This is a genomic window from Pseudomonas sp. NFACC25 (assembly GCF_900100935.1).
GTDB classification, from domain to species: Bacteria; Pseudomonadota; Gammaproteobacteria; order Pseudomonadales; family Pseudomonadaceae; genus Aquipseudomonas; species Aquipseudomonas marginalis.
Genome location: NZ_FMUC01000005.1, coordinates 55,670 through 110,249 on the forward strand (window position 1 = coordinate 55,670; position 54,580 = coordinate 110,249).

General features: G+C 63.2%; 59 protein-coding genes (2 of these 59 cut by a window edge). 29 read left to right on the forward strand and 30 right to left on the reverse strand.

Features of this window, described 5'->3' with window-relative positions; genetic code table 11:
* From BLQ09_RS13615 to BLQ09_RS13660, 6 genes are all read right to left on the reverse strand, one after another.
* On the reverse strand, positions 1-1,480 hold the 5' portion of the coding sequence (locus tag BLQ09_RS13615; RefSeq protein WP_027607191.1) for a nitric oxide reductase activation protein NorD. It extends 362 nt beyond the left edge of the window; the window shows 1,480 of its 1,842 coding nt (coding positions 1-1,480); its start codon is at positions 1,478-1,480; its stop codon lies beyond the left edge, outside the window.
* A gap of 972 nt (positions 1,481-2,452) precedes the next feature.
* A complete protein-coding gene (locus BLQ09_RS13635) occupies positions 2,453-3,874 on the reverse strand; it encodes a cbb3-type cytochrome c oxidase subunit I (RefSeq protein WP_027607192.1) in 1,422 nt (473 codons plus the stop codon).
* Between the two features lie 3 nt (positions 3,875-3,877).
* Positions 3,878-4,318 carry a c-type cytochrome gene (locus BLQ09_RS13640; RefSeq protein WP_027607193.1) on the reverse strand — a complete coding sequence of 147 codons (441 nt, stop codon included), beginning with the start codon at positions 4,316-4,318 and terminating at the stop codon, positions 3,878-3,880.
* A 677-nt stretch (positions 4,319-4,995) separates the two neighbouring features.
* Positions 4,996-5,238 (reverse strand): cytochrome C oxidase subunit IV family protein, encoded by a 243-nt coding sequence (locus BLQ09_RS13650; protein ID WP_027607194.1) that lies wholly within the window; start codon positions 5,236-5,238, stop codon positions 4,996-4,998.
* A 7-nt stretch (positions 5,239-5,245) separates the two neighbouring features.
* The gene (locus BLQ09_RS13655; protein WP_027607195.1) at positions 5,246-5,809 is read right to left on the reverse strand and encodes a cytochrome c oxidase subunit 3; all 564 of its coding nucleotides are present in this window, start codon (positions 5,807-5,809) and stop codon (positions 5,246-5,248) included.
* On the reverse strand, positions 5,793-6,569 hold the full coding sequence (locus BLQ09_RS13660; RefSeq protein ID WP_027607196.1) for a CbbQ/NirQ/NorQ/GpvN family protein: 777 nt from the start codon (positions 6,567-6,569) through the stop codon (positions 5,793-5,795). The genes BLQ09_RS13655 and BLQ09_RS13660 overlap by 17 nt, the downstream gene beginning before the upstream one ends.
* A 300-nt stretch (positions 6,570-6,869) precedes the next feature.
* Here BLQ09_RS13660 and BLQ09_RS13665 point away from each other — a divergent pair, with 300 nt between their 5' ends.
* The 11 genes from BLQ09_RS13665 to BLQ09_RS13715 are packed head-to-tail and all read left to right on the forward strand — an operon-like array spanning position 6,870 to position 15,689.
* Positions 6,870-8,438, forward strand: coding sequence for a cytochrome D1 domain-containing protein (locus tag BLQ09_RS13665; RefSeq protein WP_223841643.1), 1,569 nt, complete (start codon positions 6,870-6,872; stop codon positions 8,436-8,438).
* 24 nt (positions 8,439-8,462) lie between these two features.
* On the forward strand, positions 8,463-8,777 hold the full coding sequence (locus BLQ09_RS13670; protein ID WP_027607198.1) for a c-type cytochrome: 315 nt from the start codon (positions 8,463-8,465) through the stop codon (positions 8,775-8,777).
* Between the two features lie 16 nt (positions 8,778-8,793).
* Positions 8,794-9,111, forward strand: a complete 318-nt coding sequence (locus BLQ09_RS13675; RefSeq protein ID WP_027607199.1) for a c-type cytochrome — start codon at positions 8,794-8,796, stop codon at positions 9,109-9,111.
* Positions 9,108-10,277, forward strand: coding sequence for a cytochrome D1 domain-containing protein (locus BLQ09_RS13680; protein WP_092357326.1), 1,170 nt, complete (start codon positions 9,108-9,110; stop codon positions 10,275-10,277). The genes BLQ09_RS13675 and BLQ09_RS13680 overlap by 4 nt, the downstream gene beginning before the upstream one ends.
* Position 10,278: 1 nt before the next feature.
* On the forward strand, positions 10,279-10,737 hold the full coding sequence (locus BLQ09_RS13685) for an Lrp/AsnC family transcriptional regulator (RefSeq protein WP_027607201.1): 459 nt from the start codon (positions 10,279-10,281) through the stop codon (positions 10,735-10,737).
* Complete coding sequence (locus tag BLQ09_RS13690; protein ID WP_027607202.1) at positions 10,734-11,249, forward strand: siroheme decarboxylase subunit beta; 516 nt, start codon at positions 10,734-10,736, stop codon at positions 11,247-11,249. Before BLQ09_RS13685 ends, BLQ09_RS13690 begins: the two co-directional genes overlap by 4 nt.
* Positions 11,242-11,685, forward strand: coding sequence for an Lrp/AsnC family transcriptional regulator (locus BLQ09_RS13695; RefSeq protein WP_092357328.1), 444 nt, complete (start codon positions 11,242-11,244; stop codon positions 11,683-11,685). The genes BLQ09_RS13690 and BLQ09_RS13695 overlap by 8 nt, the downstream gene beginning before the upstream one ends.
* Complete coding sequence (locus BLQ09_RS13700) at positions 11,660-12,169, forward strand: siroheme decarboxylase subunit beta (protein ID WP_027607204.1); 510 nt, start codon at positions 11,660-11,662, stop codon at positions 12,167-12,169. The genes BLQ09_RS13695 and BLQ09_RS13700 overlap by 26 nt, the downstream gene beginning before the upstream one ends.
* A 3-nt stretch (positions 12,170-12,172) precedes the next feature.
* A complete protein-coding gene (nirJ, locus tag BLQ09_RS13705; protein WP_027607205.1) occupies positions 12,173-13,354 on the forward strand; it encodes a heme d1 biosynthesis radical SAM protein NirJ in 1,182 nt (393 codons plus the stop codon).
* 44 nt (positions 13,355-13,398) lie between these two features.
* Positions 13,399-14,238, forward strand: a complete 840-nt coding sequence (gene cobA / locus BLQ09_RS13710) for a uroporphyrinogen-III C-methyltransferase (RefSeq protein WP_092357330.1) — start codon at positions 13,399-13,401, stop codon at positions 14,236-14,238.
* A complete protein-coding gene (locus BLQ09_RS13715; protein ID WP_092357332.1) occupies positions 14,235-15,689 on the forward strand; it encodes a nitrite reductase in 1,455 nt (484 codons plus the stop codon). The genes cobA and BLQ09_RS13715 overlap by 4 nt, the downstream gene beginning before the upstream one ends.
* A gap of 309 nt (positions 15,690-15,998) precedes the next feature.
* Here BLQ09_RS13715 and hemN read toward each other — a convergent pair whose 3' ends face one another.
* The 6 genes from hemN to BLQ09_RS13745 all read right to left on the reverse strand — a co-directional run bounded on the left by hemN (position 15,999) and on the right by BLQ09_RS13745 (position 21,581).
* A complete protein-coding gene (hemN, locus tag BLQ09_RS13720) occupies positions 15,999-17,384 on the reverse strand; it encodes an oxygen-independent coproporphyrinogen III oxidase (protein WP_092357334.1) in 1,386 nt (461 codons plus the stop codon).
* Positions 17,371-18,486: an oxygen-independent coproporphyrinogen III oxidase gene (locus tag BLQ09_RS13725; protein ID WP_081744468.1), complete on the reverse strand. Its 1,116-nt coding sequence runs from the start codon at positions 18,484-18,486 to the stop codon at positions 17,371-17,373. The genes hemN and BLQ09_RS13725 overlap by 14 nt, the downstream gene beginning before the upstream one ends.
* Before the next feature lie 77 nt (positions 18,487-18,563).
* Positions 18,564-19,007 carry a hypothetical protein gene (locus BLQ09_RS13730; RefSeq protein WP_092357336.1) on the reverse strand — a complete coding sequence of 148 codons (444 nt, stop codon included), beginning with the start codon at positions 19,005-19,007 and terminating at the stop codon, positions 18,564-18,566.
* 95 nt (positions 19,008-19,102) lie between these two features.
* Positions 19,103-20,419, reverse strand: coding sequence for an OprD family outer membrane porin (locus BLQ09_RS13735; protein ID WP_092357338.1), 1,317 nt, complete (start codon positions 20,417-20,419; stop codon positions 19,103-19,105).
* Positions 20,420-20,589: 170 nt separating this feature from the next.
* Positions 20,590-21,135 (reverse strand): putative natural product biosynthesis protein, encoded by a 546-nt coding sequence (locus BLQ09_RS13740; RefSeq protein ID WP_027607211.1) that lies wholly within the window; start codon positions 21,133-21,135, stop codon positions 20,590-20,592.
* Between the two features lie 62 nt (positions 21,136-21,197).
* Positions 21,198-21,581, reverse strand: a complete 384-nt coding sequence (locus BLQ09_RS13745) for a DUF2946 domain-containing protein (protein ID WP_092357340.1) — start codon at positions 21,579-21,581, stop codon at positions 21,198-21,200.
* 181 nt (positions 21,582-21,762) lie between these two features.
* Between BLQ09_RS13745 and BLQ09_RS13750 the strand changes: the two genes are divergently transcribed.
* Both BLQ09_RS13750 and BLQ09_RS13755 read left to right on the forward strand, forming a co-directional pair.
* On the forward strand, positions 21,763-22,368 hold the full coding sequence (locus BLQ09_RS13750) for an SCO family protein (protein ID WP_027607213.1): 606 nt from the start codon (positions 21,763-21,765) through the stop codon (positions 22,366-22,368).
* Complete coding sequence (locus BLQ09_RS13755) at positions 22,368-22,835, forward strand: copper chaperone PCu(A)C (protein ID WP_092357342.1); 468 nt, start codon at positions 22,368-22,370, stop codon at positions 22,833-22,835. Before BLQ09_RS13750 ends, BLQ09_RS13755 begins: the two co-directional genes overlap by 1 nt.
* Before the next feature lie 67 nt (positions 22,836-22,902).
* Here BLQ09_RS13755 and BLQ09_RS13760 read toward each other — a convergent pair whose 3' ends face one another.
* Positions 22,903-23,232 carry a DHCW motif cupin fold protein gene (locus BLQ09_RS13760; protein ID WP_092357344.1) on the reverse strand — a complete coding sequence of 110 codons (330 nt, stop codon included), beginning with the start codon at positions 23,230-23,232 and terminating at the stop codon, positions 22,903-22,905.
* Positions 23,233-23,372: 140 nt separating this feature from the next.
* On the opposite strand from BLQ09_RS13760, the gene BLQ09_RS13765 reads away from it, so the two are divergent.
* A complete protein-coding gene (locus BLQ09_RS13765) occupies positions 23,373-23,858 on the forward strand; it encodes an HIT family protein (protein ID WP_092357346.1) in 486 nt (161 codons plus the stop codon).
* Here the strand turns inward: BLQ09_RS13765 and BLQ09_RS13770 are convergent.
* A complete protein-coding gene (locus tag BLQ09_RS13770) occupies positions 23,852-24,322 on the reverse strand; it encodes a GNAT family N-acetyltransferase (protein ID WP_092357348.1) in 471 nt (156 codons plus the stop codon). The genes BLQ09_RS13765 and BLQ09_RS13770 overlap by 7 nt on opposite strands.
* 335 nt (positions 24,323-24,657) lie before the next feature.
* Here BLQ09_RS13770 and BLQ09_RS13775 point away from each other — a divergent pair, with 335 nt between their 5' ends.
* Positions 24,658-25,149, forward strand: a complete 492-nt coding sequence (locus tag BLQ09_RS13775; RefSeq protein ID WP_092357350.1) for a GNAT family N-acetyltransferase — start codon at positions 24,658-24,660, stop codon at positions 25,147-25,149.
* Positions 25,150-25,167: 18 nt separating this feature from the next.
* The gene (locus tag BLQ09_RS13780) at positions 25,168-25,593 is read left to right on the forward strand and encodes a GNAT family N-acetyltransferase (protein WP_092357352.1); all 426 of its coding nucleotides are present in this window, start codon (positions 25,168-25,170) and stop codon (positions 25,591-25,593) included.
* Between the two features lie 59 nt (positions 25,594-25,652).
* Here BLQ09_RS13780 and BLQ09_RS13785 read toward each other — a convergent pair whose 3' ends face one another.
* Positions 25,653-26,858 carry a TPM domain-containing protein gene (locus tag BLQ09_RS13785; protein ID WP_065941859.1) on the reverse strand — a complete coding sequence of 402 codons (1,206 nt, stop codon included), beginning with the start codon at positions 26,856-26,858 and terminating at the stop codon, positions 25,653-25,655.
* A 128-nt stretch (positions 26,859-26,986) separates the two neighbouring features.
* On the opposite strand from BLQ09_RS13785, the gene BLQ09_RS13790 reads away from it, so the two are divergent.
* Together BLQ09_RS13790 and BLQ09_RS13795 are read left to right on the forward strand one after the other, a co-directional pair.
* The gene (locus BLQ09_RS13790) at positions 26,987-27,802 is read left to right on the forward strand and encodes an alpha/beta fold hydrolase (protein ID WP_065941858.1); all 816 of its coding nucleotides are present in this window, start codon (positions 26,987-26,989) and stop codon (positions 27,800-27,802) included.
* Entirely contained in the window at positions 27,792-28,934 is a 1,143-nt protein-coding gene (locus tag BLQ09_RS13795) for a PAS domain-containing sensor histidine kinase (RefSeq protein ID WP_092357354.1), read from the forward strand. Before BLQ09_RS13790 ends, BLQ09_RS13795 begins: the two co-directional genes overlap by 11 nt.
* Here BLQ09_RS13795 and dapF read toward each other — a convergent pair.
* Complete coding sequence (dapF, locus tag BLQ09_RS13800) at positions 28,922-29,725, reverse strand: diaminopimelate epimerase (protein WP_092357356.1); 804 nt, start codon at positions 29,723-29,725, stop codon at positions 28,922-28,924. The genes BLQ09_RS13795 and dapF overlap by 13 nt on opposite strands.
* 74 nt (positions 29,726-29,799) lie before the next feature.
* Here dapF and BLQ09_RS13805 point away from each other — a divergent pair, with 74 nt between their 5' ends.
* Positions 29,800-30,303: a P-loop nucleotide/nucleoside kinase family protein gene (locus BLQ09_RS13805; protein WP_092357358.1), complete on the forward strand. Its 504-nt coding sequence runs from the start codon at positions 29,800-29,802 to the stop codon at positions 30,301-30,303.
* On the opposite strand, the gene BLQ09_RS13810 is transcribed toward BLQ09_RS13805, so the two are convergent.
* Entirely contained in the window at positions 30,300-31,901 is a 1,602-nt protein-coding gene (locus BLQ09_RS13810) for a L,D-transpeptidase family protein (protein ID WP_092357360.1), read from the reverse strand. The two genes, BLQ09_RS13805 and BLQ09_RS13810, sit on opposite strands and share 4 nt — an antisense overlap.
* 38 nt (positions 31,902-31,939) lie before the next feature.
* On the opposite strand from BLQ09_RS13810, the gene BLQ09_RS13815 reads away from it, so the two are divergent.
* Together BLQ09_RS13815 and BLQ09_RS13820 are read left to right on the forward strand one after the other, a co-directional pair.
* Positions 31,940-32,653: a murein L,D-transpeptidase catalytic domain family protein gene (locus tag BLQ09_RS13815; RefSeq protein ID WP_092357362.1), complete on the forward strand. Its 714-nt coding sequence runs from the start codon at positions 31,940-31,942 to the stop codon at positions 32,651-32,653.
* Between the two features lie 30 nt (positions 32,654-32,683).
* On the forward strand, positions 32,684-33,430 hold the full coding sequence (locus tag BLQ09_RS13820; protein ID WP_027607227.1) for a creatininase family protein: 747 nt from the start codon (positions 32,684-32,686) through the stop codon (positions 33,428-33,430).
* A 267-nt stretch (positions 33,431-33,697) separates the two neighbouring features.
* Here the strand turns inward: BLQ09_RS13820 and BLQ09_RS13825 are convergent, their stop codons facing one another.
* Together BLQ09_RS13825 and BLQ09_RS13830 are read right to left on the reverse strand one after the other, a co-directional pair.
* A complete protein-coding gene (locus tag BLQ09_RS13825; protein ID WP_027607228.1) occupies positions 33,698-34,030 on the reverse strand; it encodes a YajG family lipoprotein in 333 nt (110 codons plus the stop codon).
* A gap of 34 nt (positions 34,031-34,064) precedes the next feature.
* Positions 34,065-34,709, reverse strand: coding sequence for an ATPase (locus BLQ09_RS13830; protein ID WP_092357364.1), 645 nt, complete (start codon positions 34,707-34,709; stop codon positions 34,065-34,067).
* A gap of 132 nt (positions 34,710-34,841) precedes the next feature.
* Here BLQ09_RS13830 and BLQ09_RS13835 point away from each other — a divergent pair, with 132 nt between their 5' ends.
* Positions 34,842-35,114, forward strand: coding sequence for a hypothetical protein (locus BLQ09_RS13835; RefSeq protein WP_027607230.1), 273 nt, complete (start codon positions 34,842-34,844; stop codon positions 35,112-35,114).
* Here BLQ09_RS13835 and yfcF read toward each other — a convergent pair.
* Complete coding sequence (gene yfcF / locus BLQ09_RS13840) at positions 35,089-35,721, reverse strand: glutathione transferase (RefSeq protein ID WP_027607231.1); 633 nt, start codon at positions 35,719-35,721, stop codon at positions 35,089-35,091. The genes BLQ09_RS13835 and yfcF overlap by 26 nt on opposite strands.
* 95 nt (positions 35,722-35,816) lie before the next feature.
* A complete protein-coding gene (locus BLQ09_RS13845; RefSeq protein ID WP_092357366.1) occupies positions 35,817-36,353 on the reverse strand; it encodes a DUF924 family protein in 537 nt (178 codons plus the stop codon).
* 120 nt (positions 36,354-36,473) lie between these two features.
* Here BLQ09_RS13845 and BLQ09_RS13850 point away from each other — a divergent pair, with 120 nt between their 5' ends.
* Positions 36,474-37,628 carry an acetyltransferase domain-containing protein gene (locus BLQ09_RS13850; RefSeq protein ID WP_092357368.1) on the forward strand — a complete coding sequence of 385 codons (1,155 nt, stop codon included), beginning with the start codon at positions 36,474-36,476 and terminating at the stop codon, positions 37,626-37,628.
* A gap of 301 nt (positions 37,629-37,929) precedes the next feature.
* Here the strand turns inward: BLQ09_RS13850 and metE are convergent, their stop codons facing one another.
* Positions 37,930-40,218: a 5-methyltetrahydropteroyltriglutamate--homocysteine S-methyltransferase gene (metE, locus tag BLQ09_RS13855; RefSeq protein WP_092357370.1), complete on the reverse strand. Its 2,289-nt coding sequence runs from the start codon at positions 40,216-40,218 to the stop codon at positions 37,930-37,932.
* A 193-nt stretch (positions 40,219-40,411) separates the two neighbouring features.
* Here metE and BLQ09_RS13860 point away from each other — a divergent pair, with 193 nt between their 5' ends.
* Entirely contained in the window at positions 40,412-42,055 is a 1,644-nt protein-coding gene (locus tag BLQ09_RS13860; protein ID WP_092357372.1) for a sensor domain-containing diguanylate cyclase, read from the forward strand.
* 133 nt (positions 42,056-42,188) lie between these two features.
* On the opposite strand, the gene BLQ09_RS13865 is transcribed toward BLQ09_RS13860, so the two are convergent.
* The 7 genes from BLQ09_RS13865 to BLQ09_RS13895 all read right to left on the reverse strand — a co-directional run bounded on the left by BLQ09_RS13865 (position 42,189) and on the right by BLQ09_RS13895 (position 49,148).
* The gene (locus BLQ09_RS13865) at positions 42,189-43,508 is read right to left on the reverse strand and encodes an OprD family porin (RefSeq protein WP_092357684.1); all 1,320 of its coding nucleotides are present in this window, start codon (positions 43,506-43,508) and stop codon (positions 42,189-42,191) included.
* Positions 43,509-43,658: 150 nt separating this feature from the next.
* Positions 43,659-44,492, reverse strand: coding sequence for a phosphodiesterase (locus BLQ09_RS13870; protein ID WP_092357686.1), 834 nt, complete (start codon positions 44,490-44,492; stop codon positions 43,659-43,661).
* 10 nt (positions 44,493-44,502) lie between these two features.
* Positions 44,503-45,534, reverse strand: a complete 1,032-nt coding sequence (locus BLQ09_RS13875; RefSeq protein WP_092357374.1) for an ABC transporter ATP-binding protein — start codon at positions 45,532-45,534, stop codon at positions 44,503-44,505.
* Complete coding sequence (locus BLQ09_RS13880) at positions 45,531-46,325, reverse strand: ABC transporter permease (RefSeq protein WP_065924597.1); 795 nt, start codon at positions 46,323-46,325, stop codon at positions 45,531-45,533. Before BLQ09_RS13880 ends, BLQ09_RS13875 begins: the two co-directional genes overlap by 4 nt.
* The gene (locus tag BLQ09_RS13885; RefSeq protein ID WP_053134326.1) at positions 46,322-47,140 is read right to left on the reverse strand and encodes an ABC transporter permease; all 819 of its coding nucleotides are present in this window, start codon (positions 47,138-47,140) and stop codon (positions 46,322-46,324) included. The genes BLQ09_RS13880 and BLQ09_RS13885 overlap by 4 nt, the downstream gene beginning before the upstream one ends.
* Positions 47,141-48,145, reverse strand: coding sequence for an ABC transporter substrate-binding protein (locus BLQ09_RS13890; protein ID WP_092357376.1), 1,005 nt, complete (start codon positions 48,143-48,145; stop codon positions 47,141-47,143). It lies immediately after the preceding gene.
* Complete coding sequence (locus BLQ09_RS13895; RefSeq protein ID WP_027607242.1) at positions 48,129-49,148, reverse strand: LacI family DNA-binding transcriptional regulator; 1,020 nt, start codon at positions 49,146-49,148, stop codon at positions 48,129-48,131. Before BLQ09_RS13895 ends, BLQ09_RS13890 begins: the two co-directional genes overlap by 17 nt.
* A 355-nt stretch (positions 49,149-49,503) precedes the next feature.
* Here BLQ09_RS13895 and BLQ09_RS13900 point away from each other — a divergent pair, with 355 nt between their 5' ends.
* Entirely contained in the window at positions 49,504-50,601 is a 1,098-nt protein-coding gene (locus BLQ09_RS13900) for a carboxynorspermidine decarboxylase (protein WP_092357378.1), read from the forward strand.
* A gap of 28 nt (positions 50,602-50,629) precedes the next feature.
* Entirely contained in the window at positions 50,630-51,874 is a 1,245-nt protein-coding gene (locus BLQ09_RS13905; protein WP_027607244.1) for a saccharopine dehydrogenase family protein, read from the forward strand.
* 211 nt (positions 51,875-52,085) lie between these two features.
* Here BLQ09_RS13905 and BLQ09_RS13910 read toward each other — a convergent pair whose 3' ends face one another.
* Positions 52,086-52,865 (reverse strand): IclR family transcriptional regulator, encoded by a 780-nt coding sequence (locus tag BLQ09_RS13910; protein ID WP_027607245.1) that lies wholly within the window; start codon positions 52,863-52,865, stop codon positions 52,086-52,088.
* Positions 52,866-53,080: 215 nt separating this feature from the next.
* Between BLQ09_RS13910 and BLQ09_RS13915 the strand changes: the two genes are divergently transcribed.
* The 3 genes in view from BLQ09_RS13915 to BLQ09_RS13925 are tightly spaced (each overlapping or abutting the next) and all read left to right on the forward strand, a layout consistent with a single transcriptional unit that may run on beyond the window.
* The gene (locus BLQ09_RS13915; RefSeq protein WP_092357380.1) at positions 53,081-53,863 is read left to right on the forward strand and encodes an ABC transporter substrate-binding protein; all 783 of its coding nucleotides are present in this window, start codon (positions 53,081-53,083) and stop codon (positions 53,861-53,863) included.
* The gene (ehuD, locus tag BLQ09_RS13920) at positions 53,860-54,528 is read left to right on the forward strand and encodes an ectoine/hydroxyectoine ABC transporter permease subunit EhuD (protein WP_027607247.1); all 669 of its coding nucleotides are present in this window, start codon (positions 53,860-53,862) and stop codon (positions 54,526-54,528) included. Before BLQ09_RS13915 ends, ehuD begins: the two co-directional genes overlap by 4 nt.
* Positions 54,525-54,580, forward strand: partial view of an amino acid ABC transporter ATP-binding protein gene (locus tag BLQ09_RS13925; RefSeq protein WP_027607248.1) — the beginning only. 697 nt of this gene lie beyond the right edge of the window; 56 of the gene's 753 nt are visible here — the first part of the coding sequence; it begins with the start codon at positions 54,525-54,527; its stop codon lies off the right edge, out of view. Before ehuD ends, BLQ09_RS13925 begins: the two co-directional genes overlap by 4 nt.

Below are 54,580 nucleotides of genomic sequence, written 5' to 3' on the forward strand. Positions count from 1 at the left end.
TGCGGTCGTCATAGACTTGCTCGAAGGTCTTGAGCTGGTGCAGGCGCACCTGATGGCGGCGCAGGGACGAGAAGCCATACAACGCAAACGCATCCCCCAGCCCGTCCAGGCTTTCGCCGAACAGCAACAGGCTGTCGCGGATCACGTCGATGACCTTTTGCTCGTCGTTCAAATGCGCGTCGGTGGACATCGACAGGTCCGCCAGCAGCAGGCATGCCAGGTCGCGTCGGGTGTGACGTTGCTCCTGGTACAAGCCGCGTTCGGTGCAGGCGCCGTGTTGGCGTTGCGCCTGGAAATCCACCCAGGCTTGCAGGTCCAGCTCCGCGCCCTGGGGTTGCCGGCGCAGCCATTGGCGGTCGGTGCGCAGCTGCTGGAATTGACGGCGCAGGCGCTGGGCCGGGCCGAGTAATCGGGCCGGTAACGGTTGCGGTGCATCGGCACGTGGCTGCATCAGCTGCAGATTGACGAAACCGGGTCGAAGGCATTGTTGGCGGTAGTCCCACTCGGGCAGCTTGATGCCCTCGCCGAGGGGGATGTCATCCACATCGGCGGGCGGCAGGTCGAGGTGCAGCTTCAAGCCGCCACTCTTGCGCACGCGCTGGCGCGACAGGCTCAACTGGTCGAGGTCTTCGGCGACGCGGACGGCGTCCGGGTCCTCACTGTCGTCGGCCCAGCGATCGAGGTCGACGTGCTCGGTCCAGCTGAACAGGTTTTCCAGGCGCACCACCAGCAGGCCGCCATCACGGCTGTGATCATCCACACGGCCGGCACGTTTGGGCGCGCCCTGCTGCTCCCCGGACGGGGTGGCGAGGTCGTCGCCGTCGTCTTCAAGATCGAGGGCCTGGGGCGTGTCCAGGTGCAACGGCGGGTACAGCCATAAGGGCAACGGCCAGGCAGCGCGTTCGCTGCGGGGCAGATGGCGCACGCTGCCGGGCTCGCGCAGGGCCTTGCGCAGGGCTTTTTCCAGGGCGGCTTCAGCGGGGCTCAGGCTGGCCGGGTCGGGGCGCAGCGTGATATGGGCGTCCACCAGGCGCTGGTAGCTGGGCAGCAGCGCCGGGTAGCGTTGCAGCAGCAGCCAGGTCCAGCGCTGGTTGTCCCGGGCCCAATGGGTCATGGGGCCTGCATGGGCGGCCAGCAGCGCCAGCCAGCGGTACAGCTCCCGGTTCAAGGCGACGGTGGGGTACACCGCCAGGCTCGACGGCAGGCGTAGACGGTTGCCATCGCAGGAGGCCAGGGGTGCATGCTTGCAGGTGCCGGCGATGCGCATCAACAGGTTGCGGCGCAGCAGCAGGTCGCGTTCGCTGGCGGCTTCGAGGGCGATCCCGCTGGCACCGCCCAGGGCGCGAAACAATACGGCGAGGCTGCGCTGGCGGTCGACCAGATCGACCCGCGCGTGCGGAAAATCGACACTGGCGCGGCGGGTGATAAAGCGGTGCCAGGCACTGCCGACCCATTCTTCCAATTCAAGGGTAAAGGCCATGGGATGGGCTCCAACTGTTTGATGTTTGACAGGCACACTGCAGTCAAAATGTGGGAGGGGCGGTGCGACGATTCGACTTGCTCCCGTGGCGGCCTTCGGGCCGACCATGTCGTTGGATTTGATTGAGTACATATCCGTTGCTGCGGTAACGGCGGCTTAGGGTTCCGCCCTTACGGCGGGTCACTTTTGGAAAAGAGCCCCAAAAGTAACCAAAAGGGCTCTTGCCCCAACACTCGGCACCTCGCCTAGGCTCGGTGTGCCCGAACGAAGGCTGGAATCCGTGGGCCGCCGTCATGGGCCATCCCTGGCCCAGGACGGCTAACCCGGCGTCCTGCCGGGTTACCCACGGATTCAAGCCTGCGTTCGGCCAGCGTGTTTGACGGGGCGCCTAGGATCAAGATCAAAAGCCAGAGCAAAAGCAGAGCAAAAGCAGACCGAGTTCTAGCTGATATGTGGAGATCCAAATGTGGGAGGGGGCTAGCCCCCGATGAGGGAGTGTCAGTTGATGGATTTGGTACTGACCCACTGCAATCGGGGGCAAGCCCCCTCCCACATTTACCGAGTACACCAGGCACAACTCCGGTCGGCTCTAAGGCCGCCGCGCTTTGGCTCTTGATCTAAAATCGCCCCGTCAAACACGCTGGCCGAACGCAGGCTTTGGAGCGTGGGTAACCCGGCAGGACGCCGGGTTAGCCGCGCTGGGCCATGGATGGCCCATCGCGGCGGCCCACGCTCCAAAGCCTTCGTTCGGGCACACCGAGCCTAGGCGAGGTGCCGAGTGTTGGGGCGAAGCGTTTTTGGTTACTTTTGGCGCTCTTCCAAAAGTGACCCGCTGTAAGAGCGGAACCCTAAGCAGCCGTTACCGCAGCAACGGATATGTACTCCCCCCCAAAAAGCGGTCGGCCCACAGGCCGCCATCGGGGGCAAGTCGAATCGTCGCACCGCCCCTCCCACATTTGGACCGCGTTACCTTCAGTAGACGATCGGTACCGGTGCTCCAGCCATCCGGGCGCGTTGCCGGAAGCTGCACAGGTAGCAGGCCAGCCCGAGCAGGAACACCACCCCACTGACCAACCGCGCCCAGAACAGTCCCTGCAAATGCTCCACCGTGGCCATGAACGGCAAGGCCACCCCATCCACCTGCCAGCGTTGCAGCCAGACCTGCACGGCCCCGGCGGCGGTGAGGAACAGCGTGATCATCACCATCGACAGCACCATCATCCAGAAGCCCCGGATTTCGAGGGTCTGCGAACGCGCGTCCGGCGCTTCACCGATACCGCGCAGGCGGGGCATGGCGTAGCTGATCAGGGTCATCACGATCATGGCGTAGGCACCGAAGAACGCCAGGTGCCCGTGGGCGGCAGTGAGTTGGGTGCCGTGGGTGTAGAAGTTGACCGGTGCCAGGGTGTGCAGGAAACCCCACACGCCCGCGCCGAAGAACGCCGTGACCGTGGTGCCCTTGGCCCACAACGTGGCCGCGCGGTTAGGGTGCTGGCGCCGACGTTGCTTCACCATGGTGAAGGCGAACATCACCATCGCCAGGAACGGCAGCGGCTCCAGGGCCGAGAAGATCGAACCGACCCACAGCCACACCTCGGGCGCGCCGATCCAGAAGAAGTGGTGACCGGTGCCGATGATCCCGGTGATCAAGGCCATGGCGATGATCACGTACAGCCATTTCTCCACCACTTCACGGTCGACGCCGGTGACCTTGATCAGCACGAAGGCCAGCATCGAGCCCATGATCAGCTCCCACACGCCTTCGACCCACAGATGCACCACCCACCACCAGTAGAACTTGTCCCGCGCCAGGTTGCCGGGGTTGTAGAAGGAGAACAGGAAGAACACCGCGAGGCCGATCAGCCCGGTCATCATCACCATGCTGACGGTGGTCTTGCGGCCCTTGAGCAGGGTCATGCCGATGTTGTACAGAAAGCCCAGACACACCACCACGATGCCCATTTTGGTGATGGTCGGTTGTTCCAGGAACTCACGCCCCATGGTCGGCAGCAGCTCGTTGTGGGTCAACTTGGCCAGCGCCGCATACGGTACCAGCAGGTAGCCGAGGATGGTCAACACCCCGGCGGCGGCGAACACCCAGAACAGGACGATCGCCAGTTTCGGGCTGTGCAGCTCGCGTTCGGCCTCCTCGGGCACCAGGTAGTAGGCCGCGCCCATAAAGCCGAACAGCAGCCACACGATCAGCAGATTGGTATGGACCATCCGCGCCACGTTGAAGGGGATCAACGGGAACAGAAAGTCGCCGATCACGTATTGCAGGCCCATGATCAAACCGAACAGCACCTGACCGAGAAACAGGATCAGGGCGAACACAAAGTAGGGTTTGGCCACGGCCTGGGATTGGAATTTCAAGTATGGATTGGCACTGCGCATGGCTCAGCCCTCCTTGTTCGGTGGCCAGTTGTTGGTATTGATCTTCGAGCTCCATTTGAGGAACTCGGCCATATCGTCCACCTCCTGGTCGCTGAGATTGAATTGCGGCATGGCCCGTCGCCCCGGTACACCCAGGGGCTGCATTTTCATCCAGGCATGCAGGAACGGCTTGAACCCTTCTTCGCCGCCCCGGCGCTTGAACACATTGCCCAGCTCCGGCGCGAAATAAGCGCCCTCGCCCAGCAAGGTGTGGCAGCCGACGCAGTTGTTGCGCTCCCAGACGCCTTTGCCGCGCACGACAGATTCGGTAAGTTGGTCGACGTTGCTGCGGGCGGGAAAGGTTTGTTCGGTGTGGTAGGTCAGGGCCAGGAAAATCAGGAAGAAGAACACGCTTCCTCCGAAATAGATATTCCTGGCCATGCCCTTGGTGAAGGTCTCTGACATGGTCGCTTCCTCATGGCTTGGCCAGGGAATGATAGGGAGGTGGGGGGTGGAAACTGCTTGATGGCGATCAAGAATTGTTGATGGTTTTGGTGGGGTATTTTTTTGGGGTTGGGTTGGGTACATATCCGTTATTTAGGTAACGGCGGCCTATGGTTCCGCTCTTACAGCGGGTCACTTTGGAAAAGAGCCCCAAAGTAACCAAAGGGCTCTTGCCCCAACACTCGGTGCCTCGCCTAGGCTCGGCATGCCCTCACTCCGGCTTGAATCCGTGGGCCGCCGTCATGGGCCATCCTTGGCCCAGGACGGCTAACCCGGCGTCCTGCCGGGTTACCCACGGATTCAAGCCTGCGTTCGGCCAGCGTGTTTGACGGGGCGCCCAGGATCAAGATCAAAAGCCAGAGCAAAAGCAGAGCAAAAGCAGAGCAAAAGCAGAGCAAAAGCAGAGCAAAAGCAGGCTGAGGCCTGCCTGCTGGATGGAGATCCAAATGTGGGAGGGGGCTTGCCCCCGATGAGGGAGTGTCAGTTGATGGATTTGGTACTGACCCACTGCAATCGGGGGCAAGCCCCCTCCCACATTTTTAACCGAGTACACCAGACCCAACACCGGTCGGCTCTAAGGCCGCCGCGGCTTGGCTTTTGATCTGGAGTGAGGGCATACCGAGCCTCGTAAGCAGCCGCTACGCAAATAACGGATATGTACTCAGTAAAGCGACCACAACCACCCCCCACCCCAGCATCAAAAATCTCCACAACACTGGCCCACGCCGCAACGCCATAAACCCATCCACAATCACCCACCCCTTGACCACCGCCAGCAGCAACACCGCCCACCACAACCCGGACGCCCCCGTCAGCACAGTGCCAACGCTCAGCACCACCAACATCAGCCAACACAGGATCAGCGTCCGGGAACCCGTCATACACACCTCAGCGAATCACATAGACCAGCGGAAACAACACCACCCACACCAGATCCACCATGTGCCAATACAGCACCCCCGACTCCAGCCCGCCGACCGACAGCCCGCCGCGCCAGCAGCCCAGCGCCAGCCACCCGAGAATCACCATCCCCAGCAGCACATGCAGGAAATGAAACCCCGTGAGTATCCAGTACAAGGTAAAAAACGTGCCGTGCTCCAGGCCCAGTCCGGCAGCGCCCAGGTGGGCGTACTCGCCAAGCTTGATCCCCACATACACCAGCGCCACCAACAACGCCGCGACGAACAAACCGGCGCCGCGTCGCCGGCACTGCAATCGCACCTGCTGCACCGCCAACGCGGCCAACAAGCCTGCGGTCAGCAGGCTCAAGGTCATCGCCAACCCGGTCGAGGTATCCAGCTGTGCGCGCCCGGCGGCAAACAGCTCGGGCTTGAGCGCCTGGGTCACGGCAAACGTGAGGATCAGAATCGCGAACACCAACAGCTCGGCGAGGATAAAAAACCACATCGCCAGGTCGCCTGGCAGCCGGCGCGGTTCAGGCAAAGTGCACATCCACCACGTCCATCAGCGCGGCGACGGTCTGCGGGTCGTCGCTCAGCGGTTCGGCCAGGCACGCCAGGCAGGCTTCGCGTGGGCTCATGCCGGCGCCGATCAGGCGGGCGGTGAAGATCAGCAGCCGGGTGGAGGCCACCTCCTCCAGGTCATGCTGGTCAAGCCGACGCAGCGCCTGGCCCAGGCGCACGACCTGGGCGGCCAGCGCCACATCCACACCGGCCTCGCGGGCGACGATGCGTTCTTCGTCGGCCACCGGCGGGTAACCAAACCGCATCGCCACGAAGCGCTGGCGGGTGCTGGGTTTCATGCCCTTGAGCAGGTTCTGGTAGCCGGGGTTGTACGACACCACCAGCATGAACGACGACGGCGCCTTGAGCACTTCGCCGGTGCGTTCCAGGAACAGTTCGCGGCGTTCATCGGCAATCGGGTGCAGCACCACGGCGGTGTCCTGGCGCGCTTCCACCACTTCGTCGAGGTAGCAGATCCCGCCTTCGCGCACGGCGCGGGTCAGTGGGCCGTCCTGCCACCAGGTGCCGTCGGTGCCGATCAGGTGGCGGCCGAGCAGGTCGGCGGCGCTGAGGTCGTCGTGGCAGGCCACGGTGTACAGCGGCAGGTTCAGGCGGTGCGCCATGTGCTGCACGAAGCGCGTCTTGCCACAGCCCGTGGGGCCTTTGATCAGCACCGGCAGGTGGTGGCGCCAGGCGTGTTCGAACAGCTGCTGTTCGTTATCCAGCGGTTGGTAGAAGGGCTCGGTCATCACGCGTACTCGCAACGGGTTCAGCCCCCACGCTAAGGGCCCCTGCGACAACCTGGCAAGCACGTACAACGGCAAACTTGATCGCCGTCAAGCGAGCCTTGCGCGACTGCAACATAGTCTTGCCTGGCACTAAGAACCTGCGCTCTACCCCGCCTTCGCCGGGCATCGCAAAGGTCTTGCCTGAGGAGATATGGAATGCTGACTCGCAACAGAAAACCCTGGGTCCTGAGTCTTGCCAGCCTGAGCTGCGCCCTGGCCCTCGCATTGCCCATCAACGCCCATGGCGACGCGCCGACCGGGATGGTGAAAAGCCCCGGCGCGCCGGATATGAGCCAGGCTGAGTTCGACGCCTCCAAGCAGATTTACTTCGAACGCTGCGCCGGCTGCCACGGTGTGTTGCGCAAAGGCGCCACCGGCAAGCCGCTGACCCCGGACATCACCCAGGCCCGTGGCCAGGCGTATCTGGAAGCGCTGATCACCTACGGTTCCCCGGCCGGCATGCCCAACTGGGGCACGTCCAATGCGCTGACCAAGGCGCAGATCACCAGCATGGCCACCTTCATCCAGCACACCGCGCCCACCCCGCCGGAATGGGGCATGGCCGAAACCCTCAAGACCTGGAAAGTGCTGGTCAAGCCCGAAGACCGGCCGAAAAAACAACTGAACACCCTCAACCTGCAAAACCTGTTCTCGGTCACCCTGCGCGACGACGGCAAGATCGCCCTGGTGGACGGCGACACCAAGCAGATCATCAAGCTGATCGACACCGGTTACGCCGTGCATATCTCGCGTATCTCCGCGTCTGGCCGCTACCTGCTGGTGATCGGCCGCGATGCCAAGATCGACATGATCGACCTGTGGCCCCTGGAGCCGACCAAAGTCGCCGAGATCAAGGTGGGCATCGAGGCCCGCTCGGTGGAGACTTCGAAGTTCAAGGGCTACGAAGACAAGTACGCGATTGCCGGTTCCTACTGGCCGCCGCAGTTCACCCTCATGGATGGCGAAACCCTGGAGCCCAGGCAGATCGTGTCCACTCGGGGCATGACCGTCGATAAGCAGGAATACCACCCCGAACCCCGCGTGGCGGCGATCATCGCCTCCCACGAGTGGCCGGAGTTCATCGTCAATATCAAGGAAACCGGCAAGGTGATGCTGGTCAATTACCAGGACATCAAGAACCTCACCATCACCACCATCGACGCCGCGCCGTTCCTGCATGACGGCGGCTGGGACAGCACCCACCGCTACTTCATGACCGCCGCGAACAACTCCAACAAGGTCGCGGTGATCGACTCCAGGGAGCGCAAGCTCACCGCGTTGGTGGAGGTCGGCAAGACCCCGCATCCCGGCCGTGGCGCCAACTTCAATCACCCAAAATATGGACCGGTATGGGCCACCAGCCACTTGGGCGACGGCGGTATTTCGGTGATCGGCACCGACCCGGTCAAGCACCCGCAATACGCCTGGAAACAGGTGGAATCCCTCAAGGGCCAGGGCGGCGGTTCGCTGTTTATCAAGACCCACCCCAACTCCCATCACCTGTATGTCGACACCACCCTCAACCCCGACGCCAAGCTCAGCCAGTCGGTGGCGGTGTTCGACATCAACCAGTTGGACAAGGGCTACACCGTGCTGCCGATTGCCGAGTATTCGGGCATCAAGCAAGGCGCGCTGCGGGTGGTGCAACCGGAATACAACAAGGCCGGTGACGAGGTGTGGTTCTCGGTGTGGAACGGCCAGACCGAAGAGTCGGCGCTGGTGGTGATCGATGACAAGACCTTGAAGCTCAAGCAGGTGATCCGCGACAAGCGCCTGATCACGCCGACCGGAAAATTCAACGTCTACAACACCCAACACGACATTTATTGAGCCCCATCAACACGAGGTCACCGAATGAAAAATATGCTCCTCGCACTGCTGGCATCCGCCGCTGCGCTCAGCCTGCAACCGGTGTTGGCACAAGACGGCCCGGGGTTGTTCAACAGCAAACCCTGTGTGGGCTGCCACACGATTGACAGCAAACTGGTGGGGCCGGCCTTGAAGGACGTCGCCGCCAAGAATGCCGGCGTGAAAGACGCAGCCACCACCCTGGCCAGCCACATCAAGAACGGCAGCCAGGGCAACTGGGGACCGGTGCCGATGCCACCGAACCAGGTCACCGATGATGAAGCCAAGGTGTTGGCCGATTGGGTCCTGACCTTGAAATAAGCACAAGGAGCACGCCATGCAAGCATCGATGATCGGTACGGCCATGGCGCTGCTCCTGCTGATTCCCGCGCGGGCAGCGGCCACCCCGGACGCTGCCCGCCTTGAACACCTGTTGACCCAGGATTGCGGGGCCTGCCATGGCCTGCACCTCACCGGCGGCCTGGGCCCGGCCCTCACACCGCAAGCCCTGGCCCACCACAGCCGCGACAGCCTGATCGCCACCGTGACCTACGGCCGCCCCGCCCGCGCCATGCCCGGGTGGGGCCCGCTGCTGAGTGCCGGCGATATTGCCTGGCTGGTCGACCGCCTATTGCAAGGAAGCCCCCCACCATGATGCGTCCCACCCTGTTATCCCTGTGCCTGTTGCTGGGTGCCTGCGCCCAACCTGCATTGCGCGGCAGCGGCGACCTGGGCCTGGTGATCGAACGCGCCAGTGGCAGCGTGCAGATTATCGAGAGCACCGGCATGACCGAACTGGCCCGTATCGAGGGGCTGGGCGACCTGTCCCACGCCTCGGCGGTGTTTTCCCGCGACCAGCGCTATGCCTACGTGTTTGCCCGCGATGGCGGGCTGACCAAGATCGACCTGCTGCGCCAACGCATCGAGCGGCGCATCGTCCAGGGCGGCAACAGCATCGGCGGCGCCATCAGCCAGGATGGGCGCCTGATCGCTGTGTCCAACTACGTGCCGGGCGGGGTCAAGGTGTTCGACGCCGAGAACCTGGCACTCATTGCCGACATCCCCGCGACGGAAATGGCCGATGGCAAGCGCTCGCGGGTAGTCGGCCTGGTGGATGCGCCCGGGCAGCGCTTCGTGTTCAGCCTGTTCGACACCGGCGAGATCTGGAGCGCCGACTTCAGCCACGGCAACCCGCCGCGCATCACCCGCTTCAAGGACGTCGGCGAGCAACCCTATGACGCGCTGATCACCGCCGACGGCCGCTACTACATGGCCGGGCTGTTCGGTGAGGACGGCATGGCCCAGCTCGACCTGTGGCACCCGGAGCGCGGCGTGGTGCGCGTACTCAAGGACTACGGCCGGGGCCAGGCCAAGCTGCCGGTGTACAAGATGCCCCACCTGGAGGGCTGGGCCGTCGCCGATGACCAGGCGTTCGTGCCGGCGGTTGGACGTCACCAGGTGCTGGTGATGGACGCGCGCACCTGGCGGCAGACGGCGGCGATCCCGGTGGCCGGGCAGCCGATCTTTGTCACTGCGCGGCCCGACGGGCGCCAGTTGTGGGTCAACTTCGCCTACCCGGACAACGACCGGGTGCAGGTGCTCGACACCGAAACCCACCAGGTGGTCGCCGACCTGCGCCCCGGCCCCGGTGTGCTGCACATGGAATTCACCGGGCGTGGCGAGCAACTGTGGCTGTCGGTGCGCGATGGCGAACAGTTGCAAGTGTGGGATCCGTACCGCCTGACCCTGCTGAAAAGCCTGCCGGCCCGGAGTCCCAGCGGGATTTTCTTCAGCCTGCGCGCGCAAAAAATGGGGTATTGAAATGGACCTTGATTCGCTCAGCCAGCAATTGATCGAACGCTTCCAGCACGGCATGCCGCTGTGCGCCGAGCCCTACCGCGAAATGGCCCAGGTGCTGGGCTGCAGCGCGGCCGAGGTGATGGCCTGCCTGCAACGCCTGGAACTGGCCGGCGCCTTGTCGCGCATCGGCCCGGTGTTCGAACACTCCCGCGCCGGCGCCAGCACCCTGGCCGCCCTGGCGGTGCCGATCGAGCGCCTGGAACAAGTGGCCGCACGGGTCAGCCAGTACCCGGAGGTCAATCACAACTATGCCCGCGAGCACCGTTACAACCTGTGGTTCGTGCTCACCGGGCCCCACCGCCAGCACCTGCAGCAGATCCTCGACGAGCTGGAGCAAGACACCGGCCTCACGCCCCTGGACCTGCCGATGCTCACCGCCTATCGCATCGACCTTGGATTCTCCCTCGGAGAGCAGCCGTGATCGCGCCACTGAACCACGAGCAGATGCTCGACCTGCGCCAGTGCCTGGAGCGCGGCCTGCCCATCGTGCCACGGCCCTACGACGAGCTCGCCGAGCAGATCGGTGCCCACCACGATCAGGTGCTGCAACAGATGCAGCAATGGCACGACCAGGGCCTGTTCCGTCGCGTCGGCCTGGTGCTCAATCACCGCGCCCTGGGCTATGTGGCCAATGCCATGCTGGTGCTGGATGTGCCGGATGCGCTGGTCGATGAAGTCGGTGCGCGCCTGGGCCGCGCGCCCGGCGTAAACCTGTGTTACCAGCGCCCGCGGCGCCTGCCGCAGTGGCGCTACAACCTGTTCTGCATGGTGCACGGGCGCGAGCGCGCGGTGGTCGAGGCGCAGATCCAGGCGTTGCTGGAGCAGCATCTGCTCAGCGACTTGCCCCACCAACTGCTGTTCAGCACCCGCGCCTTCAAGCAATGCGGTGGGCGTTTCGCGCCGCCGCCGTCACAGGTATGGGCCCATGGATGAGCTGGATCGACAACTGATCAACCGCCTGCAACACGGCCTGCCGCTGGTGCGCAAGCCCTGGCAGCAGGTGGCCGAGGAACTGCATTGCCCTGCGAGCGAACTGCTCGACCGCCTGCACGACTTGCTCGAAGACGGCATGCTCACGCGCTTCGGCCCGATGTTCGATATCGAGCGTCTCGGCGGCGCTTTCACCCTCGCGGCGCTCGCCGTACCCGAGGCGCGCTTTGATGCGGTCGCCGAGCAGCTCAACGCCCTGCCCCAGGTGGCCCACAACTACCGCCGCGAACACCGCTGGAACATGTGGTTCGTGCTGGCCTGCGCCACCGCGCAGGAGCTGGCCGATACCCTGTCGTGCATCGAGGCCCTGACCGGGCTGGCGGTGCTCAACCTGCCGAAGGAGCACACCTACCATGTCGGTCTGTATTTCCCGGTCTGACAACACCCTGGCCCTGCAACTGGTCGCCCTCACCCAAAGCGGCCTGCCGCTGGTGGAGGACCCATGGGCCTGGCTCGCCGAGCAACTGGGCATCAGCGTCGAGTCGACCCTCGACCTGCTCAAGCGCCTGCAGGCCGAAGGCGCGATCCGGCGTATCGCCGCGGTGCCCAACCACTACCGCCTGGGCTATCGGCATAACGGCATGACGGTGTGGGACGTGGCCGATGTGCACCTGCCGCGCCTGGGAGAACTGCTCGGCGCCCAGCCGTTTGTCAGCCATTGCTACCGTCGCCCCCGGCGCCCGGACTGGCCCTACAACCTGTTCGCCATGGTGCATGGCCGCAGCCGCGAAGAAATCGACAGCTACCGCGAGCACCTGCGTTTCCTGCTGGGGGAGGCCTGCCGCGCCGACGAGATGCTGGTGAGCAGCCGCATCCTGAAAAAAACCGGCCTGCGCCTGACGCCGGCGCACTCAAAGGAATAGCCCATGCTGCGAATCAGTCAGTACCTGCGCACCCTCGCCGGTCAATGCCCGCCGCCGCGCACCTCGCCCCCTGGCAGTGAGCGGCCGCCGGTGGTGATCTGGAACCTGCTGCGGCGCTGCAATCTCACCTGCAAGCACTGCTACGCCACCAGCGCCGACAGCGTGTTTCGCGATGAGCTCGACACCCCGGCAGCATTGCGGGTGATCGACGATTTGCACGACGCCGGGGTGCGCGTGTTGATCCTGTCCGGGGGCGAGCCGCTGCTGCGCAAAGACCTCTTCGTGCTGAGTGCCTATGCCCGTGACAAAGGTTTTTTCGTCGCACTGTCGACCAACGGCACGCTGATCGATGAGCACAACATCCAGCAGATCGCCGACGCCCGTTTCGACTACGTGGGCATCAGCATCGACGGCCTGGAAGCGACCCACGACGCGTTTCGCCAACTGCACGGCAGTTTCCAGCGCTCCATGCACGCCATCCGCCTGTGCCGCGAAGCCGGGATTCGCGTGGGCCTGCGCACCACCCTGACCCAGGACAACCATGGGCAGCTGCCGCAGTTGCTGGCGCTGATGCGCACCTATGACGTGCAGAAGTTCTACCTGTCGCACCTCAACTACAGCGGGCGCGGCAAACGCAGCCGCCAACTGGATGCGCACCGGCAGATGAGCCGCGAGGCCATGGCGCTGATTTTCCAGCAGGCCTGGAGCGATATTCAACACGGCGTGGACAGCGATTTCGTCAGCGGCAACAACGACGCCGACGCCGTGCTGTTGCTGCAATGGGTGCACCAGCACCTGCCCGAACACTACCCGCAGCTTGAACACCTGCTGCATGCCTGGGGCGGCAATGCCTCGGGCAGCGGCATCGCCAATATCGACAACACCGGCGAGGTGCACCCGGACACCTACTGGTGGCAGCAATCGGTGGGCAATGTGCGCAACACCACCTTCCGCCAACTCTGGCTGGAGCAGCCCGACCCGTTGCTGCTGCGCCTGCGCGAACACCCGCGCAGCATTGGCGGGCGCTGCGCCGAGTGCCGCTGGCTGGCGATCTGCAACGGCAATACCCGCACCCGCGCCTGGGCCGATGGCGACCTGTGGGGCCCGGACCCCGGTTGCTATTTCAGCGACGCCGAGATCGCGCGCCAGCCCCTCAACCTGATCCCTTGCTCGACCACCCGGTGACACAACCGGGGGCCGCCTACCTGATGATGAACCAAGGACGTCCCATGCACACTTCAACTGCCCACTTCTCCACTGGCCTGCCAGCCAGTCTGCACAGCCCCTTGCACCCCGGCGAAGTCGCGTTGGTGGGCGCCGGCCCCGGTGACCCGCGCCTGCTGACCCTGCGCGCCTGGAGCCTGTTGATGCAGGCCGACGCGGTGGTGTTCGACCGGCTGATCAGTGCCGAACTGCTCGCGCTGATCCCGTTGACCTGCGCCCGTCATTACGTGGGCAAGGCCAGCGGTTGCCACAGCCTGCCCCAGGATCAACTCAATGAACTGCTGGCTGAGTTGGCCGACCAGGGCCAGCGGGTGGTGCGCCTCAAGGGCGGCGACCCGTTTATCTTCGGGCGCGGCGCCGAGGAGCTGGAGTACCTGCTCGCGCGCGGTATCCCGTGCCAGGTGGTGCCGGGCATCACCGCCGCCTCCGGCTGCAGCGCCTATGCCGGTATCCCGCTGACCCACCGCGAGCTGGTCAATTCGTGCCGTTTCGTCACCGGCCACCTGCAACGCGACGGTGCGTTGAAACTGCCATGGGCCAGCCTGGCCGAGCCGAGCCAGACCCTGGTGTTCTACATGGGCCTGTCGAACCTGGCACTGATCGCCGAGCATTTGGTGGCGGCCGGTTTGCCCGGGGACACACCGGCCGCCCTGATCAGCAACGGTGCACGCGCCGATCAACAGGTGGCCCGTGGCACCCTGCGCCAGTTGCCCACCCTGGCCGCCGACTGCGAACCCTGCGTACCGACGCTGACGGTGATCGGCCACGTCGTCAACCTGTTTGCCGACGCCGCCCTGCACTTCCCCGCCAGCCTGGCACCGGCCCGTGAAGCGGTGGCGGTATGAAACGCCTGCTGCTGGTGCCGCTGCTGTGGGCGACGGCCGCACACGCTACGCCCGCGCAGGACTACCGCCAGTATTGCGAAAGCTGCCACGGGCTTAATCGCATCGGCGCCACCGGCCCGGCGCTGCTGCCGGAGAGCCTGGGGCGAATCAAGCCGGATGAAGTGCGCAAGGTCATCGAACAAGGCCGGCCCGCCAGCCAGATGGCCGCGTTCAGTGCGCAACTGAGCGCCGCGCAGATGGATGGGCTGGCGCAGTTTCTGCAACAGCCGCCTGACTCACCGGCGACGTGGAACGAGCATGACATCCGCACCAGCCACAGCGTGCTGGCGGACCTGCGCCAATTGCCGAGCACGCCGCAACATCACGCCGACCCGCTCAACCTGTTTGTGGTGGTGGAGTCCGGCGACCATCACATGGATATTCTCGACGGCGACACCTTTGCCGTGCTGGACCGTTTCCCTACCCACTTCGCGGTGCACGGCGGGCCGAAATTCTCCCCGGACGGACGCTTTGTGTACTTCGCCTCGCGGGACGGCTGGATCAGCCAGTACGACCTGCACAACCTCAAGTTGATCGCCGAGATCCGCGTGGGCCTCAACACCCGCAACCTGGCGGTGAGCAAGGATGGCCGCTGGGTGCTGGCGGGCAATTACCTGCCGGGCAACCTGGTGCTGCTGGATGCGCGCGACCTGTCGCTGGTCAAGACCCTGGACACCGGCTCACGGGTCAGTGCGGTGTACACCGCGCCACCGCGCAACAGCTTTATCGTCGCGCTCAAGGACGTGAACGAGGTCTGGGAATTGTCCTATGCCGATGCTCGGCCCAGTTTCGAGCCCCGGCGCATCCAGGCCCAGGATGTGCTCGATGACTTCTCGTTCTCGCCCGATTACCGCCAACTGATCGCCACCTCACGCAAGGCCGGCGGCGGCCAGGTGATCGACCTGGGCAGCGGCCGCGTGGTCACCGATATCCCGCTGTCCGGTATGCCGCACCTGGGCTCGGGAACGTATTGGCAACGCAACGGACAATGGGTGTTTGCCACGCCGAATATCAGCAAGGGGCAAATCTCGGTGATCGACCTCAAGACCTGGAGCCTGATCAAACAGATCCCCACCCTCGGGCCGGGCTTTTTCATGCGCAGCCATGTGAACTCGCGCTATGTGTGGAGCGACGTGTTTTTCGGGCCGGACAATGATGCGATTCACCTGATCGACAAGCAGACCCTCGAGATCGCCCACACCCTGAGGCCAGTGCCGGGCAAGACGGCAGCCCATGTGGAATTCACCCGGGATGGGCGGTATGTGTTGCTGAGCATCTGGGCCACGGAGGGGGCGCTGATTGTGTATGACAGCCAGACGCTCGAGGAGGTGAAGCGCATTCCCATGAATAAGCCGTCGGGCAAGTACAACGTGGGCAATAAGGTGGAGTTTGCGGAAGGGACATCGCATTGAACACGGGTGACAGGCAGGAAGCGGCCAGGTCGTAGAGCGCATGGGCACCGCCGGTCCCCTGTGGGAGATGTCGAGCTTCAGCGAGGCTTCGATGGCGGTGGCACTGCCGGCAGAGATGTTGGCTGACCCACCACTATCGGGGGCAAGCCCCCTCCCACATTTGGTCGCGGTTGGCAGGTAGAAAGTGGCCCGGCTGTAGATCTGATGGGCGCCGCTGATCCCTGTGGGAGATGTCGAGCTTTAGCGAGGCTTCGATGGCGGCGGCACAGCTGGTAGAGGTGTTGGCTGACACACTGCTAACGAGGAGTGTCAGACGGTACGGGAGAATTGGCCTTTGTGGGCGCCGCCCAGGTAGGCGTCGAAGGCCATGGCCACGCTGCGCACCATCAGTTGGCCCTTGGGCAGCAGTTGCAGCGCGTCGTCCTGGACCAGTAATAAGCCGTCCGCCACTTGCTCGTCCAGCTGCGTCAACGCTTGGGCAAAATACTCATTGAACCGAATGCCATGGGCCGCTTCCACCTGGGCGACATCGACGCGGCCGTCGCACATCAACCCATTGATCACCTCGCGGCGCAGTACGTCATCGGGGTTGAGCCGGTAACCGCGCTGCACCGGCAACATGCCCGCATCGATGCGCGCGTAGTACTGGGACAGCTCCTTGACGCTCTGGCTGTAGCTGTCGCCGACCTTGCCGATGGCCGATACGCCCAGGCCGATCAGGTCGCAATCGGCATGGGTGGAGTAGCCCTGGAAGTTGCGTTGCAGGCTGCCGTTGGCGCGGGCCAGTGCCAGCTCATCGTCGGGCAGGGCGAAGTGGTCCATGCCGATGTAGATGTAACCGGCCTCGGTGAGGCGGCGAATGGTCAGTTCCAGCAGCTCCAGCTTGCGCGCCGGGGGGGGCATGTCTTCGGGACGGATCATGCGCTGGGCGCGGATCTGGCTCGGCAAGTGTGCGTAGCTGTAGGCGGCCACGCGGTCGGGCCGCAGGGCGATCAGCTTGCTCAAGGTCACGTCGAAGCTGGCCACGGTTTGCATGGGCAGGCCGTAGATCAGGTCGACACTCACCGACTTGAAGCGTGCCTCGCGGGCCGCCGCCACCAGTTGCAGGATCTGCGCTTCGCTTTGCACGCGATTCACGGCGGCCTGTACGTCGGGGTCGAAGTCCTGCACGCCGAAACTCAGGCGATTGAAGCCCAGGCGGCGCAGGGTGTTGATGCGCTCGAGGCTGATGGTGCGCGGGTCGACCTCGATGGAGAACTCATGGGCGTCGCTGTCATCCAGGCTGAAGTTGTCCGCCAGGCAGGCCATCAGTTCGGCCAGTTGCGCATCGTCCAGATACGTCGGGGTGCCGCCGCCCAGGTGCAACTGGGTCAGGCGCCGCGAGCGCTCGAACAACGCGCCCTGCATCTGGATCTCGCGCTTGAGGTACGCCACATACTCGACGGCGCGATGGGTCTTGCGGGTGATGATCTTGTGGCAGCCGCAGTAGTAGCAAAGGCTCTGGCAGAACGGAATGTGGATGTACACCGACAACGCCTTGGGCGCGGCGAGTTGGTGACTGGCGCGCACGGCCTGGTGATAGTCGTCCAGGGCAAACGCGCTGTTGAACTGCGGCGCGGTCGGGTACGAGGTGTAGCGCGGCCCCGGGCGGTCGTATTTGTGCACCAGGGCACGGTCGAACTCAAACGCCGTCATGGTCGATCACCTCGTCGTTGGCGCTGACGGGGGTGGTCAGGGGCTGGGTGACGTACAGACGCGCCGGGTCGGCGGTTTCGTGAAACCCGCCACAACAGGTGGCGAGCTGGCCGTTGCTCAGCTGAGCGCAGTACTCACGGGCATCCAGGGTGTTCTGGACACACAGCGTGTCGATCTGGCTGATGGCCCCCAGGCCAAAGCCGATGTGATCGCAGTAGCCGTGCAGGGTGAAGCCTTCGCAATTACGGCTGAGGCGGCCGCGCTCCTGGGCCTGTTTGAGGTCATCGTCGGTGCGGGCGAACTGGCCCAGGCCGATGTAGTGGTACCCGGCGGCGGCCAGGTGTTCAAAGCCGCTGCGGCGCATCGCGCGTTTATCCGCCGCGCTGCAAAACGCCTGGGATTGCCGGCCCTGGTAGCGCACCGGTGGCTGGGCGTAATCGAACAGTTGCAGGCGGTCAGGCTCCAGGGCAATCAGGCTGGCCAGTTTCTGCTCGAAACTGGCCGGCGTCTGCCAGGCATGGCCGTAGCCGAGGTCGATGTTCACTGAGCGAAACCCGAAGGTCCGCGCCGCATCCACCAGCGACTCGATGGGCGCCGGGTCCTGATAGCGTGCCTGGGACAGCGGCCCGTCCCGGTTGGCGTCGGGCACGCCGATGCTGGCGTGGTTGAAACCCTGGTCGCGCAACAGGCCCATGGTGGCCCAGTCGATGTGCCAGGGGTCGAGGTCGATTCGGTAGTCGCCACGGTCGTGGTCGAGAAAGTTGAAGCGGCTGTGCAGGTGTTCCAGCACCGTGCACACCTGCTCGATCGTCGGTGTGGTGCCGCGCAGGTGAAAGTGCTCGACTGGTTGGCGCGGGCCGAGCTGGCAGCCGATCAGCTGGATTTCCTGGGTGAGGCTCTGCAGGTACTCAGCGCCGGCATCGCTTGCCGGCCAGTGCAGGTTCAGCGCCAGGGGCCGCTGGCGCTGGCGGCTGTCGCGCAGGGCGCGCAGCAGGTCGAGGGAGCCGACGCCGGCATGGAAGCGGCGCGTGTCCGTCTGGCACGCCAGGTCCAGCACGCCCTGGTCCTGACGAAAGCGGGTGGGATGAAGATGGGTGCGCATGGCGAACTCCGGAACGGGCGGCGGTGGTCCATTGTCCGGTGCGACCGCTGCGCGCACCTTGATATGCATCAAGGTCGTTACCAGCTGAGGTAAAACATGCCCTTGGCCAGCAGCACAATGGCGACCATGTGCACAAACAAGCTCAGGTGAATGAAATGGCTATAGCGCGCACTGACCTTGCCCCGGCGCATCCGCGCCATGGTCATCAGGAAGTGCAGCAGCACACTGGCGGCCAGGATCAACTTGAGGCCCAGCAACGTGCCGAACGCGGACGCCAACGGGGCCGACAACGCCGGCAGGTAGCGCAGCCAGACCATGCCGAGCCCGGCGCCGAACAGCACCAGCAACACCCACGGCATCAGCACCCGGGCACGCCGGGCGATGCCCTGCTCCACCAGCACCGTCACCCGCATAGGCAAGTGCTGGTGCAAGTGCCCGAGGATCAGCACTTCGAAGAACACCGTGCCGATAAAGATCAGCGCGGCGAACAGGTGGGCCAATAGCAACAGGAGGTAGAGCATGCAAGCCTCGCAGAGGGACCGGCCGTGGGGAGCCCAGTGTGCGGGCTGGCGCACGGGGCGGCCTTGATGCCGGTCAAGCGTTGCTCCTGCCGGGCTTACAGCAACGGCAGGCTGTAGCTGACGATCAGCCGCGTCTCATCCTTGTCGGCGGTGTCATTGCCGCGCAGCACGGCGCTGCGCCAGGTCAGGCCCAGGCCCTTGAACGTGCCCGTGGGGATCACGTAGTCGACACGCACATCGCGCTCCCACTCGCTGTTGTCGCGACGCGCCGCGCGGATGTTGCTGCCGTGGATATAGGTCACGCTCGACTTCAGGCCCGGAACGCCCAGGCCGGTAAAGTCATAGGTGTAGTTACCCACCGTCGCCTGTTCGCCGGCGTTGACGAACTTCAACGACTGGGCGTTGGTGATCAGGTACAGCGAACGGCCCTGGCCCTGGTTGATGTGGGGAAAGTCACTGGCGCCGGTGGTTTTCTGATACCCCAGGCCCACGGAATGCCCGTGCACGCCATAGGTCAACATCGCGCTCCACAGGCGGTTGTCGACCTTGCCCGAGTTGACGCCCGGCGCGTAATACCCGGAACTCACATAGCCTTCATCGCGCCCGGCGGCGCTGCCGTTCTTGCCGTCGGCGGTGCTGTAGAAGTAACGCAGATCGGTCTTGAGCTGCCCCACCGGCAACTGCCAGTTGTGCACCAGGCCGACGAAATGCTGCTGGTAGAAATTCTCCAGGGTCGCGTAGTAGTACTGCACTTGCAGTTGCCTGCTGACGGCGTAATCCACCCCGCCGTAGTAGAACTGGTTGCTGAACCGGCCCTTGGCCGGGTCGTTGGCCCCGGCGATCGACAGGCCCTGGCCGTTGCTGGAGTTGCGGTCGAGCACCTGCTCCATTTTGCCGGCGATCAGGTTGAAGTCCTTGAGGTCCCTGGAGTCGACCTGATAGCCACGGAAGGTCTGCGGCAACAAGCGGCCGTCTTCGGACATCAGCACCGGCATCTTCGGCATCAGGGTGCCGACCTTGAGCTGGGTTTGCGAGATGCGCACCTTGCCGGTGGCGCCGGTCTTGCTGAAGTCATGGGCGGCCTTGCCATCGGACAACGGGAAGACGCTGCCGGGGGTGTTGTCTTCACCGGCCTTGCCGGCGCGCCCCGAGGCATCCAGGCGCAGGCCATACATGGCCTGCAGGTCCAGGCCGAAGCCCACCAGGCCCTCGGTGAAACCGGACTGGTAGTTGAACATGAAGGCCTGGCCCCACTCCCTGTCCGACGGCGCCCTGGTGTTGCGGGTGTCCTGGTTGTAATAGAAATTGCGCAGGTCGAGGGTGGCTTTGCTGTCATCGATAAAACCCGATGCAGCCGCCTGCTGCGCGGCGCCGAAGGAGACGGCGAGCGCCAGGCACGTGGTGTGTTTCATGAAGGCTCCGTGAAGTGATTGAGGCGACCCCGTTACAGCCCAACCCTGTTGTTTGTCGGTCGGGTGGTGCTGCATTCAACGGGTGCGCGCACGGTATAGCCTTGGGCCGTGGGGAAACAGCCGCCAAAACCGTCAATCACTGTTGCGCTTTACGTAACAATCCCGCTCGTTCAAGGCACCGGCAACCAGCCCTGGAAGACCCCTGGGGAGGCGAGCGGACACCAGGCAAAATCCCATTGCGTGGCGGGGAGTGCCTGTTGTTCGGCGGCGGCACTGCGCACGTCCTTCCAATCGAACACCGTCAAGCCCTGCCAGGCCAGGACCACCCCCTGGGCCTGGCTGTCATCCGTACTGATCCAACGCGCCGCCGCAGCGGCCATGAAGGTTTCGATGGGCTCTTCATCAATCTGCCCGCGATACGGCGACGCCAGCAGCCAACGGCACAGGTTCAGGTGCCAGGTCCAGTCCTGGGCCGGCTGGTTGCGATAGGCCCAGGTCATGAAGCTGCGAAACAGGTTCAGGCCCTCGGGCGGGTCGAGCTTGAGCAGCGTCGGGCAGATGTCGAACAGGGTGTGCCAATACGGCAACAGGCGTGCATCCAGGTGCACAAAGCAGCGGGCATTGCTCGGGTAGTCCGGGCGTGCCGGTTCCGCGCGCAGGCGACGGGACGCCTGGCTGACCAGGCGGCTGGCGCCTGCAGGCAAGTGATGGTTCATAAAGCGCACTCACAGTCGTGACGATAGAACGCCCCCTGTTCACAGGAGGCCCAGGGCACACGTCAGAATGCGGGGGATGCGCGGGGGTTGGCCGAAGGCCAGGAATAACGCGGCGGCGCCTTGTTGCGCCGCTCATGGGCCGGGCGTGGGGTCTGCCCCAGGCCCAGCAACCAGGCCAGGCCGATCAGGAACACCAGCGCGACGGTCACGGCGTTGCACACCGGGCAGGCAAAGTAGTTCGAGATGTTACTGGAAGACGGCGCGCCCAGCCCTTTGTCGGAAAGTGGCGCCTGTTGGCCGTCCACTGCGCAGAACGCGCCACCGATGCCATTGAGCTGCTGGCCGGTCATCTGGCCATGGCCCAAACCGCACACGAACAGGTTCATCAGCACGCAGAAGTACAGGGTCCAGACGATCAGGGAACGGTCGGGGCGGCTCGATTTCATGGCGGCGACTCTACCACCAGCGGTGCAAAAGGATGAAATCCAGCGTGCCCCTGTGGCAGAACGTCGCAGATTACGCGGGCTGGCCAGGGTTGGTAGACTTGGCGCCCTCCTCGTTTACTCCTATTCAAAGCCCGCCGAGTTGATTTCGCGCAATGCGGGCGTTTCACAGGATGCACCGTTGATGAGTACGTTATTCACCCGCCGCAAGGTCCTGACCGGCATGGGCCTGTTGGGCCTGGGCCTGCTGGCCGGTTGTGACAACAGCCCCAAGTTGAACTTCAAGTACGGCAAGGACTTGAGCGACAAGATCATGGGCCGCACCTTCAAGCTCAAGAACACCGAGGGCGACACCGTCACCCTCAGTTCCTACCGTGGCCTGATGCCGGTGGTGTTCTTCGGTTTCACCCAGTGCCCGGCCGTGTGCCCGACCACCCTCGCCCGCGCCGCCCAGGCCAAGAAGCTGATGGGCCGTGACGGCGAGATCATGCAGGTGATCTTTATCACCCTGGACCCGGAACGCGACACGCCGCAGATCCTCGACAAGTACGTCAAGGCCTTCGACCCCAGCTTCGAAGCGCTGTACGGCACCCCGGAAGAAATCGCCGTGGCCGCCAAGGAGTTCGGGATCTTCTATGAAAAGATCCCCGCCGGCGACACCTACACCCTGTCCCACACGGCCACCAGTTTTGTCTTCGACACCCGTGGCAACCTGCGCCTGGGGTTGCAGGCATCCCTTACCGCTAAAGAGTGCGCAGAAGACCTGCTCACCGTCATGGAGGTCTGCTAATGACTGCCGTTCAACACCTCAAGCGCTTCACCCTTGGCCTGACCCTGCTGGGCCTCGCCGCCCACGCGAGTGCCCAGGTGCAAGTCACCGACGCCTGGGTGCGCGCCTCGGTGCCGGGCCAACCGTCCAGCGGCGCGTTCATGACCGTGACCGCCGACAGCGACAGCAAGCTGCTCAGCGTGGCCTCGCCGGTGGCCAAGGACGTACAAATCCATGAAATGAGCATGAAGGACGACGTGATGCGCATGGGCCCGGTGGACGCGGTGGCCCTGCCGGCGGGCAAGGCGGTCAAGCTCGACCCGGACGGCTACCACGTGATGCTGATGGGCCTGACCGGCCAGATCAAGGAAGGCGACCAGGTGCCGCTGACGTTGACCGTGGAGAACGCCAAGGGCGAGAAGCAGACCGTTGAGGTTCAGGCCAAGGCGCGTGGGCTGGATGGCATGGACCATAGCAAGATGCATTGATGCAGCGGATTGGGGGGGCCTGTTCCTGTGGTGAGGGAGCTTGTTCCCTCACCACAAAGGTCCCCCTTCAATCCACGATAAATAGCTTCGCCCCGACACTCGTCGAGGAACGATGCGCCTCCATGTCATTGCCCACCTGGTAACTCATCCCGGCCGTCAGCGTGAACCGGCGGCCGTCTTCCAGCTCGGTGTGCAACTCGCCTTCCAGGCACAGCAGCACATGCCCGCGCCGGCACCAGTGATCGGCCAGGTAGCCGGGGCTGTAATCCACCCTGCGCACGCGGGTGGTGCCGAAGTGGCAGGTGCGCCATGAGGCACTGCCGCTGACGCCGGGGTGAAGCTCGGGTTCGAGGGTGGACCAGTCGGTGATGCCAAACGGGACAGCGGTGAGTTCCATGGTTTGCTCGGTCGTCAGTTAACGTGGCCTGAGGCTATCCACCTGACAACGTTCGCGATAGACACAGATCCCATGGTTTTGTGGGATACAGGCGAGCGTGCTTGTTATCCTGCCCACCCTGCTCCCAAGGACGCGCGCTGATGCAGATCGACCCCGCCAATATCCTGTTTGAGACCGAGCACTGGCTGCTCAACCATCACCTGGCTTCGAAGCTGCCGGGTTACCTGATGCTGGGTGCCAAGGCGCCTGTTGATTCCCTCGCCGACATGTCGGATGCAGCGCTGGCCGAACTGGGTGGACTGCTGGCGAAAACCCAGCGGGTCATGGAGGCGCAACTCAAGCCCAAGTGGTTGTATATCAGCCGCTATGGGCATCTGCCGGGGTTCCCGCTGCACTTTCATTTCATCCCGGTGTATGACTGGGTGGAAGATGCGTTCTGGCGGGATGATCGTTATCGGCGGTTGCAGGATTTGGGTTCCCAGGACCTGGCAAAAACCCTAACCGATGGCGCGGAACTGACGCTGTTTGTGTGGCGGGAGTTTGGTGAAAGCCCGATGCCGCCGGTGATCCACGGGCCTTCAGTCGCGCAGGTTATCGGCAACTTGCGCGTGCATTTGCGTCACTGATGCAGCTGTTTTTTCATCGGAATACACGCCAACTGCAACCCCGACGGCGAGTGATAAATCGCCTGTTCATCGCCCACGTAGCCGCACGCGCGATAAAAACTCGCGGCATTCAACGTCGCGTCCAGCACCACCTCTTCAATCGCCAGTTCCAGCGCGACCTGCTCAAGGTGATCCAGCATCGCCTTGCCATACCCGCGTCCGGTGAATGCGGGCAACACGAACAGCGCGCCGACTTCGTTGTTGGCCAGGTCGAGCATGCCGGTGGCCACCGGTTCACCGTTCAACCAGCCCAGGTAGAACGGTTTGTCCATCAGCGCGCTGTAGCCGTCCTCGGCCTTGCCACGGGTCCAGAGCGCCATTTGTTCGGCGGTGTAGGCGCCGATGCATTGGCTGCGGATGGCTGCGCGGCGGATGTCAAAAGCGGCGTTGGCGTCGGTGGGGGTGGCGCGTTTTATTTCCAGCATGGGGTCCTTCCTTCATGGATTTCCGTTGCCCGCCCGGGTGAATGAATAACGGAGGTGAGGGAGCTTGCTCCCGCTTTGGCGGGCTCCACACTGCCTCTTGAATGCCGTGCCCCTGACCAACATACATCGAAAACAGCACCCACCACCAAGCCTGGCGCAGACAAAACTGTGGGAGGGGGCTTGCCCCCGATAGCGGTGGATCAGTTATAGATGGGCTGATTGACACGCCGCCATCGGGGGCAAGCCCCCTCCCACAATTTCGATCTGTGTTCTGCGCAGAGTCCCAGCAAGGCCGTTATGATGTGGACTTTCGCTCAACGCCTCAGGAAACGCCTATGCCCGCCCTCACCTTACGCAACGCCCTCCCCGCCGACGCCGCCCGTTGCTACGAGATTGAAATCACCGCCTACGAGGGCGACGAAGCCGCGACCCTGGAAAAGATCGCCACGCGTATTGCGCTATACCCGCAAGGCTTTTTGATCCTGGAAGCCGATAGCGAGGTGGTGGGTTTTATCAACGGCGGCTGCGCCCACGAAGTGATGATGTCGGACGAGGCCTTCAAGGAACTGGTGGGGCATTCGGCCGAGGCGCCGAATGTAGTGATCATGTCGGTGGTGGTCGACCCGGCGCATCAGGGCAAGGGGTATTCCAAGGTGCTGATGAGCGAGTTCGTGCAGCGCATGCGCGCGATGGGCAAGCGCACGATTCACCTGATGTGCAAGGAACGGCATGTGCCGTTGTACACCCGCATGGGCTACACCTATGTCCAGCCGTCGCCCTCGGATCATGGCGGCATGGCCTGGCATGAAATGCTGATGACGCTTTAACCCACGGAGGGTTTTGCAATGACCGCAGCGCTTATTGAAGTCAGCGACCAGGCCAATCCCGACGCCGAGCGTATTCTCGGCAGCGGCCTGGCTGCGTTCAACGAAGGTATCGCCGGCTACAACGACCGCCTGCCACTGACGGTATTGCTCAAAGATCCCGATACCCGGCAGATCATCGGCGGCATCACCGGCAAAACCACCCTGGGCATGGCTTTTCTCGACCTGTTCCACCTGCCCGAGGCCCTGCGCGGCACGGGCCTGGGCAGCCGGTTGCTGCACGCTTTTGAGCACGAAGCCCGGCGTCGCGGCTGCGCGAACGCGGTGCTCTATACCCTCAGTTTTCAGGCCCCGGGCTTTTATGAAAAGCATGGGTGGGTGCGGTTCGGGGAGGTCCCGTGTGAACCGGCAGGCAGCAGTCGCGTGTTTCTATCCAAGCGGCTGTAACGTCCAGGGCTTTGCCAGGCAGCCGTTTGCAGCCGGGCGTCACGCCGAACAACCGCCGATTACCAACTCCCCGACGCCCCGCCACCGCCACTGGAACCACCGCCCCCCGAGGAACTGCTGCTGGAGCTGGAGCCGCTGGAACCCGAACCGGAGCCACCGCCCGAGCCGGACCCCGAGCCGGAACTGGCAATGCTCTGCACAAACACGATAAACGCCACGAAGGAGGCCACTGGAATCGCCACGATCCAGCCCTGATACCCGTGCCCCAGCAGTGTCCCCGCAGCGACGTAGATGGCCATGACTGCCAGCGCACGCAGGAGGAAAAAGCGCGGGCGCTTTTTCCAGGATGCCCTGATGACGAAGAACAACCCGAGGTACAAGCCCAGCACCAACGCCGCGCCAAACGGCCACACCAGCCAATGGATATAACTGACTTCCACGAACCGGTTGGCGATCACCACCCCGGCGATGTAGGCCAACAGCCCTATCACGCAGTAGAACGCCGTGCGCGCCAGCCACAAGGCGCCGAAGGTGGCGCCGCCGATCAGGAGGGTCAGCGGCAGTACCAGCAGGTACATCGGCCATTCCCGGCCACCGGCGAATACCACCAGCGCCACGGTAACGACTGCCGTGGCGATCAACGCCCCCCGCCAGCCCAGCTTGCGCGCCGCAACCAGCACGCCACCGACGGCACCGCACACGAACGCCAGCAATACCGCAAGCGCCTCAAGACTGCCGCCGTGCCCGGCCACCTGCGGCAAGTCACCGCCATCCACCAGGACAACCAGGTCGTTCACGCCCTGCTCGACACCGCCGGCATAGTCGCCCTGGCGAAAGGCCGGGGTGATGTGTTCTTCAATAATCCGGTGGGCCAGCAGGTCGGTCACCGTGCCCTCCAGGCCGTAGCCCACCTCGATGCGCACCTTGCGATCGTCCTTGGCCACCACCAGCAGGATGCCGTCGTTGACATCCTTGCGCCCCAGTTTCCAGGCGCGGAACAGTTGGTTGGCGTAGTCCTCGATGCTCGCGCCACGGGTGGTGGGCACCAGCAACACCGCCACCTGCGCGCCTTTGCGCTGCTCAAGGGCGGCGAGCTGGTCTTGCAGACGGGTGGTGGTGGCGGCGTCGAGGGTGTTGGTGAGGTCGATCACCCGCTGGTCGAGGGCTACGCCGATGGGCGACGTCTCGGCCTGGGCGGTGATAAACAGGCCGGCGGACATCAATACCAGCAGACTCAAGACGGATTGCCGCAACCACCGCATCATGTTTGTTACCTGAAGTTTCTTCCTGAAGGCGCCGACTTTACCCTATCGGCGCTATAACGCGTGACCCAAAGCCATCGACTATCTAAACTGCAGCACACCTAGCAATACGCCATAACTTCGAGATCCCCATGGGCCTACTCCAGCGCAACAACGTCAACGTGATGGGTGACGGGCCCTCGACCCTGGTGTTTTCCCATGGTTTCGGCTGCAACCAGGCCATGTGGAACTACCTTGCGCCGCAGTTCAAAGAGCGTTTTCGCGTGGTGATGTATGACCTGACGGGCGCAGGCCTGTCCGACCTCAACGCCTTTGACAAGGCCAAGTACAGCGCGCTGGACGGCTATGCCCGCGACTTGAACGAGATCATCGAGGCCTTTGCCGAGGGCCCGGTCATCCTGGTGGGACACTCGGTCAGTGCCATGATCGGCACCCTCGCCGACCGCCTGGCCCCCGGCCGTGTCGCCGCCCATGTGATGATCGGCCCGTCGCCACGCTATATCGATGACGATGGCTACGTGGGCGGTTTCAAGCGCGCCGACATCGACGACCTGCTCGACACCCTCGACAGCAACTACCTCGGCTGGTCCAGCGCCATGGCCCCGGTGATCATGGGAGCCCCCGGCCAACCGGCGCTGAGCGACGAGTTGACCGAGAGTTTCTGCCGCACCGAGCCGGAGATCGCCAGGCAGTTCGCGCGCGTGACCTTTATGTCGGACAACCGCCAGGACGTGATCGGCCTGCCCACCCCGGTGCTGATCCTGCAATCGAGTGACGACCTGATCGCCCCGGTGGCCGTGGGTGAATACCTGCACAGCGTGCTGCCCAACAGCACCTATTGCCTGGTGGACAACGTCGGCCATTGCCCGCACATGAGCGCGCCGCAGGCCTGCGCGGCGGCCATGGATGCCTTCCTCGCGCCGTGGATGGCAGCACGTGCCGGCTGATGTGTTCGACAGCGCCGCCTGCGCCCTGGCCGTCACCACGGAAGATGGCACGATCCTGCAGGCCAACGCACGCTTCAGCGACTGGCTGGGGTTCAGCATCGCCGAGCTGCAGGGCCGGCGTTTCCAGGACCTGCTGAGCATGGGCGGGAGGATCTTCCACCAGACTCACCTGGCGCCCATGCTGCGCATGCACGGCAGCGTCACCGAGGTGAAGCTGGACCTGTTGCACCGCGACGGCCACAAGCTGACCGTGCTGCTCAACGGCAACAAACGCGAACAGGCCGGCTCGGTGGTGTACGACCTGGCGCTGTTCGGCACCACCGACCGCGACAAGTACGAGCGCGAGCTGCTCAACGCGCGCCACCTGGCCGAAGCGCTGTTGCAGGAAAAAACCGCCACCGAAGTCGCGCTGCAACAAGCCCAGGCCGAACTGAACGAGGCCTATGCCATCGCCCAGCGGCGCGCCCTGTTTGCCGAGCAGATGGTCGCGATTGTCAGCCATGACCTGAAAAACCCGCTCACGGCGATCCGCATGGCCTCGGACTTTCTCAGCCGTGGCGAACGCACGCCCAAGGAGCGCCAACTGCTGAGGCACATCGGCCAGTCCTCCGAGCGCGCGCAACGGATGATCGCCGACCTGCTGGACTTTACCCAGGCACGGGTCGGCCAGGGCATCACCATCAAGGCGGCGCCGCTGGACCTGCACGAGGTGATCCATCGCGCGGTGGACGAACTGCGCGTGGCGTTCCCCAAGGCAACGCTGAAGCATCACGCACAGGGCCGTGGCGACGCCTGCCTGGATGCCGATCGCGTGCAGCAAATCATCGGCAACCTGGTGGCCAACAGCGTGGCCTATGGCGATCCGCAACAACCGATCACCATCACCTCGCGCCTGGGTGCCGGCGCTTGCGAAGTGGCGGTGCACAACCACGGCACGGCGATTCCGGCAGGTTTGCTGGCCGGGCTGTTCGAGCCCATGACCCGTGGCACCGACCAGGGCAGCGACGTGCGCAGCGTGGGCCTGGGCCTGTATATCGTGCGGGAGTTGGCCAAGGTCCATGGCGGCGATGTGGCGGTGAGTTCCTGTGCCACGGCCGGCACCACCTTCACGGTGACGTTTCAGAACAGGTAGGCGCTGCCCTGCATGATCGGCTCCACACTGCCCGTCAACACCACACCGCCCTGCCCGTCCCAGTGCACCGTGACCGTACCGCCGTCGCACTGCACCTGCACCGTGGCATCCAGCAAGCCACGGCGAATGCCATTGACCACCGCGCCGCAGCAGCACGAACCGGAACCCAGCGGCACGCCGCCGCCACGCTCCCAGATGCGCAGGCGGATATGCCCACGGTCGAGCACCTGCACGAAATGCACATTGGTCCTGGCCGGGAACAGCGGGTGAATTTCCAGCGCCGGGCCGACGGCGGCCGGATCGATGGCGTTGATGTCGGCCACAAAAAACGTGCAATGGGGGTTGCCCATGCTGCACGCCGCCGGGTTGCCCGGCAGCGGTAACGTAACCGTATCCATGGCCTCGGCCAGCGGCACGGCCGCCCAGTCCAGGGACGGCGCGCCCATGTTGACCGACACTTGACGATCCGCTACCCGCACGCAGGTCAGCAGGCCCCGGTCGGTGCGCAGCACAACCGAATCGCTGCGGGTTTCATGCATCAAACGGTCGGCCACCCCACGCGTGGCGCTGCCACAGGTTTGCAGCGGCGTGCCGTTGGGGTTCCAGAACTTGATGCGCGCAGCGGCGTCTTCGCAGTCGAGCACCACGGCCAGTTGATTGAAGCCAATGCCGGTGTGGCGATTGCCCAGGCGGCGGGCGACCTCGGGGGTGACAGGGTCGTCCAGGCCACGGCGGTCGATGATGATGAAATCGTCGCCGTGGGCGTGCATCTTTGTGAACGGCAAGGTCATGGGCTGTCCTGGGGTCGACCGGTGGGGGAACGGAAGGATACCCTGAACCGCCCCACCCTTATCGAGAGTCAAGCATGCTTATCGTCTTCAGCGGCCTGCCCGGCACCGGCAAGACCACGATTGCCCGCGAGTTGGCGCGCCAGACCGGTGCGTTTTACCTGCGCATCGATGTGATCGAACAGGCGATTCGCGACGCTGGCGTATTGGCAGGTGATGTCGGTGCCAGCGGCTACGGCGTGGCGAATGCGCTGGCGCTGAGTAACTTGCAGTTGGGCCATAGGGTCGTCGCCGATTGCGTGAATCCGGTCGAGGAAAGCCGGGCAGCCTGGGCAGCGACGGCCGCGACGGCAAACGTGGCGCTGGTCAATATTCAGGTGGTGTGTACAGACGCACAGGAACACCGGCGCCGGGTGGAAACCCGTACGGGCGACATTCCTGGGTTGACGCCGCCGACTTGGCAGTCGGTATCGACGCACGAATACGAGCGCTGGGGCCAACCCGTGTTGACCCTGGACACGGCCTCCGTGACAGCTACCGAGGCCGTCGCGTCAATCGTTGCCCACACGGCAATGCCCTAGAGCACACTCCCCATCGCCTTCATCAACACCAGGTCGCGCCCATAAATATCCGGCGCATACACCAGGTCACCCTGGCCGTCGACCTGCACTGTCCAGTAGCCCAGCAGCACCGGCACCGGGGTGGCCAGCCGGAATTCATGGGTCACGCCGGTGGCCAGCAGTTCATCGGTGCGCGCGCGTTCGGCCGGGCTGACCAGCAGGTCGCGCAGCAACAGCGGTTGTTCAACCCTCACGCAACCGGAGCTGAACGCCCGTGGGCCTTTGGTGAACAGCGGTTGGCTGGGGGTGTCGTGCAGGTACACCGAGTACGGGTTGGGGAAGCGCATCACGATCTTGCCCAGTGGATTGCGCGGGCCGGCTTCCTGGCGCAGCAGGATATTGCCGGGGCGCGCCCAGTCGATATTTTCCGGCGCCAGCGGGTGGCCTTCGGCGTCGAGCACTTGCAGGTTCTGCTGGCGCAGGTATTCGGGGTTGAGGCGGATGGCCGGGAGTTTGTCCTCGCGCATGATGGTGGGCGGGATGGTCCAGGTGGGGTTGAGGGTCAGCCGGGTGATGCGTGACTTGAGCAGCGGCGTCTGGCGTTCGGCGCGGCCCACTTGCAGGCGCGTTTGCCACACCGGGATGCCGCTCTGGTACACGCTCAGTTGCGCGGCGGCCACATTGACCAGTACACCTTCGGGCTCCAGGTCCTGGGCCAGCCAGCGGAAACGCTCGAGGTTGATACGCAGTTGTTCGCGGCGCATGGCCGGGCTGATATTGAGTTCGGCCACGGTGCCGGCGCCGATCACGCCGTCCGATTGCAGGGAGTGGCTGAGCTGGAAGGCCTTCACCGCCGTGACCAGGTCCGGACCGTATTGTTTGCCGGCGCCCTTGGGTTCTGCAGACAGGTAGCCACCGCTGTGGAGCCGACGGGCCAGTTCCGGGACGCGCGGGTCGTCCATGCCGGGACGCAATAACGGGCCGCTGCCGACCGGATCCCAATGGGGCAAGGGTTGCAGGCGGACGCTGGCATAGGCGTTGCGCAGGCTGCGGTACAGATCGGCGCTGGGGCGCGCCTGGTCAAAGGCTTGCGCCATGTTTTGCAGGCCGAGGGCAGCGAGGGCCAGCACTTCGGTGTCGGGGTCGCGGGTGGGCGGCTGCGAATGCCACAGCGGTTCGAAGCGCGATTGCTGCAGGCGCCCGTAATGCAGATCCTGCAGGGCTTGCAGGTAGTGCTGGCTGATGTCGATGTCGCTGCACAGCACATTGGCCGTGGCATCCGCCGCAGGCAGACTATAGTGGGTGGGGTCCAGCCCGTCATCGGCGAGCAGCTGCAATTGGGCGTGCAGTGCCTCGCGGCGATCATTGGCGGACCACAGCGGCCCATTCCCCTGCTGCTGGTAGAACGCTTGCAGGCGCAGTTGCGTGGCAGCGTCTATCTGCGCCGCAAGGCCGGGGCAGACACCCGGCAGTTGCGCCAGCGCCTGTTGCAGCGGGGCCAGTTCGACCGGCGCCGGCGTCGTGACCGGCAACGGCTCGACCGGCAGCACGTCGGCTGTGGCGACCAATGGTGCAACGAGCAGGCAAATGCTCAAGTAACATGCGTGTTTTTTGAACAATAGCTTTGCTCCAATCCACAGTGGGGGATGTACTGTAGATGCTGACTTTTATATGCCGCCTTGGTTTGGTCACCATGAGCCTGGCTTTACTGAGCAATTCTGCGCTCGCCGCCAATGGCAACCCTCCTTCCTTGTATAACAGCCTGGCGCGCTCGGCTCCAGAACTCAATCCCACCGTACTGAAAAGCGCCCTGAACGCCGTGCAGTGCGCCGTCAATAATGGCGAGGAACGCTCCGAGCGCCTGGCCGTGATTGACTATTCCCAACCTTCAACCGCCCGTCGGCTGTGGATCTTCGACCTGCGCAAGAAAACCCTGGTGCTGCGCGACCTGGTGGCCCACGGCGCAAAGTCCGGGGAAAACTTCGCCACCCAATTCTCCAACCTGGAAGGCAGCCATCAATCCAGCCTGGGCCTGTTCCGCACCCAGGAAAGCTACCTGGGCACCCATGGCTACTCGCTGCGCATGGACGGCCTGGAGCCGGGGTTCAATGACCAGGCCCGCGACCGCGCCATCGTGATTCACGCCGCCGACTACGTCAGCCCCTTGTGGAGCAAGCGCGAAGGCCGCATCGGCCGCAGCCAGGGTTGCCCGGCCGTGCGCCCGCAGGTGGCACGCCAGGTGGTGGACAAGCTCAAGGATGGGCAGTTCATGTTTTCGTGGTACCCCGACCAACGCTGGCTGAAGTCCTCGACGTACCTCAATTGCAGACCCCAGCAGGTGGCGAGTAGTCGTACAATCCGTGGCGGTTAGCCTGTCCCCACAGATAAAAGAGAGCTTCGCATGCTTCTACATCAATCGACCTGGATCGAGATCGGGCAGTTCCTGGAACGCAGCCGCACGGTGGTGATTCCCATCGGCTCCAACGAACAACACGGCCCCACCGGCCTGCTGGGCACCGACTGGATGTGCCCGGAAATCATCGCCCATGAGGCGCAAAAGAACGCCGACATCCTCATCGGCCCCACCTTCAATATCGGCATGGCCCAGCACCACCTGGGTTTCCCCGGCACCATTTCCCTGCGCCCTTCCACCTTTATCGCTGCGATTGGCGACTGGGTGCGCTCGCTGGCCGGGCATGGCTTCGACAAGATCCTGTTCCTGAACGGCCACGGCGGCAATATCGCCACGATTGAAGCGGCGTTTTCCGAGCTGTACGCCGAGGCAAGCTTCGGCCGTCGCCCTGCCGGGTTTGCGTTGAAGCTGGTGAACTGGTGGGACCTGGAAGGCGTCACTGACCTGGCGCACCGCCAATTCCCGGTGGGCCATGGCAGCCATGCGACGCCTTCGGAAATCGCGGTGACGCAGTGGGCGTATCCGGACGCGATCAAGTCGGCCGACTACTCCCCGCAGATCGCCAACACCGGGCCGATCCGTGAAGCCCTGGACTTCCGCGCCCGCTTTCCCGACGGGCGCATGGGCTCGGACCCGGCGCTGGCGACGGTGGAGAAAGGTGGGGAGTTGGTGGCGCTGGCGGCTCAAGGGCTGGTGAAAACGGTTAACAGCTTCAGCAACGAAGCCAGACCTTAGGCCTTATGCAGATTCAAATGTGGGAGGGGGCTTGCCCCAATGCCAGTCAGTTAAGGAGGAACACTGTAACTGTGGTGAGCGGGCTTGCCCGCGTTGGGCTGCGCAGCAGCCCCCAATAAGAGCACTGCAGTGTGCCAGACAGCTCCGGGGCCATGTTTTGGGGCTGCTTCGCAGCCCAACGCGGGCAAGCCCGCTCGCCACAGGTGACGGGTTGCCCGTTCTGTCCCTTAACTGATCGGCATTGGGGCTTGCTCCCTCCCACATGGGTTATCTGCAGTCCTGCGCCACCTGTTCAAGCCGCGACGGCGTAATGGTCGACGCCAGCGGCTTGCGCTCGTACAAAAACACCTTGCCGCCGTCCCCCGCCTTGTAGACCTCCAGCACGTCATCGGCGGCAATCTTGCTGGTCAACACCAGCTTGGCGTGGCGCGAGTTCTGGGTCACCGTCGACGTGATGCCGTGCTTTTCCAGCTTGGGAAGCAGGCATTGCACATAGTCATCCGGGCTCTTGCCGGTTTGCAGAGTCAAGGTCGGATTATTGGGAGCGGAAACACAACCGGCCAGCAACAGGGCCGCGACCGGTACGAAAAAAGAGCGCATGAAAAAATCCTGAGTCTAAAAATAAAGGTTCACATCAACCCGCGCGAACCAGTGCCTTGAGCGAGGCATCGAACTGCTTCAACGCATCGAGCTGCACATCCCGCTGCTGTTCGATCCGCGCGGCAATCTCCGGTGCGGCCTTGTCGTGCACCCACACCGAGGGCACCTGCCTGTGCACCGAGCCTTCGGCCTTGGCGATGTATTGCAGGCTCGCGTCATAAAACCGTGCGATAAAACGCGCTTCGACCTGATCGTTGCGCTGGGTCAGCAATTGGTTATGGGTATCGAGCATCACCACCACATCGGGGCGAGCCTGCACCAGGGCATCCAGGTTGTCGTAGACCGTCACCGACAAAAAGGTTCCCTGCAGCGAGCTGATCAACCAATCAATGGCCAGTTCCGGGTCGGAGCTGTTGACGAACGCCTCGCGGATACCTGCGTCAAGGGCATCCCTGGCGCCATTCAAGGCCATGTCGTGGTAGCGTTCAAGGTAGCTGAGGTTGTCGCGGGTGTTATCGCTTAACAACACCCCCACCGATTGCGCATGCTGCAGGGAGTCTACGCTACCGACGATAGGTAGCAAATGGCCTGCACGCAATTCATCAGCGATCGCTGCGTTATTGACGATCACAGTGCCCAGCATCAGCATCATTAAACCCAGCTGAATCAACGTCCTCATCGCGCATTTCCTTGAACAGCGTCTCGATGCAGGCGATTTTGCGCTTTTCCTGAAAAAACAGAACTTGCGTTGCATGATGGTGACTATTATCTGAACCGATAGTGCTCACATAAAACCTATAAGGACCACGCCATGAAGCCCCACCAGAAAACCTTCGACCGTATCCGCGAAGCCGTCTTGCCGGAGTTTCGCGAGCGGGTCGCCGATTACCTGGTCGAGTATGAACAGGTACTGCTGGATGAGGCGTCGGAGGCCGACCAGGTGCACGCCAGTGCCCAGCAATTGCGCGGTTACCTGCGTGGCTTGAACACCACGCGGGTGCTGGGCATGGCCGATTGGGAAGACCTGGACCGGCGCGTCATGCAAATGACGGCCAGCGCTACAGCGCAGGACGTTGCAGGTTGACCCACGCCTGCACGGACGGCCGGCGCCACTGGCGCTGCGCATAAGCCACCAACTCGGCAGGTACGCTGTCGCCGTTTAGAATCAGACGATTGAGCATCACCGCCAGGTCCACGTCAGCAATGCACCACTCACCGAACAAGTACGAAGGGTTGCCCGCCAGCAGCACCTGCGCCGCACTGATCAAGCGCCGGGCTGCCCCTTGGGCGTCGGCTGACAACGGCGGCATTTTCTGCCCATAAAACACCACCAGGGTCGAACGCTCCTGGCGAATCGGCAGCAAATCACTGCGCAACCACGCCTGCACCTGTCGTGCCCTCGCCCGCTGTTTGGGATCGGCCGGATACACGCTGGTCTCGGGGTAGGCCTGGTCCAGGTATTCGGTAATCGCGGAGGATTCCGACAAGGCAAAATCGCCTTCCAACAGGGTCGGCACGCGCTGGGTCACGGATAGCTGGGCAAAGTCGGCCGTCTGGTTCTGCGCGGTGTCCAGGTCCAGGGTGACCAGGTCGAAGGCCAGGCCTTTTTCCCGCAGGGTGACGAACACCGACATCGCGTACGGGCTGGTGTAGAGCGAATCAACGTAGAGGCGCAACGGGGGCTGGTTCATGACGGGCTCCTTGGGTGAAGCCCTACGCTACGAGATGCGCGCCAAGAAAGACAATGCGCGGTTTTTATGAGGGCATTCCTGGGTGGAATACCGGGTTAACCGGCAAACCCGCCTTGGTCCAGAAACGCGCGCTCTTCATCCGTGGTGACCCTGGCCAGCACCGCATTGCGATGGGGAAAGCGCCCGAAGCGCTCGATGATCTGCGCGTGCTCCTTGGCCCAGCGGTAAGTGTTGGCATCCAGCTGCTGGTTGAGGGTCAGGGAGCGTTGCTGGTCTTTTGGGTCTTCCGAGTGCTCGAACGGCAAATAACAGAACGCCCGCAATGCCGGCTCAACCTGCTGGTCGAGCCCGGCGTCCACCATACGCTGGGCGTACAGCCGCGCCAGCGGGTCCGTGGCGAACATGTGCGCAGTGCCGCGAAAGGCGTTGCGTGGGTATTGGTCGAGCAGGATCAGCAAGGCCAAGGCGCCTTCGGCTGAATCCAGCCAGCTTTCCAGCTCGCGCCGGGCAGCCTGCAGGTGGGTGGCGTGGAAGGTGTCGCGGAAGGTGGCGTCGAACCCATCGTCCTTGGCGAACCAGCGCTTGGGGCCGGCGTGCTGCCAGAAGTCGATGACGGTTTGAGGGGTGCTCATGCTCAGGGTCTCCGGGTGTGAGTTCACTGAAGGTATCAGAAGCGAGATCAATGGAGGGCAACGCGTCGATTAATGTTATAGGATAACGCCAATTTTCCGCCCTGCCCTGTGATCCCGCCCATGACCGATGCCGTTCCCCTGCGCCAACGCCTGCTCTCCATCGACGCCCTGCGCGGCCTGGTGATCCTGTTCATGCTGCTCGACCACGTACGCGAGACCTTCCTGCTGCATCGCCAGGTCAGCGACCCGATGAGCATCGACAGTACCGAGCCCGCGTTGTTTATCAGCCGCACCCTCGCCCACCTGTGCGCGCCGGTGTTTGTGTTGCTCACGGGGTTATCCGCGTTTTTATACGGCCAGAAATACCAGGGCCGCCGCGATGTGTCGGCGTTCCTGTTCAAGCGCGGGTTGTTCCTGGTGGTGCTGGAGCTCACCCTGGTCAACTTCGCCTGGACCTTCCAGTTGCCGCCCAGCGTGATCTATCTGCAGGTGATCTGGGCGATTGGCATCAGCATGCTCGCCCTCGCCGCCCTGGTGTGGTTGCCGCGCCCGCTGTTGATCGTGCTGGCGCTGGTGATCATCGGCGGGCACAACCTGCTGGATGGCCTGCACTTCGACCCAGGCTCGGCGCTGCATATTCCGTGGACGATCCTGCATGAACGCAGTTGGATTGACGTGTCTGACACCCTGCGCCTGCGCACGACTTACCCGGTGCTGCCGTGGATCGGCGTGATTGCCCTCGGTTACGGCCTGGGCCCGTGGTTTGCCAATGCCACGCTGCCTGCCGTGCGCCAGCGGTTTTTGCTGCTCGGCGGTGTGAGTGCATTGGCGGGGTTTGTGCTGTTGCGTGCGCTCAATGGCTATGGCGAAAAGCCCTGGCAGGCGTATGACAGCGGCGTACAGACGCTGATGAGTTTTTTCAACGTCACCAAGTACCCGCCTTCGCTGTTGTTCCTGGCATTGACGCTGGGAATTGGGTTGTTGCTGTTGCTGGCGTTTGAACGCGCGGGGCATCGACGCTGGATCGGCGTGTTGGCGGTGTTTGGGTCCGTGCCGATGTTCTTTTACCTGCTGCACCTGTATGTGCTGAAAGTGCTGTATGTCGCCTGTGTCGCGCTGCTTGGCCTGAACCAGGGCAACTACTTCGGCTTCGACAGCATGGGCGCGGTGTGGCTGATGGCGCTGGTATTACCCCTGGCGCTCTACCCGCCGGTGCGCTGGTTCGCCGGGCTCAAGGCCCGCCGCCGCGACCTGGCCTGGCTCAAATACCTCTGACCTGACACGGATCCAAATGTGGGAGCTCGCCCATACTCATCGTGGCATAGGTATCTACACAATTTTCAGAGACTGGCGAGTTCCCCTGTGGCGAGCGGGCTTGTCCCGCGTTGGGCCGCGTAGCGGCCCCAAAACAGCCGCTATGGAGTTTCTGATACACCGCATTCTGCTTTACTGGGGCTGCTGCGCAGCCCAACGCGGGACAAGCCCGCTCACCACAGGGAGATTTGTCAGAGGCTGAACAGTTGTGTAGATACCCATGGCTATCGGGGGCAAGCCCCCTCCCACATTTTTTACGATATCAAGCCAACTCAGCCCGTAGCTGGCGAGCTGCAGTGACCATATGAATCAACGCCGCCTCCGCCTCCGGCCACCCCCGCGTCTTCAACCCGCAATCCGGGTTCACCCACAGGCGCTGGGCAGGAATCCGCTTTGCAGCCTTGCGCAGAAGGTTGGCCATTTCCGAGGCATCCGGTACCCGTGGAGAGTGGATATCGTAGACGCCTGGGCCAATGTCATTGGGGTACGCGAAAGCTTCGAACGCGTCCAGCAGTTCCATGTCAGAGCGTGAGGTCTCGATGGTGATCACGTCGGCATCCATGGCCGCGATGGACTCGATCACATCGTTGAACTCGCTGTAGCACATGTGCGTGTGGATCTGGGTTTCATCGCGCACACCCGAGGCGCACAGGCGGAACACTTCGGTGGCCCAGTCCAGGTAGCCTTGCCACTGCGCCTGGCGCAACGGCAAGCCTTCGCGGAACGCGGCTTCGTCGATCTGCACGATCTGGATGCCGGCGGCTTCCAGGTCGACCACTTCGTCGCGAATCGCCAGGGCCAGTTGGCGGGCCTGCACTTCGCGGCTCACGTCTTCGCGCGGGAACGACCACATCAGCATGGTCACAGGGCCGGTCAGCATGCCCTTCATCACCTTGCCGGTCAGGCCCTGGGCATAGCGGATCCACTCCACCGTCATCGCCTTCGGGCGGCTCAGGTCGCCGAAGATCACCGCCGGTTTCACGCAACGCGAACCGTAGCTCTGCACCCAGCCAAAGCGGGTGAACACGTAGCCGTCCAGTTGCTCGGCGAAGTACTCGACCATGTCGTTACGCTCGGCTTCACCGTGCACCAGCACGTCCAGGCCGAGGTTTTCCTGCACCTCGACGGCGTGACGAATCTCGCTGTGCATGGCTTCGACGTATTCGGCTTCGCTCAACTTTCCAGCCTTGTACGACTGGCGCGCCAGGCGGATCGACGCGGTCTGCGGGAACGAACCGATGGTGGTGGTCGGGAACAGCGGCAGGTTAAGGCCCGCACGTTGTTTCTCGATGCGCTGGGTAAACGGCGACTGGCGCTGGCTGTCCTGGCGGGTAATCGCCGCCGCACGCGCCTGTACCGCAGGCTTGTGGATACGCGGCGAGGCAGCGCGGGCAGCCTGCACGGCGCGGCTTTCGGCCAGGGCAGCTAGGACGTTGGGCGCTTCAGGCTGGTTGACGGCTTGCGCCAGCACCGCCACTTCGGCGCACTTCTGCACAGCGAACGCCAGCCAGCTTTTCAGCTCCGCATCCAACTGGTCTTCACGGCCCAGGTCCACCGGGCTGTGCAGCAGCGAGCAGGATGGCGCCACCCACAGGCGATCACCGAGTTTTTCATGGGCGTGCTGCAAGGTGGCCAGGGCGTTTTCCAGGTCGCAACGCCAGACGTTACGGCCGTTGACCACGCCCAGGGACAGCACTTTATAAGCCGGCAGGCGGTCGAGGATGGTCGGATACTGCTCCGGCGCGCGCACCAGGTCGATGTGCAGGCCATCCACCGGCAGGTTCGCGGCAAGGCCGAGGTTCTCTTCCAGGCCGCCGAAGTAGGTCGCCACCAGCTTTTTCAGCGGGTCACGCTGGATCAGGTTGTAGGCACGCTCGAACGCGTTCTTCCATTCCTGCGGCAGGTCGAGGACCAGGATCGGCTCGTCGATCTGCACCCATTCCACGCCGAGGTCGGCCAGGCGCTGGAAGATCTGGCCGTACAACGGCAGCAGGCGCTCAAGCAGGTCGAGCTTGTCGAAGTCACCGCCCTTGGCCTTGCCCAGCCACAGGTAGGTCAGCGGGCCGATCACCACCGGCTTGACGGTGTGACCCAGGTCGAGGGCTTCCTTAACTTCTTCGAACAACTGCTCCCACCCCAGGTGGAATTGCTGGTCGGCACTGAATTCAGGCACCAGGTAGTGGTAGTTGGTATCGAACCACTTGGTCATTTCCTGGGCATGGGCACCGCCGCAGCAGCTGTCGCTGACGCCACGGGCCATGCCGAACAGGGTGTCGAGGGTGGCCTTGCCATCGGCCGGGCGAAAACGCTCGGGGATCACACCGAACATCAGCGAGTGGGTCAGCACCTGGTCGTACCAGGCGAAATCACCGGCGGGCAGCAGCTCAATGCCCGCCTGCTTTTGCAGGGCCCAGTGGGCTTTGCGCAGGTCACGTCCGACCGCACGCAGACCGGCTTCGTCAAGCTCGCCCTTCCAGAACGCTTCCTGCGCTTTTTTCAGTTCACGATCGCGTCCAATGCGCGGAAATCCTAGGGAATGAGCGACTGCCATGACTTACAACTCCACTGTAGGTATTCAATGGCAGCCATTGTCGGCACAGGAGCATAGTGAGACAAACTCATTCTATTCCAGATGATCACAAGATCTGCTCATGTTGCCGGCAGTGAATAGATCAACCCATTGCTGGTCTCGTCCCCTCTATTACGCATACCATGGCCCCGAACAAACATTCAAATGAGCACTCATGATCAAAGCCAGCCTGCGTAGTCACCTGACCCTGTGGTTTGCCGGGTTGTCGCTGCTCATCTTATTGAGTGTGGGTTTTTACGTGGGGCACATCGCTACCGAGCAGATGAAACAGGCCAGTGGCAACACGCTGTTGAGCACTGCGCGCTCGACGGCGGCACTGTTGGCCGTGCAATTGCGCGAACGGCAGTTGGAAGTGTCCTTGCTCAGCAAGGCCCCGCTGTTTCGCCGTGGTGACCTGGATGCGCCGGATATCCTGGCCTTGATGGAACTGCGCACGCAATCGCGCGCCGAGTACGCGTGGATGGGAGTTGCCGACGCCGAGGGGCGTGTGCGCCAGGCGGTCAACGGGCTGCTGGTCAACCAATCGGTGCAGCAACGCCCCTGGTTCCAGGCTGGCCTGCGCGGCGAGTACACCGGCGATCCCCACGAGGCGGTGTTGCTGGCCAAACTGCTGCCGGGTGCGGCGAATGGCGAGCCGCTGCGCTTTATCGACTTTGCCGCGCCGATTCGCAATGCCAGCGGCGAGACGATTGGCGTGCTGGGCGCCCATGCCCACTGGCGCTGGGTGACGCAGATCGTCGCGTCCGCCGTGACGCAAAAAGACGCCCTCCCCGATATCGAGGCCTTGATTGTCGACTTCGATGGCAAGGTGCTTTACCCCGAAGCCCTCGCCGGTGAGCAGATGCCTAAAGACAAGCTGGTCACGCCAACCGGCTGGTTCACCGACAACGGCTACGTCACCGCCTCGGTCGCCGTCCCCAGCCCGTCCAACGCGCGGGTGAGCTGGTACATCATGGTGCGCCAGCCGTTGGACGTGGCCCTGCAACCGGCGCGCAGCCTGCTGTACAAATTAATGGTGCTCGGCCTGCTCGCAGCGATCATCTTTATCGTGGCTGCGTATTACCTCGCCTCATCACTCAGCCGTCCCATCGAGCGCCTGGCCAAGTCCGCCAAACAGGTGCAGGACCATCAGCCCGGCGCGGTGTTCCCCCAGGAACACCCGGTGCTGGAGATCGCCCAACTGGGGCAATCGCTCACCGGCATGACGCACTCGCTGCTCGCCAAGGAACGCGAACTGCAAGAAACCAACGCCTCCCTGGAAGCTACCGTGGCGCAACGCACCGCCGACCTCACCCAGGCCAACGCCGACCTGCTCAAGCTGGCCACCCACGACGCCCTCACCGGCGTGTTCAACCGGCGCCGCTTCGACGAAAAACTCGCCGAAAACAGCCTGTTGTTCCAGCGTACCGGCCGCACCTTTGCCCTGCTGCTGATCGATGCCGACTACTTCAAGCGCGTCAACGACACCTACGGCCACGCCGTTGGCGATGATGTGCTGTGCCAACTCGCGGCACTGATAGAAAACACCACGCGCGCCACCGACTTCGTTGCCCGTTATGGCGGAGAAGAATTCGCCGTGCTGCTGCCGGAAGTCGAAGCGCCGGACAGCCCTGACGTGGTTGCCGAAAAGATCCGTGTGGCCGTGGCGGCCGCGAAGTTCCCGATCGTGGGCAAGGTCACGGTGAGTATCGGCGTGGGCGTGGCAGAGCCATCTGACCGCGACTCCCTGGCATTGCTCAAGCGCGCGGACATGCGCTTGTATGAGGCCAAGGGCGCGGGCAGGAATCGGGTGGCGTGAGCACGCCCCCCCTGTAGGAGCGAGCTTGCTCGCGAAGAACCCAAGGACACCGCTGGCATTCTGAACAGGCGCGTTATCGTTGACGTTTTTCGCGAGCAAGCTCGCTCCTACAAAGATGAGGGGCTCAGCGGTACTACATCAACGGAATCGAATAACTCACAAACACCCGATTCTGGTCCTGATCCCGCGCCACTTCACTGCGTGACACGCCGTTCCGCCAGCCGAACCCGACGTTCTTGAATGTGCCGCTCTGCACCACGTAATCCAACGAGATATCCCGCTCCCACTCGCTGGCGTCGTTGCCGCTGGTGGTGAGGATGTGGTCGCCCTTGAGGTACATCACCGAAGCCTTCAGGCCTGGGACGCCCAGCGACGCGAAGTCGTAGGCGTACTGGGCGAACGCGGTGCGTTCGCCGGCCTGGATGAAGGTCTGTACGGTACGGTCGGTGTAGAGGTACAGGCTGGCACCGCCCTCGCCTTTGTTCACCAGGCCGCCCTGGTTGAGTTGGGCGAAGTTGCTGTCGTCCGAGACTTGCTGGTAACCGGCAGTGATCGCGTGCGGGCCGAGGGAGTAGATGAGCGCGGCGCTCCAGGTGTTGTTGTCGATTTCACCGTTGCCGTTCTTGGTATAGCCGCCCAGCTTGTAGCCTTCGGCACGGCCGGCGGCGCTGCTGTTTTTGCCGTCGGAGCTGGTCTTGAAGTAGCGCAGGTCGGTTTTCAATGAGCCGTATTCGCCCAACGGCAATACGTGGATCAACCCGGCGAAGTGTTGTTGGTAATAGTCTTCGAGGTTGGCGTAGTAGTACTGGACCATCAGGTCCTTGGTCAGTTGGTAGTCCGCACCGGCGTAGGTGAATTTATTGCTTTCCTGGGTAGCGCCCGCCGCTGCCAGGCCACTGCGGTCGCTGGAGCCGCGACCGGTGGTGTGCTCAAGCTGGCCGCCGACCAGGGTCAGGTTGTCGATGTCCTTGCTGGTGACCTGCCCGCCTTCGAACGACTGCGGCAACAGGCGGCCGTCGTTGCTCACCAGGATCGGCAGGTTCGGGCGCAGGTAGCCGTAGCGCGCTTCGGTCTTGGCAAACCGCGCCTTGGCGGTGGCGCCGCCACGGGCCCAGTTATCCGTGGCCTTGCCGTCTTCGGTGGGGATCATCGAGCTGCCGACATGGCGCGCGGCGCTGCTGTCGAGGGTCACGCCGAGCATGCCGATGGCGTCCAGGCCAAAGCCGACGGTGCCGTCGGTAAAGCCCGACTGGTAGTTGAGGATAAAGGCCTGGCCCCACTCTTCGGTCTTCGACGGTGCCGCCGTGCCGTCGCGGTTGTCGTTATTGAAGTAAAAGTTACGCATGCTCAAGTTGGCCTTGCTGTCGCTCAAAAAGTCAGCGGACGCCAAGGGGCTCAGGGCAATGCCCAGGCCGCCGGTCAATACACTTAATACATTCAACGTGGCTTTCATCAGGACGAACTCCGGCGCGGAATCCAGGTTCCGAGCGCAAAAAATGGGCAGCAGGATGCCGTCGGCCAAACGTGACGTTGGCCGGGGCGTTAACGGTTATTCAGTTGCTTAGTTGTTAGCGAGTTGAGTGAAGTGAAACCTCCGTAAACCTCAGTCAATCAATCCATGAGCGTCATAAAACGGGTACGGCCCCGGGTAATCCCCGAACACGCCGTTGTGGCTGATCAGGCCCTGTTGCGCATCCCAGCGATGCAACAGATACCCCGCCGGTTCCAGGTTGAAATGCGCGGGCGCGGCGTCCTGCAGGTCCAGCACAATCTGATGGGAAGTACCGGGGCACACACAACTCAGGCTGCCGCCAAAGCGTCGTTGCATCGGTCGGTGCAGGTGCCCGCACAGCAGGCGTTCCACTTGCGAGTGGCGAGACACAACCGCTTCCAGCGCCGCAGCGTTGATAAAGGGTTCGCGGTCCATATGGCCGATGCCGCTGATAAACGGTGGATGGTGCAGGATCAGCAACGTCGGCGCGTCCGGGCGTCGTGCCAGTTGCGCGTCCAACCAGTGCAATTGGCTGTCCAGCAGCTGGCCGCCGTGCCCACCCGGGATAGTCGAGTCCAGGCCGATCAAACGCAGCGGATGCTCGTCCACCACCCAGTCCAACGGCCCCTCTGCCGACAAAGGCAAGTAGGCGTGATCACGGAATGCCTCGAGCAACGGCCCGCGTGTGTCGTGGTTGCCGGGCACCAGGTAGCACGGCATGTGCAGGCGCGCGAGTTCGGGGTGCAGCACGGCGTATTCATCGGCGCGGCCGAAGTCCACCAGGTCACCGCTGATCACCACAATATCGGGCCGTGGGTGGCTGGCGTTCAAATGGTCGACGGCACGGCGCAGCGCGCCCAGGGTATCCACCACCCCATACGTCAGGCGCTGGCCGGCTTTAAGGTGCAGGTCGCTGATTTGCGCAACAAGAAACGGACGATTCACAAGCAAACTCTCACGCATTCAGGGTGAACAACATGTGCGGCGCAATCGCCAGGGCAATCGGCGCGCCGACGGCGTACAGGTGGTTGTCGCTGCTGTCCACCAGCAACGGTTGCGGGCCGCCCACGTCCACCAGCAGGCGGCTTTGGGCACCCTGGAAAAACTGCGCCACTAGATGGCCATGCAAGTGCCCTTCGCTCTCCATCACCCGCAGGTGTTCGGGGCGGCAGTACACCGTGCTGGGCACGTCGGCGGCCTGCCACGGCAACTCGCCGCCGCAGACTTCCAGGCCATGGGCTGTTCGCGAGGTGACGGCAAAGGCATTGAGGTTGCCGACAAAACCGGCGACGAACGCATTCGCCGGTTTCTGGTAGATCTCCCGTGGGCTGGCCAGTTGCGCGACGCGGCCGTGCTCCATCACCAGGATACGATCGCCCAGGGCCATGGCTTCGCCCTGGTCGTGGGTGACAAATACCGAGGTGATACCGAGGCCGCGCAGCAGTTCATTCAGCTCGCTGCGCAGGCGCTCGCGCAATTGCGCATCCAGGGCCGCCAGCGGTTCATCCAGCAACAGCACTTTAGGGCGCGGCGCCAGGGCACGGGCCAGGGCCACCCGTTGACGTTGGCCACCGGACAATTCGTGGATGCTGCGCTTGCCATGCTGTTGCAGGCCCACCAGTTCCAGCAGTTCCTCGCAGCGCTTGTTGCGCTCCAGAGCTGCCATGCCGCGAATCTTCAAGCCGTAGACGATATTGCCGGCCACATCGAGGTTGGGAAACAGCGCGTAGTTCTGGAACACCATGCCCACGTCGCGGCGCTCGATGGGCAGGCGGGTGACGTCGTCGCTGCCGAAAAAAACCTGGCCCACATCCGGGCGTTCCAGGCCGGCAATCAGGCGCAAGGTGGTGGTCTTGCCGCAGCCGGACGGGCCGAGGATCGCCAGGGTTTCACCGCCTTCGACGGTCAGGTTCAGGTCATGCACAGCCACGGTGCCGTCGGCGAATGCCTTGCGACAGCCTTGCAGGCGGATAGTGATAGCGGTCATCGACGCTCTCCACGGGACAAACGAGCGCTGATGGCCTGTAACGCAATCAGCAGCGGCACGATCATCAGCAAAAAGATAAGGGTGTAGGCGCTGGCGATTTCCAGGCGCGCCGAGGCGTAGCTGTCGGCCAGGCCCACGGGCAATGTCTTGGTCATCGGCGTGTGGAGCATCCAGGTCAGGTTGAATTCGCCCAACGACAAGGTCACCACCATCAGCACGCCGGCCAGAATCCCCGCCCGGCAGTTGGGCACCACCACGCTGAAAAAGCGCTTGATCGGCCCGGCGCCCAAACTGGCCGCCGCCTCTTCCAGCACCGGCAGTTGCTGGCGTTGCATCACCGCCATCACCGGACGTACCAGGAACGGCAAGGTGAACAACACATGGCCCACCAGGATGAACAACCAGCTGCTGCGAAACGTGCCGAACTGGCCGTAGGTGAGCAGCAACGCCAGCGCACTGGCCAGCCCCGGCATCGCCACCGGCAGCACCATCAGTTCTTCGAAGGCACGGCTGAAGCGGTTGTTCATGCGCACCAGCGCATAGGCCGCCGGCACGCCGATCACGCAGACACACACCGCGCACGCCAGGGCCAATTGCAAGGACAGCCATACGGTGGGCGAATAGGCCTGCCAGACCTGGATCAACCAGTCGAAGGTCAGGCCGCTGGACAGGCCGACGAAAAAATTGCGCGTCAACCCGGCCAGCAACGACATCAGCACCGGCACCAACATGAACGCGCACACCAGCAAGGTGAACAGCAGTTGCATCACAAACAGCGATGAGCGTTTCACAAGACCGTCCCCGCATTTTTCACCAGGCGTCGCGTGAGCAACAGCACCGCCCAGGTCACCGCGCCGAGCACCACCGACAACGCGGCGGCGACGGCAAAGTTGGCGTAGTTGGTGAACACGTTGTAGATCGCCACCGGGGTCACATTCAGGCGCGTGCCCAAGGTGAACGCGGTGCCGAAGGCGCCCATGGACGTGGCGAAGCAGATCGCGCCGCAGGACGCCAACGCCGGCGCCAGGCCCGGCACGATCACGTCGCAGACCACCCGCCAGTGCCCTGCTCCCAGCGAGTGCGCGGCTTCTTCCAGGCTGCGGTCGAGGCTTTCGCACGCGGCCATCACCGTGAGGATCACCCGCGGAATCGAGAAGTACAGGTAGCCGACAAACAGCCCGGCCAGGGAGTAGGCAAAGATCCAGCGCTCACCGGCCAATTGCAGGCCCAGGGACGCCAGCAGCCCCTGGCGCCCGGCCAGCAGGATCACCAGGAAGCCCACCACCACCCCGGGAAACGCCAGGGGAAACGTGAGCAACGCCACCAACGCCGAGCGCCCGAAAAACTGCTGGCGCGCGAGGAACACCCCACTGATGCCACCGATCAACAACGCGGTGAACGTCACCACGATCGCCAGCACGCAGGTCTGCGCCAGGCTGCCCAGGTACTGCGCGCTGCTGAGCACCTGCCAATAGCCGCTGCCGTGGCTGTCGCGGCTGTCGGCGCCGAGCACCATCAAGTGCGCCAGCGGCAACAGCCAGAACGCGAACAGCACCGCAAAGGCCGGGGCCAGCGCCCAGGCCGCTTGTTTTGCCGATGCAGCCACTTACTTGACCTCGTTCAGGTAACGGGCGGCGAAGGCTTCCTGCACAGCGGCCATTTTCTGATAGTCCACCACACCGGCGCGGGCGTAATCGCTGTCGGGCAGGAACTGCGCGGCGACGTCGGCCGGCATGGTCACCGGGCGCACCGGGCGCAAGTAAGCCTTGGCCCAGAGGGCCTGGCCTTGGTCCGACAGCACGAAGTCCAGCACCTTCTCGCCATTGGCGCGGTGCGGCGCGTTGGCCACCAGGCTCATCACATAAGGCACGCTGATGCTGCCTTCCTTGGGGATCACGAAGGCGACGTTGGCGTTGTCTTTGTAGCGGGCGCGGTAGGCGTTGAAATCGTAGTCCACCAGGATCGGCAACTCGCCGGACAGCACCCGCGCATAGGCGGTCTGCTTGGGCACGATGGGGGCGTTTTTTGCCAGTTTCTGGAAGTAACCGATGGCCGGGGCGAAGTTGTCCAGGTCGCCGCCCATTGCGCGGTTGATCGCCACGGCAGAGACGTAGCCGACGAAGGCGCTGGACGGGTCCAGGTAGCCGACCATGCCTTTGTATTGCGGCTTGAGCAGGTCGGCCCAGCTTTGCGGCACCGGCAGGCCGCCCAATGCATCGACGTTGACCATGATGCCCAGGGTGCCGGAGTGGATCGCAAACCACTGGCCGGCGGGGTCTTTCAACCCGGCGGGGATCTGTTCCCAGCCCTTGGGCTTGTAACCCTCGACCACGCCGGCCTTTTGCGCCTGCAAGCCGAAGGTCACGCCGTAGTAGACCACGTCGGCGACGGGCGCGGCCTTTTCGGCCACCAGTTGCGCCAGGGACTGGCCGGAGTTCTTGTTGTCCAGCGGCACCTGCACCCCCGTGTCGGCAGCGATGGCCTTGAGCTGGGTGCCCCAGTCGGCCCAGTCCGGCGGGCAGTTGTAGCAAATAGCCGTTTCGGCGGCCTGGGCCAGGCTGGCCACGCCGCAGAGCAGCACGGCGGCCAGGGTTTTACTGAATGCGCGCATCAAGGGACTCCTCAAAGGGTTGGGTACTTTCGCCCGGCCGGATATGGCAAGGCAGGCAATGGGAAATGGGATCGTTGCCGGCGATCTGCGCCAGCAGTTGGTCAATCACCGTGCTGGCCAGCAGCGCGATGGGCTGCACCACGCTGCACAGGGTCGGGTGCATCTGGGTGCCGAGGGCGATGCCGTCAAAGCCCATCACCGACAGTTGCCCGGGCACATTCCAGGCGTTGCGGCGCAGCTCGGCGATCAGGCTGATCGCGAGGAAATCGTTGGAACACACCAGGGCGCTGGGGGCGTCGGGGCCGTTGAGGTACGGCTGGATGGCAGCGAATTCGGCCTGGGTATGGGCGGGCATTTCGATCACCGCGCGGCTTTTGAGACCGTATGCCTTCATCGCGTCGCAGTAACCGGCATAGCGCAGGCGTGCGCGGTCGGACTGCAAGGCGGGGCCGGCGACCATGCTGATGCGTCGATGACCGGCCTCCAGCAGGTAGCGCGTGGCCAAGGCCATGCCGGCGCGGTTGTCCACCGACACGGCGCTGTAGTTGGGGTTGCTCGGTTGGTGATAGGCCAGCACGAACGGCGTTCGTTCGGTATTCAGGCTGCTGAGCACGCTGTTGCTTTCGGCATCGGTGACCGTCAGCACCAGGCCATCGACGCGCTGGCGCAGCAGTTCCTCCACCACGATGCACTCGCGCTCGCTGCTGTAGTCGGTGGTCGCCAGCACCAGGCTGTAGCCACGCAAGCGTGCGGCACGCTCCATGGCCTGGAACTGTTCGGCGAATACCGGGTTGAGCAGGTTGGGCACCACCACGCCGATCAACTGGGTGGTTTGCAGGCGCAATTGGCGGCCGAGCAGGTTGGGCCGAAAGCCCAACTCACGGGCGGCGGCGAACACCTGCTCACGGGTCGCCGGGCGCACCTGGTCGGGGGAGGCAAAAGTGCGGGCGGCGGTCGCACGGGAAACGCCGGCCAGTCGCGCGACGTCTTTCAAATCAGTCATGGTCACTCGCTTGAGATCGATCTCATTGGCGAGGACAGTAACGGCGGAATGTGGCAGGAAGGTGGTGGGGAGATGACGGTTTGATGGCAGTGCAGCAGAGGTACCTGGGGCCAAATGTGGGAGGGGGCTCGCCGCCGATAGCAGAGGGTCAATAAAGAATAGGCTGGCTGATACACCGCTATCGGGGGCAAGCCCCCTCCCACATTAGAGCGGTGTAGATGCATAGATAGTCATACTCAGTGGTTAGGATCGTAAAGCTGGCGCAGCAAAATCCGCCCACTAACCTTTCGATTCGATCCAAGTGCGGGCACAATGCGTGTCCTTTTTTGGCAGGCACCGCCGCAGGCTCTCAAAAATGATCAAAACGCCGTACTACCTCATCGATAAACAGAAGCTTCTGGTCAACATGCAGAAGATTGCTTACGTGCGCGAGCAGTCCGGCGCCAAGGCCCTGCTGGCGCTCAAGTGCTTTGCCACCTGGTCGGTGTTCGACCTGATGCAGGAATACATGGACGGCACCACCTCGTCGTCGCTGTACGAGTTGAAGCTCGGTCGCCAGAAGTTCGAAGGCGAGGCGCACGCCTACAGCGTGGCCTGGGCCGACGATGAAATCGAAGAGATGCTCGATAACTGCGACAAGATCATCTTCAACTCCATCAGCCAGCTGCAGCGTTTTGCCGAGCGCAGCGAAGGCAAGACCCGCGGCCTGCGCGTCAACCCGCAGGTGAGCAGCTCCGACTACCTGCTGGCCGACCCGGCGCGTCCGTTCAGCCGCCTGGGCGAATGGGACCCGGTGAAGATCGAAGGCATGATCGAACAGATCTCCGGCTTCATGTTCCACAACAACTGCGAGAACGGCGACTTCAACCTGTTCGACCAGATGCTGAACACCATCGAAGAACGCTTCGGCGCGCTGCTGCACAAGGTCAACTGGGTCAGCCTCGGCGGCGGCATCCACTTCACCGGTGAAGGCTATGCCATCGACGCCTTCTGCCAGCGCCTCAAGGCGTTCTCGCAGAAGTACGACGTGCAGGTCTACCTGGAACCCGGCGAAGCGGCGATCACCAACAGCGCCTCCCTGGAAGTCACCGTGCTCGACACCCTCTACAACGGCAAAAACCTCGCCGTCGTCGACAGCTCCATCGAAGCCCACCTGCTGGACCTGCTGATCTATCGCCTCAACGCCAAGCTGGCGCCGAGCGAGGGCGAACACACCTACATGGTGTGCGGCAAATCCTGCCTGGCCGGGGACATCTTCGGCGAGTATCAATTTGATCGTCCGCTGGCCATCGGCGATCGGCTGTCGTTCATCGACACCGCGGGCTACACCATGGTCAAGAAAAATTGGTTCAACGGCCTGAAAATGCCGTCCATCGTAGTGAAACAACTCGACGGTACAGTCGAAGTGGTTCGTGAATTTGGTTACGACGACTACCTGTCCAGCCTTTCGTAAGCTGGCGGATAAAGGAGAGATAAAGCAATTGAAAAAGAACGTTCTTATCATTGGTGCAGGAGGTGTCGCCAAGGTGGTGGCCCACAAGTGCGCGCAGCACAACGACGAACTCGGTCGTATTGCTATCGCGTCGCGCAACATCTCCAAATGCCAGGCCATCATCGACAGCGTCAAGGCCAAGGGTAGCCTCAAGGTACCCGCCGACATCCAGGCCTTCGCGCTGAACGCCCTGGACGTGGAAGCGACCAAGGCCCTGATCCGCGAGACCGAATCCCAGATCGTCATCAACGTGGGTTCCGCGTTCCTCAACATGTCGGTACTGCGTGCCTGCATCGACACGGGCGTTGCGTACCTCGACACCGCCATCCACGAAGAGCCGGGCAAGGTCTGCGAGACCCCGCCGTGGTACGGCAACTACGAATGGAACCACCTGGAAGAGTGCAAACAGAAGAACATCACCGCCATCCTTGGCGTGGGCTTCGACCCGGGTGTCGTCAACGCGTATGCCGCGCTGGCGCAGCAACAGCATTTCGACCGCATTGATTCGATCGACATCCTCGACGTCAATGCCGGCTCCCATGGCAAATACTTCGCCACCAATTTCGATCCGGAAATCAACTTCCGCGAATTCACCGGGCAGGTGTGGAGCTGGCAGAACAGCCAGTGGACCAGCAACACCATGTTCGAAGTCAAACGCACCGACGACCTGCCGGTCGTGGGTTCGCAGAACCTCTACCTCACCGGCCACGATGAAGTGCACTCGCTGTCGAAAAACCTCGACGTGCCCAACGTGCGTTTCTGGATGAGCTTCGGCGAACACTACATCAACGTGTTCACCGTGCTGAAAAACCTCGGCCTGCTCTCCGAGAAGCCGGTCACCACCGCCGAAGGCCTGGAAGTGGTGCCGTTGAAAGTGGTCAAGGCCGTGCTGCCCGACCCGTCGTCGCTGGCACCGGGCTACACCGGCAAGACCTGCATTGGCGACCTGGTCAAAGGCACCAAGGATGGCCAGCCGCGTGAGATGTTCATCTACAACGTGGCGGATCACGAAGAAGCCTTCGCCGAGACCGACAGCCAGGGCATCTCCTACACCGCAGGCGTTCCACCGGTAGCCGCCGCGTTGCTGGTCGCCCGTGGCGAGTGGGATGTGAAACACATGGCTAACGTCGAGGAACTGCCGGCTGAGCCGTTCCTCAAGGCGCTGGACGTGATGGGCCTGCCGACTCGCATCAAAGACGAGAACGGTGACCGTGCCTGGGATGCGATTGCCTGATAGGCGATAGTTGACCGAACAAAAAAATGCGCCCGAAGGGGCGCATTTTTTGTTGGGGCTCACACCAATCTCAAAGAATGATGAAGATCAAAATGTGGGAGCGGGCTTGCTCGCGAATGCGGTGTGCCAGTCACTGCATCTGGCGACTGATACACCGCATTCGCGAGCAAGCCCGCTCCCACATTGGATTTGCTGTGTTCTTGAGAGCGGGTTACTCCAGGTTGCGCGCCGAATTGCTCAACGCCCTTGAACACTGCAACAACGCCGGCGCCAACTGCTTCTCCGCATCCGCCCTGCTCCACCGACTGGTCGGCGCCACCACATGCACCGCCGCCACCGGGCGGCCATTGGCGCCCAGCACCGGCGCGCCGATGGTCATGTCGCCGAGGAACAGCTCCTGGGCATTCACCGCATAGCCCTGCTCGCGCACCTGCTGCAACGATTCCAGAATGCCCGCCACGTCCGTCAACGTCTGGCTGGTGTGTGCCACCCGCTGGCTGTGCTCGATCAGCGCCAACGCCTCCTCCTGCGGCAATGCACTCAGATACGCCCTCCCCGACGCCGTACAGTACATCGGCACCCGCGAGCCGATCGGCATATGCACCGGTACAAAACCCGCGCTGACAAAGCGCGCGATATAGGTCATGTCGTAGCCCGCCGGCTCGGTCAGGCACGAGGTCTCGCCTGTGAGCCTGGTCAGTTCCGACAGAAACGGGTTGGCCACCTCGATCAATGAATGCGCATCCAGGTAGCTGAACCCCAACTCCAGCACCCGGGGGGTGAGTTGGTAATGCCGTGTGCGGGAGTGTTTCCGAAGGTAACCCAGGCTTTCAAGGGTAAACACCATGCGCTGGGCCGAGCTTTTGGTCATGCCAGCGGCCTCGGCCACCTCTGCAAGGCTCATGCTGCGGCGCTGGGCGCTGAATGCCTTGAGCACCGACAGGCCTTTTTCCAGGGATTGGTTGTGCAGACTGTTGCGTTCTTCGGACATGGCGGACTCGCGGTCAAGTAGGTCAGGCGTGGCGATATTACTACTCCAAATCACAAAAATAGACCATTAAATATCGCATATCGATACGAATGGTTCATTTTGTCGATTTTATATAACGTAATTCGATTTATTTGAATCGAAATGGCACAGAGCTTGCGATTTCATCGGTAACCGCTCGCGGTACTGACTTTCCGTTTTCCTTCTGGAGTAGCCCGATGAACAGTCTTTCGCCCTTGTTTCGCCGCCTTGCCTTCGGTGTGTGCGCCACACTCTGCGTCAGCGTCGCGCACGCAGAAAGTGCGTCCACGTACAAAGTCGGTGCAACCGCCAGTGGGTCGCCGTTCACCTTCCTCGATATCAAGACCAACAGCATCCAGGGCGTGATGGTCGACGTCGCCGAGGCCGTGGGCAAGGCCGGCGGCTTCACCAGCCAGATCGAACAGACCAACTTCGCTGCGCTGATCCCCTCCCTCACCTCCGGCAAGCTCGACTTCATTTCCGCCGGCATGCTCAAGACCGAAGAGCGCACCAAGGTCGTCGACTTCAGCGCCCCGGTGTACGCCTACGGTGAGGGCCTGATCATCAATGCCGACGACAGCGCCGCCTACCCCGACCTCACGCAGCTCAAGGATCAGGTGGTCGGCGTACAGGCCGGCACGGTGTTCTACGACCAACTGAACAAGCTGGGGATCTTCAAGGAGATTCGCACCTACGACTCCATCGGCGAGATGGTCCGCGACCTGTCCCTGGGGCGCATCAAGGCGGCGGTCGGCGACCAGCCGGTGGTGGCCTACCAGATTCGCCAGAAGCTGTTCAAAGGCGTGAAGCTCGCCCCCGACTACCAGCCCACCAACGTCGGCGAAGTCTGCCTGGTGGTACGCAAAGGCGATGCGCAAACCCTCGGGCGCCTGAACACCGCCATCGCCAGCATCAAGGCCGACGGCACCCTGGACAGCATCCTCAAGAAGTGGGGACTTGATACCCAGGTGCGCCCATGAACCCGGCCGAGTTCCTGCAAAACGCCCGGGACTTCCTGCCGATTCTGCTGCAGGGCGCCTGGGTGACGATCCAGATCACCGTGCTGTCGTTCCTGCTCAGCAGTGCAATCGGCCTGGTGCTGGCGCTGCTCAAGCTGTCGCCGATTCGCACGCTGTCATGGGTGGCCAGCACCATCATCAACGTGATCCGTGGCCTGCCGATCATCGTGCAGCTGTTCTACATCTACTTCGTGCTGCCGGACATGGGCGTGCACCTCACGGCGTTCTACGCCGGGGTGATCGGCATGGGCATCGCCTACTCGGCATACCAGGCCGAGAACTTCCGCACCGGCATCATTGCCGTGGAACAGGGCCAGCGTGAAGCCGCCGAAGCCCTGGGCATGCGCTCGGCCCTGATGATGCGCCGGGTGATCCTGCCCCAGGCATTTCGCATCGCCCTGCCGCCCTACGGCAACACCCTGGTGATGATGCTCAAGGATTCGTCCCTGGTGTCCACCATCACCGTCGCCGAGATGACCCGCCAAGGCCAACTGATCGCCTCGTCGACCTTCCAGAACATGACCGTCTACACCCTGGTCGCCCTGCTCTACCTGCTGATGAGCCTGCCGCTGGTGTATGGCCTGCGTCGTATGGAGCAGCACCTGGGGCGGAGGAAAAAAGCATGATCGAGATTCGTCAGTTGCAAAAACATTACGGCAGCCACCGCGTCCTGCACGG

What these genes read in the sequence shown, in the direction of transcription:
- BLQ09_RS13635 (WP_027607192.1), bottom strand. Translation starts at nt 3,874, where the DNA reads ATGCGCAGTGCCAATCCATACTTGAAATTCCAATCCCAGGCCGTGGCC.
- BLQ09_RS13640 (WP_027607193.1), bottom strand. Translation starts at nt 4,318, where the DNA reads ATGTCAGAGACCTTCACCAAGGGCATGGCCAGGAATATCTATTTCGGA.
- BLQ09_RS13650 (WP_027607194.1), bottom strand. Translation starts at nt 5,238, where the DNA reads ATGACGGGTTCCCGGACGCTGATCCTGTGTTGGCTGATGTTGGTGGTG.
- BLQ09_RS13655 (WP_027607195.1), bottom strand. Translation starts at nt 5,809, where the DNA reads ATGTGCACTTTGCCTGAACCGCGCCGGCTGCCAGGCGACCTGGCGATG.
- BLQ09_RS13660 (WP_027607196.1), bottom strand. Translation starts at nt 6,569, where the DNA reads ATGACCGAGCCCTTCTACCAACCGCTGGATAACGAACAGCAGCTGTTC.
- BLQ09_RS13665 (WP_223841643.1), top strand. Translation starts at nt 6,870, where the DNA reads ATGGTGAAAAGCCCCGGCGCGCCGGATATGAGCCAGGCTGAGTTCGAC.
- BLQ09_RS13670 (WP_027607198.1), top strand. Translation starts at nt 8,463, where the DNA reads ATGAAAAATATGCTCCTCGCACTGCTGGCATCCGCCGCTGCGCTCAGC.
- BLQ09_RS13675 (WP_027607199.1), top strand. Translation starts at nt 8,794, where the DNA reads ATGCAAGCATCGATGATCGGTACGGCCATGGCGCTGCTCCTGCTGATT.
- BLQ09_RS13680 (WP_092357326.1), top strand. Translation starts at nt 9,108, where the DNA reads ATGATGCGTCCCACCCTGTTATCCCTGTGCCTGTTGCTGGGTGCCTGC.
- BLQ09_RS13685 (WP_027607201.1), top strand. Translation starts at nt 10,279, where the DNA reads ATGGACCTTGATTCGCTCAGCCAGCAATTGATCGAACGCTTCCAGCAC.
- BLQ09_RS13695 (WP_092357328.1), top strand. Translation starts at nt 11,242, where the DNA reads ATGGATGAGCTGGATCGACAACTGATCAACCGCCTGCAACACGGCCTG.
- BLQ09_RS13700 (WP_027607204.1), top strand. Translation starts at nt 11,660, where the DNA reads ATGTCGGTCTGTATTTCCCGGTCTGACAACACCCTGGCCCTGCAACTG.
- nirJ (WP_027607205.1), top strand. Translation starts at nt 12,173, where the DNA reads ATGCTGCGAATCAGTCAGTACCTGCGCACCCTCGCCGGTCAATGCCCG.
- cobA (WP_092357330.1), top strand. Translation starts at nt 13,399, where the DNA reads ATGCACACTTCAACTGCCCACTTCTCCACTGGCCTGCCAGCCAGTCTG.
- BLQ09_RS13715 (WP_092357332.1), top strand. Translation starts at nt 14,235, where the DNA reads ATGAAACGCCTGCTGCTGGTGCCGCTGCTGTGGGCGACGGCCGCACAC.
- hemN (WP_092357334.1), bottom strand. Translation starts at nt 17,384, where the DNA reads ATGACGGCGTTTGAGTTCGACCGTGCCCTGGTGCACAAATACGACCGC.
- BLQ09_RS13725 (WP_081744468.1), bottom strand. Translation starts at nt 18,486, where the DNA reads ATGCGCACCCATCTTCATCCCACCCGCTTTCGTCAGGACCAGGGCGTG.
- BLQ09_RS13730 (WP_092357336.1), bottom strand. Translation starts at nt 19,007, where the DNA reads ATGCTCTACCTCCTGTTGCTATTGGCCCACCTGTTCGCCGCGCTGATC.
- BLQ09_RS13735 (WP_092357338.1), bottom strand. Translation starts at nt 20,419, where the DNA reads ATGAAACACACCACGTGCCTGGCGCTCGCCGTCTCCTTCGGCGCCGCG.
- BLQ09_RS13740 (WP_027607211.1), bottom strand. Translation starts at nt 21,135, where the DNA reads ATGAACCATCACTTGCCTGCAGGCGCCAGCCGCCTGGTCAGCCAGGCG.
- BLQ09_RS13745 (WP_092357340.1), bottom strand. Translation starts at nt 21,581, where the DNA reads ATGAAATCGAGCCGCCCCGACCGTTCCCTGATCGTCTGGACCCTGTAC.
- BLQ09_RS13750 (WP_027607213.1), top strand. Translation starts at nt 21,763, where the DNA reads ATGAGTACGTTATTCACCCGCCGCAAGGTCCTGACCGGCATGGGCCTG.
- BLQ09_RS13755 (WP_092357342.1), top strand. Translation starts at nt 22,368, where the DNA reads ATGACTGCCGTTCAACACCTCAAGCGCTTCACCCTTGGCCTGACCCTG.
- BLQ09_RS13760 (WP_092357344.1), bottom strand. Translation starts at nt 23,232, where the DNA reads ATGGAACTCACCGCTGTCCCGTTTGGCATCACCGACTGGTCCACCCTC.
- BLQ09_RS13765 (WP_092357346.1), top strand. Translation starts at nt 23,373, where the DNA reads ATGCAGATCGACCCCGCCAATATCCTGTTTGAGACCGAGCACTGGCTG.
- BLQ09_RS13770 (WP_092357348.1), bottom strand. Translation starts at nt 24,322, where the DNA reads ATGCTGGAAATAAAACGCGCCACCCCCACCGACGCCAACGCCGCTTTT.
- BLQ09_RS13775 (WP_092357350.1), top strand. Translation starts at nt 24,658, where the DNA reads ATGCCCGCCCTCACCTTACGCAACGCCCTCCCCGCCGACGCCGCCCGT.
- BLQ09_RS13780 (WP_092357352.1), top strand. Translation starts at nt 25,168, where the DNA reads ATGACCGCAGCGCTTATTGAAGTCAGCGACCAGGCCAATCCCGACGCC.
- BLQ09_RS13785 (WP_065941859.1), bottom strand. Translation starts at nt 26,858, where the DNA reads ATGATGCGGTGGTTGCGGCAATCCGTCTTGAGTCTGCTGGTATTGATG.
- BLQ09_RS13790 (WP_065941858.1), top strand. Translation starts at nt 26,987, where the DNA reads ATGGGCCTACTCCAGCGCAACAACGTCAACGTGATGGGTGACGGGCCC.
- dapF (WP_092357356.1), bottom strand. Translation starts at nt 29,725, where the DNA reads ATGACCTTGCCGTTCACAAAGATGCACGCCCACGGCGACGATTTCATC.
- BLQ09_RS13805 (WP_092357358.1), top strand. Translation starts at nt 29,800, where the DNA reads ATGCTTATCGTCTTCAGCGGCCTGCCCGGCACCGGCAAGACCACGATT.
- BLQ09_RS13815 (WP_092357362.1), top strand. Translation starts at nt 31,940, where the DNA reads ATGCTGACTTTTATATGCCGCCTTGGTTTGGTCACCATGAGCCTGGCT.
- BLQ09_RS13820 (WP_027607227.1), top strand. Translation starts at nt 32,684, where the DNA reads ATGCTTCTACATCAATCGACCTGGATCGAGATCGGGCAGTTCCTGGAA.
- BLQ09_RS13825 (WP_027607228.1), bottom strand. Translation starts at nt 34,030, where the DNA reads ATGCGCTCTTTTTTCGTACCGGTCGCGGCCCTGTTGCTGGCCGGTTGT.
- BLQ09_RS13830 (WP_092357364.1), bottom strand. Translation starts at nt 34,709, where the DNA reads ATGAGGACGTTGATTCAGCTGGGTTTAATGATGCTGATGCTGGGCACT.
- BLQ09_RS13835 (WP_027607230.1), top strand. Translation starts at nt 34,842, where the DNA reads ATGAAGCCCCACCAGAAAACCTTCGACCGTATCCGCGAAGCCGTCTTG.
- yfcF (WP_027607231.1), bottom strand. Translation starts at nt 35,721, where the DNA reads ATGAACCAGCCCCCGTTGCGCCTCTACGTTGATTCGCTCTACACCAGC.
- BLQ09_RS13845 (WP_092357366.1), bottom strand. Translation starts at nt 36,353, where the DNA reads ATGAGCACCCCTCAAACCGTCATCGACTTCTGGCAGCACGCCGGCCCC.
- BLQ09_RS13850 (WP_092357368.1), top strand. Translation starts at nt 36,474, where the DNA reads ATGACCGATGCCGTTCCCCTGCGCCAACGCCTGCTCTCCATCGACGCC.
- metE (WP_092357370.1), bottom strand. Translation starts at nt 40,218, where the DNA reads ATGGCAGTCGCTCATTCCCTAGGATTTCCGCGCATTGGACGCGATCGT.
- BLQ09_RS13860 (WP_092357372.1), top strand. Translation starts at nt 40,412, where the DNA reads ATGATCAAAGCCAGCCTGCGTAGTCACCTGACCCTGTGGTTTGCCGGG.
- BLQ09_RS13865 (WP_092357684.1), bottom strand. Translation starts at nt 43,508, where the DNA reads ATGAAAGCCACGTTGAATGTATTAAGTGTATTGACCGGCGGCCTGGGC.
- BLQ09_RS13875 (WP_092357374.1), bottom strand. Translation starts at nt 45,534, where the DNA reads ATGACCGCTATCACTATCCGCCTGCAAGGCTGTCGCAAGGCATTCGCC.
- BLQ09_RS13890 (WP_092357376.1), bottom strand. Translation starts at nt 48,145, where the DNA reads ATGCGCGCATTCAGTAAAACCCTGGCCGCCGTGCTGCTCTGCGGCGTG.
- BLQ09_RS13895 (WP_027607242.1), bottom strand. Translation starts at nt 49,148, where the DNA reads ATGACTGATTTGAAAGACGTCGCGCGACTGGCCGGCGTTTCCCGTGCG.
- BLQ09_RS13900 (WP_092357378.1), top strand. Translation starts at nt 49,504, where the DNA reads ATGATCAAAACGCCGTACTACCTCATCGATAAACAGAAGCTTCTGGTC.
- BLQ09_RS13910 (WP_027607245.1), bottom strand. Translation starts at nt 52,865, where the DNA reads ATGTCCGAAGAACGCAACAGTCTGCACAACCAATCCCTGGAAAAAGGC.
- BLQ09_RS13915 (WP_092357380.1), top strand. Translation starts at nt 53,081, where the DNA reads ATGAACAGTCTTTCGCCCTTGTTTCGCCGCCTTGCCTTCGGTGTGTGC.
- ehuD (WP_027607247.1), top strand. Translation starts at nt 53,860, where the DNA reads ATGAACCCGGCCGAGTTCCTGCAAAACGCCCGGGACTTCCTGCCGATT.